Annotated in this window: 66 protein-coding genes, 1 tRNA gene and 1 other annotated feature (2 of these 68 cut by a window edge); of the genes, 49 read left to right on the top strand and 18 right to left on the bottom strand. The window is 35.4% G+C overall.

Going from position 1 to position 55,868, the window contains the following annotated elements; genetic code table 11:
• Positions 1-543: the 5' portion of a Ppx/GppA phosphatase family protein gene (locus HMPREF9013_RS04210; protein WP_083793764.1), read on the bottom strand. The gene continues 312 nt to the left of window position 1, outside the view; only the first 543 of its 855 coding nucleotides appear in the window; its start codon is at positions 541-543; the stop codon falls past the left edge of the window.
• Between the two features lie 81 nt (positions 544-624).
• Between HMPREF9013_RS04210 and pyrH the strand changes: the two genes are divergently transcribed.
• From pyrH to pyk, 25 genes are all read left to right on the top strand, one after another.
• Positions 625-1,338 carry a UMP kinase gene (gene pyrH / locus HMPREF9013_RS04205; RefSeq protein WP_006627137.1) on the top strand — a complete coding sequence of 238 codons (714 nt, stop codon included), beginning with the start codon at positions 625-627 and terminating at the stop codon, positions 1,336-1,338.
• Complete coding sequence (gene frr, locus HMPREF9013_RS04200) at positions 1,338-1,886, top strand: ribosome recycling factor (protein ID WP_006627136.1); 549 nt, start codon at positions 1,338-1,340, stop codon at positions 1,884-1,886. Before pyrH ends, frr begins: the two co-directional genes overlap by 1 nt.
• Before the next feature lie 140 nt (positions 1,887-2,026).
• Positions 2,027-2,215 (top strand): hypothetical protein, encoded by a 189-nt coding sequence (locus HMPREF9013_RS04195; protein WP_006627135.1) that lies wholly within the window; start codon positions 2,027-2,029, stop codon positions 2,213-2,215.
• Between the two features lie 23 nt (positions 2,216-2,238).
• On the top strand, positions 2,239-2,664 hold the full coding sequence (locus tag HMPREF9013_RS04190) for a major tail protein (RefSeq protein ID WP_006627134.1): 426 nt from the start codon (positions 2,239-2,241) through the stop codon (positions 2,662-2,664).
• A gap of 11 nt (positions 2,665-2,675) precedes the next feature.
• Positions 2,676-3,029, top strand: a complete 354-nt coding sequence (locus tag HMPREF9013_RS04185; protein ID WP_006627133.1) for a hypothetical protein — start codon at positions 2,676-2,678, stop codon at positions 3,027-3,029.
• Positions 3,030-3,403: 374 nt separating this feature from the next.
• Complete coding sequence (locus HMPREF9013_RS04180) at positions 3,404-3,652, top strand: hypothetical protein (protein ID WP_006627132.1); 249 nt, start codon at positions 3,404-3,406, stop codon at positions 3,650-3,652.
• A gap of 108 nt (positions 3,653-3,760) precedes the next feature.
• Positions 3,761-4,138: a hypothetical protein gene (locus HMPREF9013_RS07370; RefSeq protein WP_006627131.1), complete on the top strand. Its 378-nt coding sequence runs from the start codon at positions 3,761-3,763 to the stop codon at positions 4,136-4,138.
• 11 nt (positions 4,139-4,149) lie between these two features.
• Positions 4,150-4,902, top strand: a complete 753-nt coding sequence (locus HMPREF9013_RS04175) for a PDDEXK nuclease domain-containing protein (RefSeq protein ID WP_232209566.1) — start codon at positions 4,150-4,152, stop codon at positions 4,900-4,902.
• Between the two features lie 196 nt (positions 4,903-5,098).
• Positions 5,099-5,308, top strand: a complete 210-nt coding sequence (locus HMPREF9013_RS04170) for a phage replisome organizer N-terminal domain-containing protein (protein ID WP_454995798.1) — start codon at positions 5,099-5,101, stop codon at positions 5,306-5,308.
• A 224-nt stretch (positions 5,309-5,532) separates the two neighbouring features.
• Positions 5,533-6,231: a polyprenyl diphosphate synthase gene (gene uppS, locus HMPREF9013_RS04165; protein WP_006627129.1), complete on the top strand. Its 699-nt coding sequence runs from the start codon at positions 5,533-5,535 to the stop codon at positions 6,229-6,231.
• The gene (locus HMPREF9013_RS07220; protein ID WP_006627128.1) at positions 6,228-7,022 is read left to right on the top strand and encodes a phosphatidate cytidylyltransferase; all 795 of its coding nucleotides are present in this window, start codon (positions 6,228-6,230) and stop codon (positions 7,020-7,022) included. Before uppS ends, HMPREF9013_RS07220 begins: the two co-directional genes overlap by 4 nt.
• Positions 7,019-8,170, top strand: a complete 1,152-nt coding sequence (dxr, locus tag HMPREF9013_RS04155; protein WP_006627127.1) for a 1-deoxy-D-xylulose-5-phosphate reductoisomerase — start codon at positions 7,019-7,021, stop codon at positions 8,168-8,170. Before HMPREF9013_RS07220 ends, dxr begins: the two co-directional genes overlap by 4 nt.
• Entirely contained in the window at positions 8,085-9,221 is a 1,137-nt protein-coding gene (gene rseP / locus HMPREF9013_RS04150; protein ID WP_198002126.1) for an RIP metalloprotease RseP, read from the top strand. Before dxr ends, rseP begins: the two co-directional genes overlap by 86 nt.
• A gap of 8 nt (positions 9,222-9,229) precedes the next feature.
• On the top strand, positions 9,230-9,640 hold the full coding sequence (locus HMPREF9013_RS04145; protein WP_006627125.1) for a PTS sugar transporter subunit IIA: 411 nt from the start codon (positions 9,230-9,232) through the stop codon (positions 9,638-9,640).
• A gap of 24 nt (positions 9,641-9,664) precedes the next feature.
• Positions 9,665-10,528: a proline iminopeptidase gene (gene pepI / locus HMPREF9013_RS04140; RefSeq protein ID WP_006627124.1), complete on the top strand. Its 864-nt coding sequence runs from the start codon at positions 9,665-9,667 to the stop codon at positions 10,526-10,528.
• Positions 10,529-10,572: 44 nt separating this feature from the next.
• A complete protein-coding gene (gene radC, locus HMPREF9013_RS04135) occupies positions 10,573-11,244 on the top strand; it encodes a RadC family protein (RefSeq protein ID WP_006627123.1) in 672 nt (223 codons plus the stop codon).
• Positions 11,245-11,266: 22 nt separating this feature from the next.
• Positions 11,267-12,364 (top strand): AI-2E family transporter, encoded by a 1,098-nt coding sequence (locus HMPREF9013_RS04130; RefSeq protein ID WP_006627122.1) that lies wholly within the window; start codon positions 11,267-11,269, stop codon positions 12,362-12,364.
• Positions 12,348-13,343, top strand: a complete 996-nt coding sequence (locus HMPREF9013_RS04125) for a metal ABC transporter substrate-binding protein (RefSeq protein ID WP_006627121.1) — start codon at positions 12,348-12,350, stop codon at positions 13,341-13,343. The genes HMPREF9013_RS04130 and HMPREF9013_RS04125 overlap by 17 nt, the downstream gene beginning before the upstream one ends.
• Positions 13,344-13,350: 7 nt before the next feature.
• Entirely contained in the window at positions 13,351-15,939 is a 2,589-nt protein-coding gene (gene polA, locus HMPREF9013_RS04120) for a DNA polymerase I (RefSeq protein WP_006627120.1), read from the top strand.
• Positions 15,939-16,745 carry a bifunctional DNA-formamidopyrimidine glycosylase/DNA-(apurinic or apyrimidinic site) lyase gene (gene mutM / locus HMPREF9013_RS04115; RefSeq protein ID WP_040333497.1) on the top strand — a complete coding sequence of 269 codons (807 nt, stop codon included), beginning with the start codon at positions 15,939-15,941 and terminating at the stop codon, positions 16,743-16,745. Before polA ends, mutM begins: the two co-directional genes overlap by 1 nt.
• Positions 16,742-17,359 (top strand): dephospho-CoA kinase, encoded by a 618-nt coding sequence (gene coaE / locus HMPREF9013_RS04110; RefSeq protein WP_006627118.1) that lies wholly within the window; start codon positions 16,742-16,744, stop codon positions 17,357-17,359. Before mutM ends, coaE begins: the two co-directional genes overlap by 4 nt.
• A complete protein-coding gene (locus HMPREF9013_RS04105) occupies positions 17,331-18,461 on the top strand; it encodes a DnaD domain protein (RefSeq protein WP_006627117.1) in 1,131 nt (376 codons plus the stop codon). The genes coaE and HMPREF9013_RS04105 overlap by 29 nt, the downstream gene beginning before the upstream one ends.
• Positions 18,461-19,366, top strand: a complete 906-nt coding sequence (locus HMPREF9013_RS07215) for an ATP-binding protein (protein ID WP_006627116.1) — start codon at positions 18,461-18,463, stop codon at positions 19,364-19,366. The genes HMPREF9013_RS04105 and HMPREF9013_RS07215 overlap by 1 nt, the downstream gene beginning before the upstream one ends.
• Positions 19,367-19,402: 36 nt before the next feature.
• Complete coding sequence (gene pfkA / locus HMPREF9013_RS04095) at positions 19,403-20,365, top strand: 6-phosphofructokinase (RefSeq protein ID WP_006627115.1); 963 nt, start codon at positions 19,403-19,405, stop codon at positions 20,363-20,365.
• Between the two features lie 10 nt (positions 20,366-20,375).
• On the top strand, positions 20,376-21,809 hold the full coding sequence (pyk, locus tag HMPREF9013_RS04090; protein WP_006627114.1) for a pyruvate kinase: 1,434 nt from the start codon (positions 20,376-20,378) through the stop codon (positions 21,807-21,809).
• A gap of 113 nt (positions 21,810-21,922) precedes the next feature.
• Here pyk and HMPREF9013_RS04085 read toward each other — a convergent pair.
• Positions 21,923-22,010: transfer RNA gene (locus HMPREF9013_RS04085), tRNA-Ser, on the bottom strand.
• Positions 22,011-22,182: 172 nt separating this feature from the next.
• Here HMPREF9013_RS04085 and HMPREF9013_RS04080 point away from each other — a divergent pair.
• The 3 genes from HMPREF9013_RS04080 (at position 22,183) to HMPREF9013_RS04070 (ending at position 24,146) form a co-directional block, all read left to right on the top strand.
• Positions 22,183-22,782: a YczE/YyaS/YitT family protein gene (locus HMPREF9013_RS04080; RefSeq protein WP_006627113.1), complete on the top strand. Its 600-nt coding sequence runs from the start codon at positions 22,183-22,185 to the stop codon at positions 22,780-22,782.
• Positions 22,783-22,887: 105 nt separating this feature from the next.
• On the top strand, positions 22,888-23,208 hold the full coding sequence (locus tag HMPREF9013_RS04075) for an IS1/IS1595 family N-terminal zinc-binding domain-containing protein (protein WP_040333496.1): 321 nt from the start codon (positions 22,888-22,890) through the stop codon (positions 23,206-23,208).
• A gap of 278 nt (positions 23,209-23,486) precedes the next feature.
• The gene (locus tag HMPREF9013_RS04070) at positions 23,487-24,146 is read left to right on the top strand and encodes a CPBP family intramembrane glutamic endopeptidase (protein WP_006627112.1); all 660 of its coding nucleotides are present in this window, start codon (positions 23,487-23,489) and stop codon (positions 24,144-24,146) included.
• Between the two features lie 293 nt (positions 24,147-24,439).
• Here HMPREF9013_RS04070 and HMPREF9013_RS04065 read toward each other — a convergent pair whose 3' ends face one another.
• Positions 24,440-25,420 (bottom strand): helix-turn-helix transcriptional regulator, encoded by a 981-nt coding sequence (locus tag HMPREF9013_RS04065; RefSeq protein WP_006627111.1) that lies wholly within the window; start codon positions 25,418-25,420, stop codon positions 24,440-24,442.
• Positions 25,421-25,505: 85 nt separating this feature from the next.
• On the opposite strand from HMPREF9013_RS04065, the gene HMPREF9013_RS04060 reads away from it, so the two are divergent.
• On the top strand, positions 25,506-25,961 hold the full coding sequence (locus HMPREF9013_RS04060; protein ID WP_006627110.1) for a hypothetical protein: 456 nt from the start codon (positions 25,506-25,508) through the stop codon (positions 25,959-25,961).
• Here HMPREF9013_RS04060 and htpG read toward each other — a convergent pair.
• Positions 25,944-27,821 (bottom strand): molecular chaperone HtpG, encoded by a 1,878-nt coding sequence (gene htpG, locus HMPREF9013_RS04055; RefSeq protein ID WP_006627109.1) that lies wholly within the window; start codon positions 27,819-27,821, stop codon positions 25,944-25,946. The genes HMPREF9013_RS04060 and htpG overlap by 18 nt on opposite strands.
• 164 nt (positions 27,822-27,985) lie before the next feature.
• Between htpG and HMPREF9013_RS04050 the strand changes: the two genes are divergently transcribed.
• Positions 27,986-28,396: a helix-turn-helix domain-containing protein gene (locus HMPREF9013_RS04050; RefSeq protein ID WP_006627108.1), complete on the top strand. Its 411-nt coding sequence runs from the start codon at positions 27,986-27,988 to the stop codon at positions 28,394-28,396.
• Here HMPREF9013_RS04050 and HMPREF9013_RS04045 read toward each other — a convergent pair.
• On the bottom strand, positions 28,393-29,166 hold the full coding sequence (locus tag HMPREF9013_RS04045) for a putative RNA methyltransferase (protein WP_006627107.1): 774 nt from the start codon (positions 29,164-29,166) through the stop codon (positions 28,393-28,395). The two genes, HMPREF9013_RS04050 and HMPREF9013_RS04045, sit on opposite strands and share 4 nt — an antisense overlap.
• A gap of 77 nt (positions 29,167-29,243) precedes the next feature.
• On the opposite strand from HMPREF9013_RS04045, the gene HMPREF9013_RS04040 reads away from it, so the two are divergent.
• The gene (locus HMPREF9013_RS04040) at positions 29,244-29,564 is read left to right on the top strand and encodes a hypothetical protein (RefSeq protein ID WP_006627106.1); all 321 of its coding nucleotides are present in this window, start codon (positions 29,244-29,246) and stop codon (positions 29,562-29,564) included.
• 19 nt (positions 29,565-29,583) lie between these two features.
• The gene (locus tag HMPREF9013_RS04035; protein ID WP_006627105.1) at positions 29,584-29,841 is read left to right on the top strand and encodes a DUF2695 domain-containing protein; all 258 of its coding nucleotides are present in this window, start codon (positions 29,584-29,586) and stop codon (positions 29,839-29,841) included.
• Between the two features lie 151 nt (positions 29,842-29,992).
• Here HMPREF9013_RS04035 and HMPREF9013_RS04030 read toward each other — a convergent pair whose 3' ends face one another.
• From HMPREF9013_RS04030 to tgt, 3 genes are read right to left on the bottom strand one after another with little or no spacing between them, the layout of a single operon-like run.
• Entirely contained in the window at positions 29,993-30,685 is a 693-nt protein-coding gene (locus HMPREF9013_RS04030; protein WP_006627104.1) for an epoxyqueuosine reductase QueH, read from the bottom strand.
• Entirely contained in the window at positions 30,678-31,721 is a 1,044-nt protein-coding gene (gene queA / locus HMPREF9013_RS04025; RefSeq protein WP_006627103.1) for a tRNA preQ1(34) S-adenosylmethionine ribosyltransferase-isomerase QueA, read from the bottom strand. The genes HMPREF9013_RS04030 and queA overlap by 8 nt, the downstream gene beginning before the upstream one ends.
• Complete coding sequence (gene tgt / locus HMPREF9013_RS04020; protein WP_006627102.1) at positions 31,722-32,855, bottom strand: tRNA guanosine(34) transglycosylase Tgt; 1,134 nt, start codon at positions 32,853-32,855, stop codon at positions 31,722-31,724.
• A gap of 59 nt (positions 32,856-32,914) precedes the next feature.
• Between tgt and HMPREF9013_RS04015 the strand changes: the two genes are divergently transcribed.
• The 4 genes from HMPREF9013_RS04015 (at position 32,915) to HMPREF9013_RS04000 (ending at position 34,703) form a co-directional block, all read left to right on the top strand.
• Positions 32,915-33,346: a hypothetical protein gene (locus HMPREF9013_RS04015; protein ID WP_006627101.1), complete on the top strand. Its 432-nt coding sequence runs from the start codon at positions 32,915-32,917 to the stop codon at positions 33,344-33,346.
• Positions 33,343-33,681 carry an ArsR/SmtB family transcription factor gene (locus HMPREF9013_RS04010; protein ID WP_006627100.1) on the top strand — a complete coding sequence of 113 codons (339 nt, stop codon included), beginning with the start codon at positions 33,343-33,345 and terminating at the stop codon, positions 33,679-33,681. The genes HMPREF9013_RS04015 and HMPREF9013_RS04010 overlap by 4 nt, the downstream gene beginning before the upstream one ends.
• A complete protein-coding gene (locus HMPREF9013_RS04005) occupies positions 33,674-34,234 on the top strand; it encodes a 3'-5' exonuclease (protein ID WP_006627099.1) in 561 nt (186 codons plus the stop codon). The genes HMPREF9013_RS04010 and HMPREF9013_RS04005 overlap by 8 nt, the downstream gene beginning before the upstream one ends.
• 79 nt (positions 34,235-34,313) lie before the next feature.
• Positions 34,314-34,703 carry a hypothetical protein gene (locus HMPREF9013_RS04000; RefSeq protein WP_006627098.1) on the top strand — a complete coding sequence of 130 codons (390 nt, stop codon included), beginning with the start codon at positions 34,314-34,316 and terminating at the stop codon, positions 34,701-34,703.
• Here HMPREF9013_RS04000 and HMPREF9013_RS03995 read toward each other — a convergent pair.
• From HMPREF9013_RS03995 to HMPREF9013_RS03985, 4 genes are read right to left on the bottom strand one after another with little or no spacing between them, the layout of a single operon-like run.
• Entirely contained in the window at positions 34,700-35,545 is an 846-nt protein-coding gene (locus tag HMPREF9013_RS03995; RefSeq protein ID WP_006627097.1) for a zinc dependent phospholipase C family protein, read from the bottom strand. The genes HMPREF9013_RS04000 and HMPREF9013_RS03995 overlap by 4 nt on opposite strands.
• Positions 35,545-35,715, bottom strand: coding sequence for a hypothetical protein (locus HMPREF9013_RS07455; RefSeq protein ID WP_006627096.1), 171 nt, complete (start codon positions 35,713-35,715; stop codon positions 35,545-35,547). The genes HMPREF9013_RS03995 and HMPREF9013_RS07455 overlap by 1 nt, the downstream gene beginning before the upstream one ends.
• The gene (locus tag HMPREF9013_RS03990; protein ID WP_006627095.1) at positions 35,712-36,752 is read right to left on the bottom strand and encodes a pyridoxal phosphate-dependent aminotransferase; all 1,041 of its coding nucleotides are present in this window, start codon (positions 36,750-36,752) and stop codon (positions 35,712-35,714) included. The genes HMPREF9013_RS07455 and HMPREF9013_RS03990 overlap by 4 nt, the downstream gene beginning before the upstream one ends.
• A 53-nt stretch (positions 36,753-36,805) precedes the next feature.
• On the bottom strand, positions 36,806-37,387 hold the full coding sequence (locus HMPREF9013_RS03985; RefSeq protein ID WP_006627094.1) for a folate family ECF transporter S component: 582 nt from the start codon (positions 37,385-37,387) through the stop codon (positions 36,806-36,808).
• A 120-nt stretch (positions 37,388-37,507) separates the two neighbouring features.
• On the opposite strand from HMPREF9013_RS03985, the gene HMPREF9013_RS03980 reads away from it, so the two are divergent.
• The 8 genes from HMPREF9013_RS03980 (at position 37,508) to HMPREF9013_RS07615 (ending at position 43,232) form a co-directional block, all read left to right on the top strand.
• Entirely contained in the window at positions 37,508-38,386 is an 879-nt protein-coding gene (locus tag HMPREF9013_RS03980) for a U32 family peptidase (RefSeq protein ID WP_198002125.1), read from the top strand.
• Positions 38,364-39,596 (top strand): peptidase U32 family protein, encoded by a 1,233-nt coding sequence (locus HMPREF9013_RS03975; protein ID WP_006627092.1) that lies wholly within the window; start codon positions 38,364-38,366, stop codon positions 39,594-39,596. The genes HMPREF9013_RS03980 and HMPREF9013_RS03975 overlap by 23 nt, the downstream gene beginning before the upstream one ends.
• Positions 39,593-40,306, top strand: a complete 714-nt coding sequence (locus HMPREF9013_RS03970) for a TrmH family RNA methyltransferase (RefSeq protein ID WP_006627091.1) — start codon at positions 39,593-39,595, stop codon at positions 40,304-40,306. The genes HMPREF9013_RS03975 and HMPREF9013_RS03970 overlap by 4 nt, the downstream gene beginning before the upstream one ends.
• Positions 40,303-41,010 (top strand): TrmH family RNA methyltransferase, encoded by a 708-nt coding sequence (locus HMPREF9013_RS03965; RefSeq protein WP_006627090.1) that lies wholly within the window; start codon positions 40,303-40,305, stop codon positions 41,008-41,010. The genes HMPREF9013_RS03970 and HMPREF9013_RS03965 overlap by 4 nt, the downstream gene beginning before the upstream one ends.
• Positions 41,011-41,090: 80 nt before the next feature.
• A complete protein-coding gene (locus HMPREF9013_RS03960) occupies positions 41,091-42,068 on the top strand; it encodes an alpha/beta hydrolase (protein ID WP_006627089.1) in 978 nt (325 codons plus the stop codon).
• Between the two features lie 358 nt (positions 42,069-42,426).
• A complete protein-coding gene (locus tag HMPREF9013_RS03955) occupies positions 42,427-42,612 on the top strand; it encodes a helix-turn-helix domain-containing protein (RefSeq protein WP_156780633.1) in 186 nt (61 codons plus the stop codon).
• Entirely contained in the window at positions 42,605-42,856 is a 252-nt protein-coding gene (locus HMPREF9013_RS07620; protein WP_006627087.1) for a BRO-N domain-containing protein, read from the top strand. Before HMPREF9013_RS03955 ends, HMPREF9013_RS07620 begins: the two co-directional genes overlap by 8 nt.
• A complete protein-coding gene (locus HMPREF9013_RS07615; protein ID WP_006627086.1) occupies positions 42,843-43,232 on the top strand; it encodes a hypothetical protein in 390 nt (129 codons plus the stop codon). The genes HMPREF9013_RS07620 and HMPREF9013_RS07615 overlap by 14 nt, the downstream gene beginning before the upstream one ends.
• 293 nt (positions 43,233-43,525) lie before the next feature.
• Here the strand turns inward: HMPREF9013_RS07615 and HMPREF9013_RS03945 are convergent, their stop codons facing one another.
• From HMPREF9013_RS03945 to HMPREF9013_RS03940, 3 genes are all read right to left on the bottom strand, one after another.
• A complete protein-coding gene (locus tag HMPREF9013_RS03945) occupies positions 43,526-43,924 on the bottom strand; it encodes a hypothetical protein (RefSeq protein ID WP_006627085.1) in 399 nt (132 codons plus the stop codon).
• A 72-nt stretch (positions 43,925-43,996) separates the two neighbouring features.
• On the bottom strand, positions 43,997-44,134 hold the full coding sequence (locus tag HMPREF9013_RS07450; protein WP_006627083.1) for a hypothetical protein: 138 nt from the start codon (positions 44,132-44,134) through the stop codon (positions 43,997-43,999).
• Positions 44,135-44,394: 260 nt separating this feature from the next.
• Complete coding sequence (locus tag HMPREF9013_RS03940; RefSeq protein WP_006627082.1) at positions 44,395-45,378, bottom strand: helix-turn-helix domain-containing protein; 984 nt, start codon at positions 45,376-45,378, stop codon at positions 44,395-44,397.
• 196 nt (positions 45,379-45,574) lie between these two features.
• On the opposite strand from HMPREF9013_RS03940, the gene HMPREF9013_RS03935 reads away from it, so the two are divergent.
• Complete coding sequence (locus HMPREF9013_RS03935; protein WP_006627081.1) at positions 45,575-47,332, top strand: ABC transporter ATP-binding protein; 1,758 nt, start codon at positions 45,575-45,577, stop codon at positions 47,330-47,332.
• Complete coding sequence (locus tag HMPREF9013_RS03930; RefSeq protein ID WP_006627080.1) at positions 47,333-49,060, top strand: ABC transporter ATP-binding protein; 1,728 nt, start codon at positions 47,333-47,335, stop codon at positions 49,058-49,060.
• A 291-nt stretch (positions 49,061-49,351) separates the two neighbouring features.
• On the opposite strand, the gene HMPREF9013_RS03925 is transcribed toward HMPREF9013_RS03930, so the two are convergent.
• Complete coding sequence (locus HMPREF9013_RS03925; RefSeq protein ID WP_006627079.1) at positions 49,352-50,200, bottom strand: AraC family transcriptional regulator; 849 nt, start codon at positions 50,198-50,200, stop codon at positions 49,352-49,354.
• A 113-nt stretch (positions 50,201-50,313) separates the two neighbouring features.
• On the opposite strand from HMPREF9013_RS03925, the gene HMPREF9013_RS03920 reads away from it, so the two are divergent.
• Positions 50,314-50,748 carry a Dps family protein gene (locus HMPREF9013_RS03920; RefSeq protein WP_040333481.1) on the top strand — a complete coding sequence of 145 codons (435 nt, stop codon included), beginning with the start codon at positions 50,314-50,316 and terminating at the stop codon, positions 50,746-50,748.
• Between the two features lie 62 nt (positions 50,749-50,810).
• Here the strand turns inward: HMPREF9013_RS03920 and adhE are convergent, their stop codons facing one another.
• Together adhE and HMPREF9013_RS03910 are read right to left on the bottom strand one after the other, a co-directional pair.
• Positions 50,811-53,441: a bifunctional acetaldehyde-CoA/alcohol dehydrogenase gene (adhE, locus tag HMPREF9013_RS03915; protein WP_006627077.1), complete on the bottom strand. Its 2,631-nt coding sequence runs from the start codon at positions 53,439-53,441 to the stop codon at positions 50,811-50,813.
• A gap of 165 nt (positions 53,442-53,606) precedes the next feature.
• A complete protein-coding gene (locus tag HMPREF9013_RS03910) occupies positions 53,607-53,879 on the bottom strand; it encodes an acylphosphatase (RefSeq protein ID WP_006627076.1) in 273 nt (90 codons plus the stop codon).
• A 48-nt stretch (positions 53,880-53,927) separates the two neighbouring features.
• Here HMPREF9013_RS03910 and HMPREF9013_RS03905 point away from each other — a divergent pair, with 48 nt between their 5' ends.
• On the top strand, positions 53,928-54,593 hold the full coding sequence (locus HMPREF9013_RS03905) for a hypothetical protein (protein WP_006627075.1): 666 nt from the start codon (positions 53,928-53,930) through the stop codon (positions 54,591-54,593).
• Between the two features lie 43 nt (positions 54,594-54,636).
• Positions 54,637-54,839 (top strand) — a binding site (T-box leader).
• 35 nt (positions 54,840-54,874) lie between these two features.
• Positions 54,875-55,868, top strand: the 5' portion of a protein-coding gene (gene pheS, locus HMPREF9013_RS03900) for a phenylalanine--tRNA ligase subunit alpha (protein ID WP_006627074.1). The gene runs 44 nt beyond the window's last position; the window shows 994 of its 1,038 coding nt (coding positions 1-994); it begins with the start codon at positions 54,875-54,877; its stop codon lies beyond the right edge, outside the window.

Raw genomic sequence — 55,868 nt, 5'->3', positions numbered from 1 at the left:
ATTAGGGTTAAGATTAGTTGTTTTTCTGAGAATGGATGCCAGTTGTTCTAAAGAATAAGGTTCATTTGCTAAACGAACGCAACCCAAAGGGATAGAATACAGCTCTTTTTTTTGGCCGGTTTGATGAATTAATTCTGTTGAACCACCACCAATATCAAAGGCAAACCATTCTTTTAAATCCGGATGATTGGCTTCAATGGCTAAGCTATCGTAATAGGCTTCCTCTTCTCCTTTTAAAGGATAGATAGGATAGCTGAATGACATCAATTCTGATAACAAAGCTGATTGATTTTGAATACGTGCCGGTTCTGTAATCACAATATGGACATGTTGGATTTGATGGTTATGTAGATATTCTTTAAAGTAAGCAATGGTATCATAGGCAATACTTAATCCTTTTTGACTCATCAAACGGTTAGAATCGACGTATTGAATCAAATGTGCCGGTACAGATTCATGATAAATGGTTTCTTTTTTTTGATTATATACTTCTAATACAATGGTGTTGGAACCTAAGTCAATGATAGCAATTGGAAACATCATTTCTCCTCTTTGTCATTTCTTTAACTATGGTATCTCAAACCGGAAGAAATTTATAGTATAATGATAAAAAATGGAGGCAACATGTACAAACGTGTTTTATTAAAACTAAGTGGTGAAGCTTTAGCAGGTTCAGAAAGAAACTTTGATTCGAACATTCTAAGCCAGTTGGCTGAGGAGATTCGAGAAGCTCATGATAAAGGAATAGAAATTGCGATTGTCGTTGGTGGTGGTAATTTCATTCGGGGTAAGGTTGTTGCAGAAAACGGTTTCGATCGTGTTCAAGGTGATAACATGGGCATGTTAGCGACGGTGATCAATGCCTTAGCCATTCAATCTCGTTTAGAGGACATTGGTGTGGATACTCGTGTGATGACATCTATTGAGATGCAAAAGGTAGCGGAGCCTTTCATTCAAAGAAGAGCGATTCGCCATTTGGAAAAAGGAAGAGTGGTTATTTTTGGTGGTGGGACGGGATCTCCCTTCTTTTCAACCGATACAACGGCCGCTTTAAGAGCTTCAGAAATTAAAGCAGATGTGATCTTGATGGCTAAAAATGGTGTGGATGGTGTGTATAGTGCTGATCCTAAGAAGGATGAGTCTGCCACCAGGTTTGACCATTTGAGTTATATGGACTTGTTGAATAAGAATTTACAAGTGATGGATTCAACCGCCACAAGCATGTGCAAAGATAATCATATTGAGTTAGTTGTCTTTAACATGAACGAAAAAGGCAATATTGTAAAAGCCATGAGTGGAGAAAAAATTGGTACCAGTATTACAAAGGAGGATAAATAATGGCATACCCAATCATTGATAGTTGCAGCATGAAGATGGATAAGGTTATGGATCATCTTCAATCAGAATTGAATACAGTTCGCACCGGTATGGCGAATGCTAAATTGATGGATCGTGTAGAAGCGGATTACTATGGAACCCCAACACCATTAAATCAGATTGCGGGTATTTCCGTATCAGAAGGTCGTACTATCGTGATCAAACCCTATGATCCCTCTTCATTAAAAGAGATTGAAAGAGCTTGTAATGAAGCTAATTTAGGTATGGCACCTCAAAATGATGGAACTGTCATTCGGTTAACGGTTCCTCAGTTAACCGGTGAGACACGTAAAGAAATGTCTAAAAAAGTTGGCCAAATTGCAGAAGAATCAAAAATCCAAATTCGAAATATTCGTCGTGATGCCATGAATGTTGTGAAAAAGGACAAGGAAATGGATGAAGACATGCAAAAGGATATGGAGAATGAAATTCAGAAATTGACGGATAAGTATGTCAAGAAGATTGATGAACAAGCAAAGGCAAAAGAGGCGGAAGTTTTAAAGGTTTAAAGAAGAGCTGGAGATGAATAGACTCTGGCTTTTTTATTGATAAAGTAAAAGTAAAGTGCTAAGGAAATGAAAAGAAAAAGTCATTTTAGAAATGATGTAATTAATCAAACTATGAAGTGAACTAGGAAAAAGAGTGCATAATGAGTCATTATACACAGGAAAATTTTCAAGAATGGATATTTTTCATTGATTTTAAAATGACTTATTTTGTAGGTGAATTTGCGAAGACAGAACATTTAAATTTGGATGATAGTGTTGAATCACTAGATGAATTGAAAAACTGGATGTTGGCTAATTTTAGTGACATTAATCAATTTAAGGCTAAGTAAAGACGGAATGACACAACAAAATTGTGTATTTTAGATCAACTGCTAATAACGGATATAGCGGGGATTTAGAGATTGCACTTATCCCCGAGTGGTTTAGAACAGAAATTCTAAAAGAAGAACTTGATAGAAATGGTGTGCTTGTAGAAAAGGCAAATGTATCTGAAACAGAAAAGTTTGCACTGTTATTTGAATTTGATGGTGATGTCAATGCAATTAGACATGTTCTATATAACTGTTCTGCATCAAGACCATCTATTGAATCAGAAACCAAAGAAGATATGATTGAACCTGGAACAGAAACACTATCGCTTACAGCAGATCCAAGAGAAGACGGTCTTGTAAAATCAAGAACTGGAGATACCACATCAGCAGATACTTATGCTAATTGGTATAAGAATGTGTATGTACCACAGGCTAAAGGTGAAACACCTAAACCTACAGGACATTAAGGAGGATTTGTATGCTAGAAAAAACAGTAAGAGTAGGAGAGGTTGATGTAAAGTTTCGTTCATCTGCTACGATACCAAGACTATATAGAATTAAATTTAAGAGAGATATATTCAAAGACCTATCAAAGTTAGAAAAAACTTTCAAAGCAAGCGAGGGGTCTTTTGAAATTGATGACCTTGAGATATTTGAAAATGTAGCCTGTATCATGGCTTACCATGCAGATAGGAGTATTCCGGGTAACATTGATGATTGGCTAGACCAGTTTGAGATGTTTTCAATCTACGAAATACTACCTGAAATACTTGAACTTTGGGGGGCAAACCTAGAAACGGAGGTTCAGTCTAAAAAAACTTCCAAAGAATAGCAGGGAAATGACAACGGCCCTATTTCTACTTAGATGCGTGGAAATAGGGATAAACATTTCTGAACTGGATTTACTAACCATAGGTATGGTACTTGATATTTGGACTGAGAAATCAAATGATGGGGCAAAGTACAGCAAGGTTGCAGGACAAGCTGAGTTTGACAGGTTCTAATATTATTGAAATGTGAAGTTGTTAATGATATAATATATACAATAATTTTTACAGAAAACTTGTAAAAATTGTTCTCCAACCTTGAGTATTGGTTAAATGCAGAGATAACTCATTTTAATGAGTTCAGCTAAGAAGGTGACACGGTGTCCGCTATCTCGTGCGTAATCAGATGTACGGAGTCAAGGAGAAAGGAGAAACGTTCATGGCAAAGAAAAACAGAGTATCTGGAAAGACACATACTCAACAACAACTTAATGATTATGCAAATCAAAATAATCCAAATAACAAAGCTTACACTGCCAGGAAGTCAAATGATAAAATGACTAAAAAGGTATTTTGTAAACAAGATGCGAAACGACAAGCTAAGCAACAGGCGAAGTTTGAAGCCGAAAATGGAGTTATGTATCCGCTTGATTGGATGTGTTATAGCAATCCGTATGATTTCGATTAATCATTAATAGTGAACGAAGAAAGCATCAATCATAAATGGTTGGTGCTTTTTTGTGCTCAGAGAAATCTGGGCTTTTTTTATGCCCATTTGTAGGAAGGAGAGCTTAAAGTGACCAATAGAATTAAAGGTATTACGGTTGAAATTGGTGGAGATACTACCGGTTTCGATAAAGCATTAAAAGGTGTAAACTCTACAATAAAAAATACGCAGTCACAGCTTTGTGATGTAAATAGGCTTCTTAAACTTGATCCTTCCAATGCCAAGCTACTTGCTCAAAAACAGCAGCTACTACAAAAGGAAATCGCTGAAACAAGTAGTAAGCTAGATGCCTTAAAGGAGGCAGATAAACAAGCAAAAATACAGCTTGAAAATGGAGAACTTGGTCAAGACAAGTATGATGCTTTTCAAAGAGAAATCATCAAAACAGAAAATAACCTAAAGTCACTTCAAGAAGAGGCAAAAAAAGTACCATTTTGTTTAATATGAGAAATTTCTATTTGAGTTTTCCGATTTTCCAGACACTGTCTGGAAAATTAAGCTGGTCTCACTACTGTGAATTACTTTCCATAAGCGATGAGAAGAAAAGAAGTTTTTATGAAAAAGAAACTATCAATGCGAATTGGTCTGTAAGAGAGCTAAAGAGGCAAATAAAAACATCACTTTTTGAAAGACTGTTACTTTCATCGGGAGATGAAAATAAAGAAAAGGTATTAGAGTTAGCCTTAAAGGGAAATGAAATAAATAAGGCAAGTGATGTTGTAAAAGATCCTTATGTATTTGAGTTTTTAGGAATACCAGAAGAAAAGCCAATTATGGAAAGTGATTTAGAAAAAGCCCTAATAACTCATATTGAAAAATTCTTGCTTGAACTTGGCAAGGGCTTTATGTATGTAGGTTCACAACAAAGAGTAACACTTGGGAATACCCATTATTATGTTGATATGGTATTTTACAACAAGATACTTAAGAGCTATGTTTTGATTGAGCTAAAAACAGGAAAGCTAATGCTGGAATCAGTCGGACAAATCAATATGTATCTTAACTACTACAAGACAGAAGTTAATGACGATACGGATAATGAGCCGATTGGAATTATCCTTTGTACTGATAAGGACAGTATACAGGCAGAATATGCACTTGGCAGTTTGTCCAATAAGATATTTGCTTCTAAGTACACGCTATATATTCCTGATAGAGAAGAGTTAGAAGAACAGGTCGAAAGAGTTTTAAGGAATTACAAGGAAAAATAAAGTTAATTGAAAATCGTGCAACGGGCATTGCACAATTATAGAAACCAAAATAATTTATGAATGATTGGAGAAGTGGAATAATAATCTGCTTCTCTTTTTTGTTGCAAGGAGGAAAAAATGAGTGATAACAAAAAATACTATTATCTCAAGCTAAAGGAAGATTTCTTTACAAGTGAAACCATAACTTTGTGAAGCCATAACTTTACTTGAGAGTATGAAAGACGGAATTATGTATTCCAATATTCTACTAAAGCTGTATCTGATGAGCCTTAAAAATAACGGCAAGCTGATATTTAGAGATACCATTCCGTATACAACTGAAATGATTGCCACCATAACACGCCATCAAGTAGGTACTGTGGAGAGGGCAATAAAAATCTTTTTGGAGTTGGAATTGATAGACTAATTACCCGATAACATTTTGTATATGGCAGATGATTATTTTGACGAATTGATCTGATAAAAAAGTCAGGTATACCTATGTCTTCCCATTGACAGGCACTATGGAAAAGAATGCACTTGCCTTAAGATGATCAATGAACAATAGATTTTTAGCTGGTGTCTAGTTGTAGGATTATATTTCAATTGAGAGATGAAAAAGGTAGAATAGTAGGTAGTATGGAGAATTCTATGAAATCAATCAATCATATCGCTATCATTATGGATGGCAATGGTCGTTGGGCGAAGGCACAAGGGAAAATCCGGACAGCAGGGCATTTGGCTGGTGCTGAAAATGTGCGAACGATATCCATTGCTGCAGATCAATTAGGAGTAAAACACTTGACTCTCTATGCATTTTCAACTGAAAATTGGAAAAGAAGCCAAGATGAAGTGAGCTATATTATGAAATTACCGGCTATTTTCTTCAAGAAGTACATGAAGGAATTTATTGATCGAGGTTTTCGTATGGAAATCATTGGTGAATTAGATCCATTACCTAAAAGTACGAAGCAGGTGTTATTAGAAGCGGAGGAAGAATCGAAGAGAAATGCAGGTCTTCATTTGAGTATTTGTATGAATTACGGAGGTCAAAGCGAAACCGTCATTGCAGCGAAACGGTATGCCCAAGCTTTACGGGAAAATCCAAATTTAGAGCTGACCATAGAAAATTTTCATGAATACCTGCTAACAAAAAATTTACCACCGGTGGATTTGATGATTCGTACTAGCGGAGAACAAAGGATTTCTAACTACTTACCATGGCAATTAGCTTATGCGGAATTTATGTTTGTCCAAGAAAGTTGGCCGGAGTTTAGTGAAGACGTATTGAAACGTTGCATGGAAGAATATGTGCATCGGGATCGTCGCTTTGGAGGTGTGAAAGAATGAATACTTTAATTAGAAAAACCTCATGGGCGTTGGTGATTATTATAATAACGATTCCGCCATTATTAATGGGGGGATACTATGTATTGGCGTTGGAGACTTTATTGGCTCTAGCTTCTGCTTATGAAATAGCGTGTTTAGGAAATAAAAACTATGTGGTCTTGAACATTTCCGTGAATTTTGGTTTTATGTTACTGATGGGGATGGCTCCTATTTCCTTTCGAATGATGGTGATAGGAGGATTCTTATTCCTTTATTTCTTGTTTGCACTAATTATCCCGAATTATACCATTGAAAAAAGTGTTTATAGCTTTTCAATGTCCTTATTGGTTGGTTTGGCGATTGAAGCTTTACACAGCATTTACACCACTTCCGGAACTTTTGGATCAAGAATGATGATGTTTGTGATTCTAGCTTGCTATATGTGTGATAGCTTTGCCTATATTTGCGGTTTTTTCTTCGGTAAGCACAAATTAGCTCCTAAAATCAGTCCTAAGAAAACTTGGGAAGGGGCTATTGGGGGATATATCTTTGGAACAACTTTATCTTATGTGTATGCCTTGTTCTTTTTGCAGGATGTTAAAGGATGGTGGTTGATTTTAGTAGCTCTTATTTTACCATTTGTGGCTCAAGTTGGAGATTTAAGTTTATCTAATGTCAAGCGTCATTTTGGGATCAAAGATTTCAGTCATTTAATTCCTTATCATGGGGGCGTTTTGGATCGTATTGATTCTCTTGTCTTTTGTTTAATGATTATGAACGGTTTGTTGATTGCCGGAGGAATTTTAGGATGAAACGGTTGGTTTTATTAGGGGCTTCAGGATCCATTGGTGAGCAAACATTGGATGTTATAAAGCAATATCCAAATGAATTTGAATTAGTAGCTTTGTCTGTTGGTCATCGCTTATCTTGTTTGCAAAAAGCGATAGCTGATCATCCGGAATTAAAAGTGATTTGTGTACAAGAAGAAAAAGATGCTTTATCCTTGAAAAAGGATTATCCTCATTTAGAAATCACTTATGGAGACGATGGTTTAAAGTTATTAAGTGAAATGGATTATGATGTGTTGGTGAATGCCCTTGTCGGCTTTGTCGGTTTTTATCCAACCGTATATGCTTTAGAAAGTGGTCATGATGTTGCCCTAGCGAATAAAGAATCTTTGGTTGTTGGCGGGGAAGTGATTCAAAGTATCTTAGAAAAAACAGGAAAGAAACTATATCCTATTGATTCTGAACATTCGGCTATTTTTCAATGTTTGCAAGGGGAAAATCCAAAAGAGGTGAAACATTTGTGGATAACCGCTTCCGGTGGATCTTTTCGGGAATTGACAAGAGAAGAATTAAAGAATGTTTGCGTAAAACAAGCCCTTAATCATCCAAACTGGAAAATGGGAGCGAAAATTACCGTTGATTCAGCAACTATGATGAATAAAGGATTTGAAGTGATAGAAGCCCACTATCTTTTTGGATTACCGTATGATCAAATTAAAGTAGTCCTACATCCTCAATCTATCGTACATTCTATGGTGGAATTTCAGGATCATAGTTTCATGGCTCAACTAGGATCTGCTGACATGCGTTTACCGATTCAATACGCTTTGTCTTATCCGAATCGATGGGATTTAAAACAGGATTATCCTTTTGATCCTTCTTTAGGGGTGAATCTTTCTTTTCAGGAAATAGATTTTGTTCGCTTTCCTTTGTTGAGATTGGCTTATGAAGTTGGTGAAAAAAGAGGAAATCAACCTATTTTAATGAATGCGGCGAATGAAGTCGCAAATCTTGCGTTTCGAGAAGGAAAGTTATCTTTCTTGGATATTGAAAATTGTATTCAGGATTGCTTGAATTACTTTCCGTTTGAAACAATTTCAACAAAAGAAGAGGTGTTTCATATACATCAAGAAGCCACTTCTTATTGTCAAAAAAAATGGAGAAAACAATGAATTTAATTATTTTTTACTTGTCTTATCGTTTATCGTTGCTATTCATGAGTTTGGGCATTTATTGGCAGCGAAATCTTTTGGAGTGTATTGTTATGAATATGCGATCGGCATGGGCCCGCAATTTTGGAAAGTCAGAAAAAAAGAAACGACTTATGCTCTTCGTTTATTACCAATTGGTGGTTTTGTGGCCATGGCGGGTGCTCCTGAGGATGATGAAAACTATCCGGATATTGAAGTGCCAAAGGGCCGCCATTTAACAGAAAAAAAGACATGGCAACGTATCGTCGTTATGTTGGCTGGAGTCATCATGAACTTCTTATTAGCTTGGGTTTTATTTTCAATATGTTTGGTATCTACAGGGCGTTATCAAGAACAACCCAAAGCGATTGTAGGAGAGGTTTTCAAAAATTCAGCTGCTAGTGAGGCCGGTTTACAAAGTGGAGATATTATTCAAGACATTGCTTCTCCAAGCGGAAACCATGTGAAACCATATTTGTTTAGCGAAATGCCGAAGTTTGAATCGAGTGAAGCATATACGGTGACAGTATTACGTAATGGAGAAAGCAAAACTTTCACCATTCGTCCAAAATACAATGAGAAAGAAAAGCGGTATTTGATTGGTATTAGCTCTAAACCATCACCAATCAAGAAGGTTAATTTTTGGAATATGTGGTGGTATGGGGCTTTGACTTTCAAAGAAGTGTCCGGTTTGATGGCAAAAACCATCGTTCATTTGTTCCAAGGAATTGGTCTTAAGAATATAGCTGGTCCTGTAGGAATTTACCAAGCAACAAGTCAATCGGCTTCTATGGGCCTTATACCACTATTGTTCTTAATGGCTCAATTGAGTTTGAATGTTGGTATTTTTAATTTATTGCCATTGCCGGTTTTAGACGGTGGTCAAATTGTCATGACTTTAATAGAAGCTATTCTTCATCGACCATTGAAAGAAAAATATAAGTTATGGGTTATGCTGGCTTGTTGGGTGCTATTAATTGGACTGATGATATTTGTGACATGGAATGATATTTCCAGATTGTTATTTCATTAGGAGGGGATATGATTGACTTAGTGGTCGTTGGACATGGAACATTTGCGGTCGATATGGAAAAGGCGGTTAAGTTCTTTGACGGTGAATTGGAAGGGTTTTATGGTTTGGATTGTCAGAAGGGAATCGACTTTGAACAATATAAGACTTCCTTGGAAGTTTTATTCCAAAAGGCAGGTAATGATATTCTTGCCTTAGCGGATATGATGGATGGTTCTCCCTATCGAGCAGCAACGCAATTGGCTAAAGAATTGAGAACATCAAAAAACATTGATGTGATTTCAGGATTTAATTTAGGAATGGTTTTGCAGGCAAATGTAGCAAGAACGTATGTATCTAATGTTCATGATTTAGCTACTCTAGCCTGTGACGTTGGTCACAAACAGATTTTTAATTACGATGAAATTAACGGAGAGGAATAATCCCTTTTTCTAAGGAGATGTGACATGGAAATTAAAGAAGGCTATATGCCATTTCAAGGGTATCAAACCTACTATCGCCTAATTGGTAATCCTCAAAATCCGACTATTGTATTTTTGCATGGCGGACCGGGATCGACACATAATTATTTTGAAGTATTCGATTCTTTGGCGGAAGAAGGTTATTGTTTGGTGATGTATGATCAATTGGGTTGTGGCTTATCGTATGTGGATCATCATCCTGAATTATGGAAAATAGAAACTTGGGTGGAAGAATTAAAAGCATTAAGAGATTATCTTCATTTAGATAAAATTCATCTATTAGGACAATCTTGGGGTGGTATGTTAGCGTTGGAATACATTCTTCATCATCAACCGAAAGGCATAGAATCCCTCATTCTGTCTAGCACTTTGAGTTCTGCCTCTCTTTGGGCGAAAGAACAACATCGTTGGATTCGCTACTTATCCTTAGAAGATCAAGAAGCGATTCAACAAGCAGAAAAGGAAAAGAATTTTTCATCCATAGCGTATCAGGAAGCCAATGATCACTTTATGAAATGGCATTGTGGGGATTTTTCAAATGATCGTTGGGCTTGTCTTCAAAGAGAAAAAAAGATAGGAAAAGAGAGTTATTTAGTAGCGTGGGGTCCTAATGAATATTGTCCAATGGGTACTTTATCTACTTTTGAAGTCAGCGATGAATTGGAAATGATTTCTTGTCCAACTCTTATTATTTCCGGAACAGAAGATTTATGTTCTCCTGTGGTAGCGAAAACAATGTTTGATCGTATTCCTTGTGCTAAATGGGAGTTGGTTTCAGACGCCAGACACATGGTTTTTGTAGATCAGTTTGAGAGATATCAAAGCATCATGAAAGATTGGCTAGGGTAATCAAGGGATTACCTTTTCTTTTGGGAATAATGATTGGAGGTAGTATGTTAAAAAATATACCAGTGATGGAACAACCAAGAGAAAAAGCATTACAATATGGACTCTCTTCACTCAGTAATCGTGAACTGCTTGCTTTACAATTAAGAACCGGTTATCGACATCATTCCGCATTGGAAGTGGCTGATGAAATTTTAGCCAGAGCTGATGGAATTAGCGGATTACCACGTTTATCTAGACAAGAATTAATTCAAATTCCAGGTATTTCTCAAATCAAAGCATTGGAATTATTAGCCATCTTTGAAATTGTTCGCCGATCAAGTGCGGCTAAATTACCGACATTACCGAGGGTTCAGCATCCTTCTGTTTTATTTGACTGGTTAAAGCAAGAAATTGGAACGAGTCTTCAAGAAAAATTCTTAGTGGTTTTTTTGGCGAGTGATCAGAGGGTGTTGAGCTATAAAATTCTTTTTGTGGGGACAATCAATGCATCTATGGTTTTTCCAAGAGAAATATTTAAAGAGGCTTTATTATTGAATAGTCCTAATATTATTTTGGTTCATAACCATCCCAGTGGAAATTTAAGTCCCTCCCAAGAAGATATTTCTTTAACAAAGAGAATTAAAGAAGCGGGGCAATTAATGGGAGTAAAAGTTTTAGATCATATTATCGTGACACAAAGTGATTATTTTTCTTTTGTTCAAGAAGGAATTGAATAGGGTGATGTGATAGAATAAGACTATGAAACAGTGGAATAGGGTAAAGAATTGGTTGCGTAGTGAGGGTAGTGTTCGAAAACTGATCGTGATTGTTCTGATTCTTTTGATAGTTTGGCTATTGAATTCAACCAAGTCGATTTGGTTAAGTTTAGCTCGGAGTATGTGGTCTATTTTTAAGCCTTTTGTGTACGGATTTTCGATAGCGTTTATTTTTGCCCATCCGATTCGATGGTTAGAACAGAAGAGTATTCCTAAAAAAATAGCTGTTTTTTTGGTTTATGGGCTTGTTTTACTGGCGTTATTTCTTTTAGTGGCGAATTTGATTCCGGTCTTAACCGTTCGTTTATCAGCGATGATCAATTCTGTCATTTCGGCAGTAAATGAGTTGTATGTTCGTTATAGTCATTATTTAAGTAACGATAGTGGTACGTTAGCGGTGATGGTTCGAGCTGCGATTCGGCAGTTATCTAGTCTGCAAAATTTAATTCCTGGTGTGACATCAGAATTGCCATCGGTCTTAAATAGTACGATTTCCATGGCGATTACGTTTATTTTTTCCTTTGTTATCAGTGTTTTTATGTCGTTTCAGTGGGATTCTATCAAAGAGACGGTGTCTAATTGGAGCGAGAAGATGAGTCCTAAAGGATCGGAAGTCACTTTTGCGATTGCGGATGAGGTTCAAACATACATTCATTCTTTATTCATACTGATGGTGATTAAGGTAATAGAGTATGCACTTGTGTATTCTTTGTTAGGACATCCGGATTGGTTTATTCTTTGTATTTTAACAGGGTTGGCTTTGTTAGTGCCTTATATTGGACCGATGGCGGTATATGGATTAGCCATTTTAACAGCTGTTGGGATGCCAATTGGACGTTTTGGTTTTTTGGTTGTGATTCTATTGATTTTATCTAATGTAGATGACTATGTGATTTCTCCATTAGTACATGCCCGTAATACATCCATCACCCCTTTATGGGTTTTATTTTCCATTATGGTGGGAAATACGCTCTTCGGTATTATTGGGGTTATTATAGCCATTCCTGTCTATCTAGCCATCCATAAGTTTTTGAAATTACGGAAGTATAGAAAGGATGATAGCTATGAACAAGAAAATTAAAAAAGCCAGTTTAATTCTGGCTTTATGTGTTTCTGTGGTCTTTGGAGGTTGTCAAGCTAAGAAGAAAAAAATTGCATATACCGTTTATCCGGTGGAATATTTATTAAAAATCATCGGACAAGACCAATTGGATATGGTTTCCATTCAGCAAAAAGGAGCTATTAATGTGCAATCCAGCACCAGAAGTGCTCAGACTTCTTCTATTTTAAGCCAAGCGGGTATTTATTTTCATATTGGTTCTTTAGAACCGTATGGTTCAGTTTTAAAAGAGGAGTTGGATTCCTATAGCCGTTTGAAAAAAATTGATCTAAGCAATGGGAATGCGGTTTATGATTTTGGTCGTTATCGAACAGAAGTAAAGAACGGAAAGGAAGTGACTCATGTTGAAAATTACTATGAGGATGCTTCATTTCAACTGGTCGATACTCATAAGCGAGATTTATATCTTTGGTTAGTTCCTATTACAATGCTGTCAATGGCTAAAACCATTCATCAAAACTTAGTTGAACTTTATCCTGAACGTAAAAAACTCTACGATCAACATTTGGCTTTTTTGGAAAATGAACTGATCAGTTTAGATGCAAAATACCAAGATTTAGCGAATCAGTTGGTGAAAGAAAAGAAACGAATTGCTTTTGTGAGTGTTACCAGCAGTTTTGGATCTTGGCAGAAAGCTTATGGTTTTGAAATCTATCCGTTAGTTTTAAGTAAATACGGAGTTCTTCCAAATAGAAAACAATTAGATTTTATTAAAGAAAAAATTAAACAAAATAAAGTTCATTACATTGTACATGAAGAAAATTTAAGCCAAGAAATGGAAGATTTATACCAGAAGGTTAAGAAAGAATTGAACTTAAAGGAAGTTTCTTTATCCAATCTCTCATCTAAACCGGTTACGGATAAAAACAAACAAAAAGACTATGTTTCTATTATGTATGAGAATTACAATCATTTAGTAAACATGGTAGAAAGTAAGTAGGTGTAGAATGAAAACGTTATTATTAGTAGATGGTAATTCTATGTTGTTTCGGGGTTATTATGCAACAGCATATGGTCGACCAATGAAGACCAGTTCAGGAATCCCGACCAATGCGGTTTTTGCGTTTGCGACCATGTTACAAAAAGCCATAGATATTATCCGCCCAGAGGCTGTTTTAGTGGCTTTTGATGCCGGTAAGCATACTTTTCGACATGAATTATATGAAGGATATAAAGGAGGCAGAAAACAAGCTCCTGAAGATTTAGTACCTCAATTTCAAATGGTGCGTGATTACTTAGAGGCCTTTGGAATTCAATGGGTTGAAATGGAGAACATCGAAGCTGATGATTTGGTTGGTTCTACTGCGAAACAAAACGATTGTTTCAAAACGGTCATCTTATCTTCTGATAAGGATTTATTGCAATTAGTGGATGAAAAAACAACTGTCATGTTGATGAAAAAAGGAATTACGGAGATGGAAGAGATGACACCATCTTCTGTGAAAGAAGCGATGGGAGTAACCCCGGTTCAAATCATTGATTTAAAAGGTTTGATGGGAGACAGTTCGGATAATATTCCAGGAATTCCAGGAATTGGCCAAAAAACAGCTGTGAAGCTGTTGGAAACATATGGAACGGTTGAAGAAGTATTGGCTCATCAAGGTGAACTGAAGGGTGCCTTGCAAAAAAAAGTCAATGAGGGGCATGATTCCGCTCTTTTATCTAAACAATTAGCCACTATTAAAACAGATGTATCACTACCTTATACCATTTCGCAACTTGGCTTTCATCCAACCTATGATAAGTTAATACAGTTCTTAGAAACACTCGAAATGCGTCAGTTGGTACGTCAATATCATACTCTGATGGATCATGAAAATGTGGTTGAACGGAAGGAAATGAAAGTGAAAGTGGTACATCAATTACCATTAGGTTTTTTTCAACAAGACTTATGGATGATGGTGGATGAAGACCATGCTATTTTCAATGAGGCTAATGTCTATGGACTTGCTTTTGCGAATCAGCAAGAATGTCTTTATATCAGTTTGAAGGATTATTTAAAAGACACTTCCTATCCGCAAGCTTGGAATGAAACTTCTTATCGGCGAACAACCTATGATATCAAACGAAATGCTCATTTATTAGAAAAAAATGGAATTTATCTAAATTTTAGTGATGATGTGATGATTTATACTTCTTTAGTGGATTCCACGATTACAAGCTTTAAGAAATTAAAAGAAAAAAGTGAGTGGCAAGAAACAATTCGCTATGAAGAAGTTTATAAAAAAGAAGAACTGATAGAAAAAAACCAAGCGGCTTATTGTGCCTCTGTGCTTCGAAATTTAATTCAAGTGGATCAAGAATACTATCCGAAATTAAAAGAGATGAATCTGATATCTTTATATCGGGATGTCGAGTTGCCATTAGTGACCATTTTAAAGGATATGGAACAAAAAGGAATTCGATGCGAAGAGAAGGTTTTGGATCATATTGCTGAAGGTACGTTAGCGAAGATTCAAGAATTGGAAAAGGCTATTTATAAAGTGGTCGGTCATGAATTCAATTTGAATTCTCCTAAACAATTGGCAGTTGTTTTATATGATGAATTGCAAATTTTGAAAGGAAAAAAGCGGTCTACCGCAGCCGGAGAGTTGGAAAAGATACAAGGATTATATACGGTTGTTGATGATATTTTGGCGTATCGAAAATATTCAAAATTATATAGTACGTATGCGGAGGGGTTAAAGAAATATATTCAAGCAGATGGAAAAATTCATACCGTGTATAATCAAGCCGCTACGCAAACAGGTCGTTTATCTTCTTCAGAACCAAATTTACAAAATATTTCTGTCCGTGATGAAGAAGGTCGGGAAATCCGCAAAGCTTTTTTGCCGGAAGAAGGTTGTGTTCTTGTTTCCTCAGATTATCATCAAGTGGAATTGAGAATTTTAGCGCATATGGCAAAGGTTCCTAATTTAATCAAAGCTTTTCAAAATGAGATGGATATTCATTCCCAAACGGCGATGGACTTATTTGATTGTTCTTTGGAAGAAGTAACACCACTTCAGCGTCGTCAAGCTAAAACGGTCAATTTTGGTATTGTTTATGGAATCAGTGATTTTGGATTAGCATCTCAATTGGGAGTTAGCCGTTTTGAAGCAAGAGATTTTATTGAGAAGTATTATCGTGTTTATCCTGAAATTAAAACGTATATGGAATCGGTTATTCATTTTTGTAAGGAAAATGGTTATGTGGAAACCCTTTGTCATCGGCGAAGGGAAATTCCTGAAATTCATGATAAAAATAAACAGATTCAGGCTTTCGGAGAAAGGGCAGCAATGAATGCACCAATTCAAGGAACCGCTGCCGATTTGATTAAATTGGCCATGATTCAAGTACGCGAAATGATAGATGAAAATCATTTGAAGGCCAAGATGATTTTACAGGTACATGATGAACTAATTTTCAATGTACCATTAGAAGAAGTGGAAATAATGAAAACAATCATTCAAAAAGGAATGGAAACAGCAATGAGCTTAGATGTACCATTGACTTCAGAAATTTCTATTGGCCAAACTTGGTATGAGGCGAAATGATGCCGGAATTGCCAGAAGTAGAAACGGTGGTTCGTACTCTTGAACAACAAATTTCCCAGTGTCAAATTCGGTCTGTCCGTGTTTATTACGATAAGATCGTAGGGGATCCGAAACGATTTACGGATTGTTTAAGCGGTCAACGGTTTCGTTATTTTTCCAGAAGAGGAAAGTATTTGTTGTTTCAACTGGATCGAAATACGCTAGTAGTTCATTTACGCATGGAAGGGAAGTTTTATATTCAAGATCCAAGAGAACCTTTGAACCGTCATATTCATGTGGTCTTTGATTTGGATAACGGTATGGAATTGCGATATATGGATACTCGAAAATTTGGTAGAATGGAAGTCTTGCCAAAGGAATTGGATTTGAAAAATTTTCATGGATTAGGACCGGAACCTTTTGATCCGATATTTGATTCAGAATATGTTTATGCTTTCTTGAAAAGGAAAAAGGCTCCATTGAAATCAGTTCTTTTAGATCAAAGTTTTGTGGCAGGAATTGGAAATATCTATGCCGATGAAATTTTAGCCAAGATTGGAATAAGACCAAAAATGAGTGCCCGTCGTTTATCAAAAAAGAAATGTGAGGCTTTAGTAGAAGCAGTGCAAGAAATTTTAGCGAACTCTATTGAATTAGGAGGAACTACCATTCGATCTTATACCTCTTCGTTAGGAGTGGCGGGTCGTTTTCAAACAAAGTGCATGGTTCACCTGCAAAAAATATGTCCAAAGTGCCAAAGAGAAATTAAAATGGTACGAGTAGCGGGGCGCTCAAGTTATTATTGCCCTCATTGTCAAAAGTCATGAAAAAAATAGGAATAACAGGTACAATCGCGGCCGGGAAAAGCAGTGTCGCCAAAATATTGAAATTGAAGGGGTTTCCGGTTTTTAATGCGGATCAATACGCTCATTTAGCCTATCTTCCTAAAAGCAAAGTGTATGAAGATTTATTGAAAATATTGGGAGAAAGCGTGCTGGACGATTTCAAACAGATAGATAAACAAAAGGTAGCCCAGAAAATTTTTGTGAATCTTTCTTTAAAAAAAGAAGTGGAAAATCTGATTCATCCTTTTGTGAAAGAAGGTCTGTTTCATTTCTTGGATGGGCAGAAGAAAAAAGAGTTTGTGTTTGCAGAGATACCACTTTTGTATCAAGTGGGATGGCAAGATCTCTTTGATTATGTCATGATTGTAGACGCCTCGAAAGAAGAAGTGATTAAACGTCTATTACATCATCGCCATTATTCAAAAGAGGAGTCTGAAAAACGTTATTTGCTACAGAAACAATCTCTACCTAATGATGAAACAACCATTTGGATTCAAAATAATGGCAGTAAAGAAGAATTAATTGATCAGGTCAATCGGACCTTAAGAGATCTTAGAAAGGGAAAACATGGAAATTCACGCTCAACAAAACTTTAAGATTAAGGTTGATTTCGAGAAAAGTGCTGCGGATGATTTTTCTTTGCGTTTTCTCTATGGTCCTTTATTAGAAAGTGCCTTATCCCTTTATGAAACTCTCTATGCACTAAATCAATTGAATAAACCATTATTTTCGTTTGGCTTTTTAATGACTTTTTCAAAAGTGGATGTGTATGGATTGGATAAGACTTTTGCTAAGTTGGAACAATATGCGTTGATTCGTGTTTATGAATCGGAAGATGGTTCGTATTTATTTGCTTTAAATAAGCCTTACTATCCAACAGCCTTTTTAAAAGAAAAAGTATTTATGGATGAATTAAAGTGGGTATTATCAGAAGAAAAATACCAAGAGTTAATGGTCAGTTTGCCTTATCAGGATGTTTCTTTGAATGGGTATCAGGAAGTAACACGTGTGGCATCACATCGTTTTCATTTGGAAAAAGATGGGGAACCTAAACTGGAGAAGAAATTGATTCCAGCTAATTTGGAATTATTTATGAACCGGGTGAAGCCATTGATTTTCCCGGTTCAATGGCGAACGAAAAGAATCTTGGAAGCTTTATCTATTCTGCAAAGTAGTTTTCAATTTAACTATAAAGAACTGGATAAATTGGTGAATCAAGCAACTCATCGCCATAATGATGAGGATAAGATCATAGCACAATTATATTATTCAGCCAGCCTTTTAGAGGCACCAAAAAAGGTATATGAAAATCCTTATGAAGCAGCACCAATAATTTTTTATCGTTCTCTTCAAAGACGGCAACCGACTTCAATTGAAAAGGATACTTTGGTTCAATTTGTGAAAGAGATGAAGACGTCTAATGAAGTGATGAACACTATCATTGAATGGGTGATTGGCCAAATTCAAGATTTGAATTTGAAATATTTATTAAAGGTTGGCTCTTCGGTTATGAATCGTCATTTAGATAAAAGAGAAGATGTACTAGCTTATTTGAATCAGCCAAAGGAAACTCCTACTTTAAGAAGAAAAGGGAAAGTGGTTCTTGAAGCCAAGCATTTAAATCATTCAAAAGAGGAAGAGGATATCACCTTTGATGTGGAAACTTTAAAGAAACAGTTGGAGAGGGGTAAGTTTTAATGAATCAGGATCTTTGGTCATCAGAAAAGAATAAAAACTACCAAGAACAAGCTAAAAAATTGGCGGATTCTTTAAAAAAGGATCCAGTTTTAATCCGGTATCTTCAATCTAAACAAATTTCTTTATCGTGTATTGATCAATATCCTTTTCGTTTAGCGAGATGGAGAAAACATTATGAACCTTGTCTTCATTGCTCCGATTTGAAATTTTGTGGGCAAAAGAAATGTGGTTTTTATGAAGGAATTCAATTGGAAGGTCATTTTGAGACTGTTTTAGAAGCTTGCCGTTATCAAAGAAAAGAAAGGGAAGAACGTTTCCATTTGGCCTATTATACATATAGTGAGTTGGCTTTGCAATTTGAAAAGGCTTCTTTTCAATCGATTGATATGGAAAAGGAAACTAAGGCTTATTTACAAGTAGTTAGTCGAGCAATGAATGCTTCGTATGAAAATCAAGGCTTATTTATTGAAGGCAGTTTAGGTTCCGGTAAAACGTATTTGGCTGCTTGTGCTTGCAATTCACATGCTTGGAAAAAAGAATATGTGAGTTTTGTTCATATGCCCAGCTTTGTTCAAAAAATGATGTCAATGATGGGTGATGGGGAATATAATCAATTTTTAAATCGTGTGAAAAAGGCAGATTTCTTGGTTTTAGATGATATCGGAGCTGAAGTGGTCAATGCTTGGACTCGAGATACAATTTTATTGCCAATATTGATGTATCGCTATGATCATCATTTATGTACTTGGTTTACTTCTAATTTAGATTTTAAAGATTTAGAAAAAAAATATTCGCAAACGTCAGGGATGGAAGACAAAATCGCCGGGGCACGAATTGTTGAAAGAATTCAATCCTTAGCGAAATCTATCGTTTTATCAGGAAAGGATAGACGCTTAAAGGACTAAAATGTGCTAGAATAGTATAGTTTTAGGGGGATAAATATGATCAGAAAGATTGGTGTTTTAACTTCCGGTGGTGATGCACCGGGAATGAACGCTGCCATTCGGGCTGTCACTCGTTTAGCTTTGAATAAAGGGGTAGAAGTGATAGGCGTACAGAATGGATATTACGGTTTATTAAACGAACAATTTCGCCCGTTGGAAAGAACAGATGTTTCGGAAATCTTAAACCGTGGGGGAACTACTTTAGGTTCAGCTCGTTTGCCTGAATTCAAGGATGAAGAAATTCAAGATAGGTGTGTTATCAACCTTAGGAAACAAGGAATTGATGCCTTGGTGGTGGTTGGCGGCGATGGTTCGTATCGAGGAGCACTGGCTTTGACGAAAAAGGGAATCCATTGTATTGGGTTACCAGGAACCATTGATAACGATATTTCGGGTACGGATTTCACAATTGGTTTTGATACAGCTTTACAGACATGTGTTGAAAATGTCGATAAATTGAGGGATACTTCTTCCTCACATCATCGTTGTTCTTTGGTAGAGGTCATGGGAAACCATTGTGGTGATTTAGCGTTATATACCGCTATTGCTTGTGGAGCAGAAATCGTGATTAGTCCGGAAACGGGGTTTGATGAAACGGAAATTCTAGAACGGTTGCGATATTTAGGTTCAGCCGTTCATAAAAATCATGCGATTGTCATTTTATCTGAAAAATTAACAGATGTAGATGCTTTAGCCAAGAAAGTAACGTTACATACAAACTTTTCAGGTCGAGCAACTGTTTTAGGGCATATACAAAGGGGTGGATCACCAACACCAACGGATCGTATGCTGGCATCACGGATGGGGGAAAAAGCGGTGGACTTGTTAATGCAGGGCATCGGTGGTCATTGCGTTGGTATTATTAACAATGAGATTACATCACTTCCTATTGAAGAAGCGTTGGAATTACCCCGTAAAAGTCGTAAGGCATTATATCGTTTGTTTGATCGTTTAGTATAAGGAGGACAGTATGGAAAACAAGCATTTATTTAAGAAGACTAAGGTGATTTGCACCATTGGTCCATCATCAGAATCGGAAGAAAAATTAAAGGAATTGGCTTTTGCCGGCATGAATATTGCCCGTATGAATTTCTCTCATGGAACATATGAAGAGCATAAAGCTCGTATGGAATCGGTTCGTCGTGTTTCCAAGGAAACGGGAATTATATTAGCTGTTGCTTTAGATACGAAAGGACCAGAAATTCGTTTAGGTGATTTCGCAAATGATGTGGAACAGTACGAAATTGGTGAAATCGTTACTTTGGTGAAGGAACCAATGTTAGGAAGTCATGATCGTTTTCATGTTCAAGTTCCTGAATTATTTGAAGATTTAAAAGAAGGTAATATCATTTTAATTAATGATGGTAAGATGCGTTTAAGTGTTTTGGATAATAATGGTTCAGAAATAAAGGCTCGTATTGAAGTGGCGGGTCCAATTAGTTCTCATAAGGGTTGTAATGTACCTGGTGTTAAGTTATCTATGCCATTCATTTCTGAAAAAGACGAAGCCGACTTGCGTTTTGGATGCCGGATGGATGTTGACTTTATTTTTGCTTCTTTTGTTCGTCGTAAGGAAGATGTTCAAGCCATTCGCTCTATTTTAGTGGAAGAAGGAAAACCAAACATCAATATCATTGCTAAAATTGAAAACCAAGAGGGATATGACAATATTGATTCGATTTTAGAAGTAGCTGATGGTGTCATGGTAGCACGTGGTGATTTGGGTGTTGAAATTCCTACGAAATTAGTTCCTATCTATCAAAAACATATTATCAAAAGAGCAAATGTCATTGGTAAGCCTGCCATCACGGCCACTCATATGCTGGATTCTATGACGGCGAATCCTCGCTGTACTCGAGCAGAGGCTTCAGACGTATGTAATGCGGTCTTAGACGGTTCTGATGGTGTTATGTTGTCGGCTGAATCGGCAGCAGGTTCTTATCCGGTTGAGGCTTGCGCAACGATGTCGGAAATTGCAGAAGAGGCAGAATTGGTTATTAATTATGCACATCGTTTGGAATGGTTGAAAAATTCCTCGCAAAAAACAGTTCAGGATGCTGTTTCAATTGCTATTTCTGATGCAACATTAACTTTGGATAATATTGCGGCTATTGTTGTTTTTACACAAGGTGGTACAACAGCTCGTCGTATTTCTAAGTTCCGTCCGGCTGTTCCTGTTCTTGCAGTTACATTTAAGGAAGATGTTCAGCGTAGACTGTTGGCTTATTGGGGTGTCATGCCTATTTTATCCAAAGTGCAAAATCAATTGACGAATGATGATGAATTAGCTTCTGATTTCGCAAAGAAATTTGGTGTGAAACCTGGTCAACAAATTATTATTTCGGCTGGTTATCCTACTGGTGAGGGTTCTGCCAATATGATGAAAATTATTACAGTGAAATAGAAAGAGAAAATTTTAGGCTTGTTGAATGATATCGTATCAACAGGCTTTTTTATTTCCACATAAATATAAAAATAAAAAGTCCTTAAAATAAGGACTTTCAAGAAATGTTAAAGCGCAGGAACAGGGATTTGAACCCTGGCACCGTGTTACCGATCTACAAGCTTTCCAAGCCTGCCCCTTCAACCACTTGGGTATTCCTGCAGTGCCTTTTTATTTTACTATAATGAGATAAAAAAGCAAGAAAAATTGCCATTGGAGCTTACAATGATGTTAATATCCTTTCTTTCTTTTGCAATAATATGGTAAAATCTTGTAGGAATAAATTTTCTTTGATCTAATTTGAAAATAATTCGGTACATGAGTAGGAACTAAAATGAACATAAAAAGAAAAATTAATACATTCATCATCACTTTTTTAGCGGCTGTTTTTTGTGGTCTCAGTATTAATCTTTATCTAAAAGCGGGAATAGGAAGCGACTGTATCACTGTTTTTGAGGATGGCTTACATCATAGTTTAGGGATTACAGTTGGCTGGGCTTCTATTTTATATAGCTGTTTATTTATTGCGATAGCTTATTTGTTTGCCAGAAAATACTTAGGTCTATCCTCTATTTTATTTTCAATCTTGGTTGGACCGGTTATTGATTGGATCCAACCATGGATGAATGTGTTTGAAAATCCAAATCATTTTTTTAGTCAAATTATCTTTGTTCTATTCGCTATCTTTTTCATTGCTTTATCAGCCAGTTTACTTATCCTTGAAGAAAACGGAATGAATCCATATGATTCAATTGCGACTGCTTTGTCCGTTCGCTTTAAAAAACCGTATAAGCTTATTCGAACGATGATGGATTTTCTTTTATTTTTAATTGGCTGGGGGCTAGGGGGTCGTATCGGCTTAGGAACGATATTAGCCTCTCTTTTGACCAGTGTTACAATTTCCTTTTTGGTACAACAATTTAAAAAGGCTTAATTAACTCATAGTGGACTTTATATCATTGATGAGCGTTAATAGGCACATCAATATTGAAAACACATAATAGACCAGTCTCATGATATAGACTAGGAGAAATCTATTATGTATGAGACAGAATTAATTACTAGCTTTAACAAACTAACACAATCACAACAGGATCGTATCCAAAGAGAAATTATAGATTTCTGTAATCTAAATGATCGCTTGGGTGATAATAGACCATATCAGTGTCCTTATTGCCACAAGAAGACAAAGATGATCAAGAAAGGCTTTGCCCATGGTAAACAGCGATATCTCTGTATGGAGTGCAAGCATCAGTTTACTTATGATTCACATATGATAACTTCCTTTTTGAAGATCGATATAGATGACTTTGTAGAGATCTGTATCGATACCTTGACACAGTTGGCCAATCCCGACTAACCAAAAATATTAGGATACCTTCAAAAATAATATTACTCAATGCTCTACCATATGAAAAGCTTGCATGGATGATACATTATCCATTTGTGATAACTGAGAAGAGGTTAAAGAACCACAATTTATTTAGTTTCTCATTACAAGAATGAGTTATAAGTCCACGTTAAGTTAATTAAGCCTTAATATTAATGAGTTTTGAGATTATATTGAGCGGACTATCAATTTATGCTAGAATAAAAAACTAAAAATTTAGTTAGAGATTATTGAGGATAAGCAATTATATGAGTAATGGAATATCTATTGGAAAAGGCATTCTATGGGTGCTTGTTTGGTTTGGTTTTATGATTTTTTATACGGTTCTTGATATTTCAATCTGGAGAAAAATTGCATCTGAACAAAGTCGATTTTTAAACTTAATTACTGTTGCTATATGTATGGCAATATTTTTTAATCTACTAATGACAAAAACAAATTTTAAACTACGTTTATTTTCAAATATTTCTTTTCTGGGAATAATATTAGCATTAGGGTGTTCCATATTGTTTTATTTCCTTTTAGATAAGGGATTAGATCCCCTGTTTGAAGATTTATTTCCATCAAGTAAAGAAAATTACCAACAAATTATCCGTTTAATACAGATATCACCGATTGTCAGTTTTCTTGATTTTTGTATCCTTGCACCTATTCTTGAGGAAGTTTTAATGAGAGGTTTTTTGCTTGATGGTCTTTCTATAAACTATGGGAAAATGGTTGCCTTACTCATATCTGCCACATTTTTTTCAATACTTCATTTTAATATTGCTCAAATGGTACCCTCATTTATATGCGGTATAATTTTAGGTTTACTTTATTTTTATACTGATTCTATATTTTCTTGTATCCTTGCTCATATGGGATATAATGTGATTTCATATATGATGGTAATGTTACCTAAGCTATAGAGTAGGTTATAAAAAGGAAGTAAGAGCAAATAGTCAATACTTCCTCGTCTCCGTTTTTCCACAGATACTGAATAAGCCTACAGTATTGCTTGAAAATTTCACTTTGAGCATTCAGATCAAATGAAGTCAGTCACATGTTCTGTATGGTATGGCTTGCAATTTTGAAATAAATTAACGATATACTCTGTGAAGCGAACCTCCTAAGTTGTTGTTCAACTTTTGGGGTTCACTTCAAATACAATATAGATAAATTTGAAATAAAACCTGAAAAGGTGAGGTAGTATCAAATAATACTACCTTTTTTTGGGATATAGATCTAATAAATTCTGAACACGAGATTGGATTTGTTCAATAACCTCTGTCGGTGAAAGAACTTTTAAATAAGAACTTTGTTGCATGAGCCAGGAAATCAAAGGAGGTGTGATGGCTGTTTTAACTGCTATATGATGCATATTCGGTTGATGATTTTTTAGAATAGTTATTTTTTCAAAACGTTCCAATAAATCAGTGATAAAAGGACTATTCTTTTCACAACGCAATTCTAATTGAAGCACTTTTTTAGAACCTTTATACATATTAAAATGACTTTCCAAATAATCTTCTAAGGAAAATGGTTGTAAAATAGCTTCTTTTTCGAGAATTTGTAAGTGAAGAATTTTATCTAAACGATAATTACGAATTTCTTTTTTCGGTTTATAATAGCCAATTAAATAATAGTGATTATTTTGAATATGTACGGCATAAGGACTGATGTGATAGAGTTGGTTATCATGTCTTGGAACTAAGTTATGATGGATATCATAGTCAAAATAATGGAATTGAAGTTGTTGATGGGATTGGATAGCAGTTAAACAAATGTCTAAGAGATTCGCTACTTTTGTTCTTGGTTCTTTCCTCAATGGTAAATGAATTTTTTGAAGTGAACTTTGGCGAAAAAGAAAGTCTTCAATCTTTTTACGACGCTTGTCCATTAACATATTGGACTGTCTTAAAGCTTGAACTAGTAAGAAAGTTTCCCCGGGTCGCAAAAAAGGTTTTAAATAATACCCTTGCTTCGATCCTTTTCGATCATAAATGATTTGGTACCCTTGATCTTTTAGAAGGGATAAATAGGTACGAATGGTTTTATCGCTGACTTCAGGATAACCTTTGATAGTTAGAGCCGAGATAATTTCTAACATAGAGAGTTTATTCTCTGGGCAGTGAGCTTCTTGTTGAAAAAGTTCCAGTAAAGAAAAACTCAATTGACTATATTTCCACTTAGTTTTTTTCATACAGTAATTATAAACAAAAGGAAAATATTTTCCTAGTGATTAAAAACCTTATCTCTACAATAAAGATAAAGAAGGAGAGAGAAAGATGAATATAAGGAATCAATATCGTTTAGATCAAGTGTTATTTTGGATGGTTGCTGTATTTTATGTCAATGGGAATTTATTTTTATATGGATTTTGTTTGATATATTTGTTGTTTCAAACTTTAGAACGAATCAGCTTTCGTTTCTCTATTTCAAGGATGATTTGTTTATGTATGGTGTCATTTGTTATTATGAAACAAGGCTTATTGTCTAATCCTCTTTTATGGATATGGATTATTTTACACAGTGCTTGGTTGGAAAGCTATCAAAGAGAAGACTTCTTTTTCTATTTTCCGCTATATATAGGCTTTGTTTTTATGGCAATAGCCTTTGACGGCATTGAAGGAACGATGGCTTGGATTCAGCTATTGTTTTGCCCCGGTCTTTTGATTTCTTGTATTCGCAAAGTCATTTTAAAAGGAAAGACGCAACGGTCTTTCCTACTTTTCAAGCATTAATTTGGATAGTTCTTCACTAAATTCAGCCGGATCTTCAATTGGTAATCCTTGTAGTAACAAAGCTTGGTGGTAAAGAAGGGAGGTATAGGTTGAAAGATGATCTTCTGATAAAGATTGCAGTTGCTTAAAGACAGGGTGCTTTGGATTGATTTCCAAAATCTTGGTGGCTTTTGGACTCATATCTTTAGCCATCGGGTCTTTAGCTAAATATTGTTCCATTTCAAGAGAAACACCTTCTTCTGCGACCAAACAAACAGGTTGATCGACCAAACGAGAAGAAATACGAACTTCTTTGACTTGATCTTTCAAACATTTTTTCATTTTAGAAAGAAGATCTTGGTTATCTTGGCTAAGTTTTTCTTTCTCTTTCTTTTCTTCTTCACTATCTAGATCCAAATCGGCTTTGGTAATGGAGATGAATTCTTTATCGGCATAACTATGGATGAAATTTAGTACAAATTCATCTCGTTCATCTAAAAGATACAATACCTCTAATCCTTTTTCTTCTAATTTCTTCATCACCGGAAGAACTTGGATTTCTTTTTGCGATTTACCGGCCGCATAATAAATAGCTTTTTGATCTTCTTTCATCCGATTGATATATTCTTGTAAAGAAGTATATTCGTGTTGGTTTGTTTGGAAAAGAAGAAAATCTTGAAGTTCTTTTTTCTTCATACCATAGTTCTGTAAAATACCAAATTTTAAGGTTAATCCAAAATGATCAAAGAATTTTTCATAATTCGAACGATCTTCTTTCATAAAATCTTCTAAGGCAGAATGGATTTTCTTTTCAATGGATTTAGCAAGGGCTCTTACTTGATGATCCTGTTGAAGAATTTCACGAGAAATGTTTAAACTTAGATCATCACAATCAATAATACCTTGAATAAAACGGTAACTTTCTGGAAGTAAATCTTTAGCTTTGTCTAAAATGAAGACACCCTTTGAGTATAACTGTAAACCAGGCTGATATTCTTGGTAATAATAGTTATAAGGAGCTATGGAAGGAATGAATAATAACGCAGAGTAAGAAATAGTTCCCTCTACTTGATAATGAATGACTCTTGCCGGTTTATTAAAATCATTAAATTTAGATTGATAGAAAGAGTGATATTCCTCTTCACTAATCTCTTTTTTATTTTTCTTCCATAAAGGGATTTGAGAATTTAAGGTTTCCCATTCTTTTGTGGAAATGGTTTTCTCTGAATCGGTTGGATCAGGAATGGAATGTGTTTTTTCCATTTGAATTGGGTAACGAACATAATCGGAATATTTTTTAACAAGATGTTCTAATGTATATTCTTCTAAGAATTCATCGTAGTTTTCTTCTTCTGTATTGTCTTTCAATTTCAAGATAATTTTTGTTCCAAAATGATCTAAAGAACTCTCTTTAATAGAATAGCCATTTTCACCTGTGCTATGCCAAACGTGAGCGACATCTTCACCTACTTTCTTAGAAATGACTTGGACATCTTGACTGACAATAAAGGCAGAATAGAAACCGACTCCAAACTGACCAATGATATCAATATGATCATTAGGTTCTTCGATTTCTTTTTTAAAATCTAAAGAGCCGCTTTTTGCGATAGTTCCTAAGTCTTTATCCAACTCATCGACACTCATTCCCAAGCCTTGATCTTCAATAATTAAGGTTCTTTCTTCTTTATTTGGGAACAACTGAATTTTTAAATCGCTTGGATTTAAAGACTCTTTTTTCTCAGTTAAGGATTGATAATAGCGTTTATCCATAGCATCAGATGCATTACTAATCAATTCTCTTAAAAAAACTTCTTTATTGGTATAGATGGAATGAATCATTAAATCTAAGATTCTTTTTGATTCTGTTTTAAATTGTTTCATATAACCTCCTGGCACTCTAATAGTATAACTGCTAAATATGGTATCACTAAGTTCTTTTACTTTCAATTCATTTTTCCATTATCAATAGAAAAAACAAATGAATATTCTAGTATTTATGGTATTTTCTGGCGATAGTTGAAATAAATGATTATATTGAAATTATCATGAATACGATTGAAAATGAAATTCAAACTCTTTTACGCCAAATGAAACAGGTTCGTATTGAGAACGGACTAACACAAAAAGAAATGGGAGAAATTTTAAATGTGTCTGCACAATCGGTATCGGCGTATGAAAATGGAACTGTAAGACCGGATATTGAAGTTATTTTTCGATATATGGATTACTTTCAGATTCCGATGGCTTATTTTCTAAAAGAGTTAAATTCTGAGTTGAAAGATAAGCCAACAGCTCTAGAAATGGAATTGATTTCTGCTTTTCGTAAGTCACCTTATTTCATACAACAATCCATTCAATTACTCTTATTTCGTGGAAAAACGAACCACCATTTTAATGCTAAGAAGGAGGCTCATTTGGTACATGAACAAGGCGAAGACTATCCTGCTCAAGATTAATTTTTTTGGTAGATTCGAATTTGAAAAGAGGCTAGGATATCTAGCTTTTTTTGTTTCGCAAGCTGTTTTCTTCCTTCCATCGGAGTGTGATGGTAATAAGGAGTCATTTGGAAAAGAAATTGTAATTCTTCCTGATTTAAACTCATCTTTTTTTCGATGATGTCATCTCGAATTAAATTCAAATCTAAATCTAACTGTTTGAGACTATTTTCATAGGGGATATCATAAAGAATTTCTTTTAACTGCCATAGATGTTTTTGGGCAGGAGTGACTACGATGAAGATACCTTTTGGTTTTAAAATTCTAACCACTTGATCTTTGGCGATAGGAGCGAAACAAGTGATGACAATATCTTGGGAACATTCTTCCAATAGATTTTGAAAAAAGCTGGCGACTAAATACTGAGTGAATGGGTCATTTTTAGCGGCGTGTTTTATAGCTGATTTCGCTGCATCAATCCCTACTTTTTCATCGGCAATAAAAGTTCTGGTATAGTAACCTTCTCCGCAACCAAAATCCACCAAAGATTGATGTGGAAATTGACGGGTCAAAGCGATTAAATAATCCCTTAAGAAAGAATAATGGCCTGTTTCTAAAAAGTTGCTGCGTGCTTTTACCATTGTCTTTTCATCCCCATGGTCTTTTTTTTGCCCTGGTAAAACATGAAGATATCCTTCTTTTGCTTCGTCAAAATGATGATTGTTTTTGCAAAACCAATCTTTTTGTTGATGGGATAAGACTTGTTGACAAATCGGACACAATAATTTCATAGTCTTAGTATAGCATGGTGTCTTGAAGAAAAGGCGGAGAAAGAGTAGGATGGAGATAAGGAGAGAGGTCTTTAACTATGGATGAAAACAAAAAATTAGAAGATCAGGTCAATGAAGTTTTTAGTCAAATCAGTACAGGCATTAAAAAGGGAGCAGAAGCGGTTAGTGGCTATGTGAATCAGCAAGCTGAAATTTTAAAGTTAAAGGGCGATATTAATCAAGCCAAGAGGGATTTAACGATGGCTTATGAACAATTTGGGCGCGGTATGTATGAAGAGCTGATGCTGAAAAAAGCTTTTGAGAATAAGCCTTTTGTTCTGGATCAAATTCAAACTAAGGAAAAATTAGTTGAATTATTAGAAGAAAAGTTAAGCATTAAGGAAAGAAAAGGTGAATAGCATTCATAAGGAAACGTTAATGGAAGAATATAGGCATCAACGAAAAAAAGAATTTGAAAATAGTTTGCCAATGAAAAAAGAACTGTTTTTAGAATTATTTGATTATTTGGATGAAAAATCTGAAACGACAGAATGTCAGCACGACTTTTCTTTGACGAGACAATTTTTATCGGATAAAGAGGTGGATAGTGAGAAAGTATTGGCGTTTTTACAAGCCAATGGTGGATATTGTGATTGTGAAGTTCTCTTTAACGTAGAGGAAAAATTTGAAGTCTAGGTGATTTCGTAAAAAGATAAAAAATATAATTTTCAAGATTGGTGTAAATATTTATAAAAAGTGTGTCAAGATGAAGTGGCTATCAAAGTTGGATGATAGCTTAAAAGATTCACTTCAGAAACACACTTTTTATATACTTATTCTGAAATAGTTAGTCTTGATTTTTACGTAACTTTTCTTGATAAGAGTAGACACAACCACAGTAATCTTGACGATAAATAGTATATTTTTGAACTAATTCATTGGCTTTTTTGGCACCATCCGCTTTTTTGAAATCAGAGAAGAAATACTTAGTTTTAGAAAAACGCTTTTGCAAGGAGGCTCCAATTTGATTGATTTTTTGAGAATTTTTTTGACGTGAGAAAGTCATGACGGTTGTAAAGTAATCAAAACCGTTTTTTTCACCATAAAGATAGGATTCACCCATTCGGTCTTCATAGCACATAAAGCAACGTTTCCAACCTTCCGGATCAGCGGCTCTTGGCCTTAATTTTTCAATGAATTCCGCTTGGCGATAGGGCAGTTCAATAATAGGGATCTCATCGTTATATCGTTCATGAATATATCGTTTGACTTCATTGAAACGCTTGTGGTATTCCTCTTCTGGATAGATATTGGAATTGTTAAACAGAATGGTTACTTGAAAATGGTTTCGAAGAAATTCTAAAGGCCAGCAAGCACAAACAATGCAACAAACATGAAGTAATAGACTGGGTTTATATCCCGGTCTTTCCGTTTCATTTTTTTCAATTTCCTTTAAAGACTCTAAATAATAATTAGTTTTAAAGGAATGGCGAATACCTTGAATGTATTCGATATATTCCTTCTTTTCTTTTTCAGTCATGATCTATCAACATACAATCTCCAAAGGAAAAAAAACGGTACTTTTCATTGACCGCATGATGATAGACTTCTTGAGTCAATTCATAGCCCATAAAAGAAGAAATCATCATCAATAAAGTGGATTTTGGAAGATGAAAATTGGTGAGCATCACATCACAAGTATGCCATTGATAACCCGGATAAATAAATAAAGTAGTTTCACCTCGACATTCTTGGAATTGTCCAAAACGGTTCCAAACAGATTCTAAAGTTCGAACAGAAGTAGTGCCAATAGCTACGATACGGCGACCTAATTTTTTGGCTTGGTTCAGGATGTCAGCTGTTTCTTGAGACATTTCATATACTTCTGAGTGCATCACATGGTCGTGAACATTCTCCACATCCATTGGTCGAAAGGTTCCTAAGCCAACATGTAAGGTGACTTCCGTAATTGTAATCCCTTTAGCCAATAGTTGTTGATCAACCTCTTTAGTGAAATGAAGCCCAGCTGTAGGAGCGGCGGCGGAGCCGTCTATTTTGGCATAAACAGTTTGATAACGTTCTGAATCATCCAGCTTTTTTTTGATATAAGGTGGTAGAGGAACTTGACCCAGTTGGTCAAGGATTTCCGTAAAGATACCTTCATAAAGCATCTTCATTTCTCGAAGCCCCTTATCACCGATGGATAGGCATTGTGCTTTTAATTGACCATCCCCAAAAGAAACAATGGAACCTACCTTAACCACTTTAGCATTGCCTGCCAAGCATTCCCAAACATCATGTTCTTTTTGCTTTAAAAGCAATAACTCCACATGAGCTCCTGTTTCTTCCTTGATACCAAATAGACGGGCAGGAATCACCCGGGTATTATTGCGAACAAGGACATCTCCCGGTTTTAAAATGTCCACTATATCATAGAAATGTTTATCTTCGTATTTCTGACTTTTTTTATGAATCCACATCATGCGTGAGGTAGAACGATCTGCTAAAGGACTTTGAGCAATCAGTTCATGAGGTAAGTTGTAATCAAAGTCACTGGTTTTCCAATTTATTTTCATCTAAAATCCTCTTTCATCAAATCCCATATTTGCAAGGGTTTCATTCATAAAGTCTAAATAACGATCCTCTTTAATAGCTTGTCTTGCATTTTCCATTAAGCGAATCAAAAAACGAATGTTATGAATGGACATTAAGCGTGTTCCAAACCCTTCCTTCGTTTTGAAAAGGTGGTGAAGGTAAGCTCGGCTATAATTTTGACAACAATAGCAATCACATTTTGAATCCAATGGACGAAAATCCTCTTTATAGATGGCCTTATGAATGTTTATACGACCTTCGCTGGTTAATAAAGTACCATGACGAGCAATGCGGGTTGGTAAGACACAATCGCACATATCTATGTTTCTTAAAATGGCTCCTAATAAATCATTGACAGCCCCAACCCCCATTAAATACCTTGGCTTATTTTCCGGAAGATAAGGAGTACAATAATCAACCATGCGCATCATTGTTTCTTTGTCTTCGCCAACAGAAGTTCCCCCAATAGCATAACCGGGGAAATCCATTTCTACGAGTTTTTCAGCACAATAACGACGTAAATCTTCGTTATCGCCTCCTTGTACAATTCCAAATAATGCCTGTTCTTCAGGTCGACGGTTCGCTTCTTTTCCGCGTTTTGCCCAACGTAAAGTTCTTTCCATTGATTTCTTGGCATAATCATAAGTAGCGGGGTAAGGGATACATTCGTCAAAAGACATGATGATATCGGCTCCAATTTTATTTTGGATTTGGATGGATTTTTCAGGAGATAGGAATAAAGAATCCCCATTGAAAATATTTTTAAAATAAACCCCTTCTTCGGCAATTTTGCGTGTATCGGAAAGGGAGAATACTTGAAATCCTCCTGAATCCGTTAACATAGGACCTTTATAATTCATAAATTTTTGGACTCCGCCTGCTTTGAAAACAATCTCTTCACCAGGTCTCAACCATAAATGATAAGTATTGGCTAAGATAACACCGGCTTTCATGGTATAAAGCTCTTCTGGTGAAATGAATTTAACGGTTGCCAAGGTCCCGACAGGCATAAACATAGGTGTTTCTACATCACCATGAGGTGTATGGAGAAGGCCTGTTCTGGCTCCTGATTGTTTGCAAATATGTGTGATTTCAAAAGTAACAGGATTTTTCATAGTGCCTCTTTTCCAATTTAGTATTATAACAGGAAAATAGAAAGTGCTATAATACTTCTATGAAATCGCATATTGTTGCAGTGGCTGATTTAGATTGTCATCGTCTGAGTGAAAAATGTTTCTACGCCAAACCTAAATTGTTGTTATATATGGTATTGATTTTATCCTTGGCCTTGTTTGCGGTGAATGTGGTTTGGGGGTTGATGGGATTAGTGATAGCTATTTATTGTTTGATTTGTCTATTCCAATTCCCGGATATTCCTTTGATTGAGGTAACAAAAGATTATTTGGTACTTTATCAAACAAGAGAAGAAGCGTTTTTGATGTATTGGGATGAATTGTATCGTTGGTCTTATGAACGAGATTGGGAACAAGATCAAATTCGTTTTGTGTTGAGTGATGATACTATTCAAATGGTATCGTTTTACAGTAAGAAAAAAATTCAAGTTTATTTGGATAAATACGCACCAAAGAAAGAGGGGAAATCATGAGTATTGTGGATGAAAGAGCGGTTGCGAAAGCAAAGATGGCAATGATTACAGAAGAGGATATTGCCGGTATGTCCATGATTTTTTCTATGTTTGCAGATGGAACTCGTTTGAAAATTATGTCTGCACTATTTGTATCGGAAATGTGTGTAGGGGATTTAGCTATTTTATTGAATATGAGTACGTCCGCCATATCACATCAATTGGCTTCTTTAAAGAAGACCAAATTAGTCCGCATGCGCAAAGAAGGGAAGAATGTTTTTTATTCGATGGATGATGAACATATTGAAAAGATTTTCCAAGTGACTTATTTGCATGTAAAGGAAGATCATGACTAGAGTGGTTGCAGTGGATGTCGAAACAGCCAGTTCAGATCATAGAAGTATGTGTGCTATTGGTTTAAGCGTTTTAGAAAATGGGGTATTAGAAGAGGCTTTTTATAGTTTGATTAAACCGGCTGCCAATGCGAATCATTTTGAATATTTTAATACGAAAGTTCATGGGATTCATCCTAAGGATGTTCAAGATGCTCCGACTTTGCCAGAAGTATATCCAACGATCAAATCTCTATTGGAAAGTGGAATTGTGGTGGCTCATAATGCGGTTTTTGATGTGTCGGTGATCAAGAATTGTTGCTTGAATACGGGGTGTCCTGTACCCAAAGTGACCTATTTTGATTCTGTGCCTTTGTCAAGAAGGGCATTTCCTTTGTTGGTTAATCATAAATTAGATACAGTGGCTCGTTATTTAAAAATCCCTTTAGATCATCATCATGCCGGATCGGATGCGTATGCTTGTTTGGCTATTGTGGCAGCAGCGATGGCTAAATATGAGATGTGTGATTGTGAAACGATGCTGAATTATTTAAAAATTTCGCTAAAAAGAATGTAAATGGTTTCAGAACATCTGGTAATTATTTACATTTTTTGTTGAAAATAGTACAATGGGGCAGGTACTTAAGGGGAATCATATGGAATTACAAAACAGTGCTTATTTTTGGCAAAAAGTGGACACGTTATTTTTATCAAGTGGGTTTACTATTATAAGAAAAAAAGGGGAACATCATCCCCAATTTGCGAATTTAATCTATCCTGTTGATTATGGTTATATCAATGAAACCAAGAGCACGAATGGTCATGGTATTAGTCTTTATGCAGGAAGTGAGAATCGCAATAAAATCACTTCTTTAGTGATGGCGGTGGATATTCTTGGCCGTGAAATGGATGTGAAGGTTCTTGTTGGTTGTAGCTTGGAAGAAGAAGAAGCTGTTCTTCGTTATCTCAATCAAACGGACTATCAAAAAACAATTTTAGTTCGTAAAGGAGAAGAATTACCAAGTTGGGCACAAACAGATGATTAGTCGTTTGTGTCTTTTTCAATGGGGCGCCCATTGAAATCACAAAACAAATAAGGATCTAAATGTTCGTTCATAATTGAAGCCGCTACAACACAAGCTTTGCCATAGACTTCCGGGTAGCTAAGTCGACTTGCTCCCAGCTCTGTTTCTACGATTTTGTGGTCGAGATTCAGAAAATCCAAAGCTGAATCTTGTTTCAACATCATGGAAGATACGAATGGATTTAAGTGATAGAATCTTTCAATAAACTGAACCCACTTTTGTTTGGTTGGATTTGGTTTTAAAAGGGATAATCCAATTTCAAAATCACTGAGACAAGAAATGATTTTAGTGGTTTTGACTTCCAGATGAAAGACTTCTTGGAATAAACGACGGTACATAGTAGCAACTAATTCTTTATTCAATTGATTGACATGAATTTTTTTATGAACTTGATAATCTTGAATCTTGAATCCTTGTTGTGCTAAAGACCAAGTATCAATTTGAGATTCAATTTCAATATGGCCATTTTTATGATTTATTTCTTTGGCTTTGGCATTGATAAAAGGATGTGAAAATGCATCTAAAACATAGTGAGAAATAAAGCCGGCTACATAGGACTTTAAATGCGGTTCTAATTGTTGATACGATAAGAAAAAGCGTAAAGTTTCTTGAATTTTTTCATTATGTAAACGATGTCCTAATTGATTGAGAGCTCCAAAAGAAGTAGAAGAAAAGAAAAGAAAATCCGGCCCTTGAGCTCCTAAATGATATAGAGCATTGAAAGGAATTTCTTGGCGAGTGGATGGTGAATATAAGCGATAAACAGCATTCGCAAAAATATCATGAGTTGTAGCAGCTGGCATTAGAGTCCCTCTTGTATTTCTTTCAAACGTTTTGGCAAACCGTCTATTTTAGCTAACGGTAGGGAACAAAGAGCAATTCGGATACCCTTTGGAACTAAGACACAATAGATATGATGATCCATGAGGGCTTGATGATAGGCCTCTCTTTTTTCATCACACACTAAGGTCAAGAAGAACCCTTCTTTGAAGGGATAATAGTGCAAATGACAAGCATCGGCTTGTTTGATAAAAAGCTTGGCTCGTTTTTGTAATAGTTGAACGGCTGATTTTTTTCTTTTAAATAAGCTTCTGGATGGCACAGGACATTTGCAATATTTTCCATCCCCGAATTGGATATATTCGACCATAAAGACCGAGCTTGTTTATCCATCGCATGTAAAACACCTTCAACCACTTCTTGATTTTGATGAAGAATAATCAAAGCTCCAAGGCGCATGCCATAAGAAGTGAAGCTTTTGGAGCAACTATAAGCTACTAATCCTAAGATATGGTTTTCTAGTGAGTTCCAAACTTCTAAAAAGGCACGACTATCTTCGGTAAAAGTATAATCTATATAAGCAACATCATTTAATAAAATAATTTGTTTGTTTTTAGGAAGGCTATTTAAAAAGAAAATCAATTCTTGCCATTCAGAAATACTTAAGCTATAACCGGTTGGATTTTGACAAGGATCATTGATCAAAAGAATTAATTTATCTTGCGATTGAAGATTTTCCAAGATGAGTTGTTTTAGATTAGTTATATTGAAATGGTCTTCTTCAAACAAAGAATAAGAAACAGCTTTTAAGCTATTTTCATTCGCCATAAGCTGATATACAGGCCAAGCAATTTCAGGAATTAAAACAGTCTGCCCTGGTTCTAAAAAATTACTAAAGGCTAAACTTACGGCTCCGGTTCCACCAGGAGTGGCGATAATTTCCTTATTTAGTTGAATTTTTTTATCCCTTAAGACCCAATTTAAAACGGCTTGACGATAATTATCATTACCCTTAAAGGCACTGGCATAAGCGGCTTTCAACCGATGAGGAAGTTTGTCATAGGGATCAAAAACACTATCAAACGCAAAGAGTTGTCCATCTTCATCGCACAATGTTCCAATGGTTGCGTTGACGGCATTGGGATCCAAATCATTTTTAGCTTTGGCAGCTAAAGAAAAGACTGTATCCACTAATTCACTTGTATTTCTTGTTTTCTTTAAAAAAGTCATAAGGTAACCTCTTGTTCCTATTATACTCCAAATTAAAAAGGCTAGGGATAGCCTTAAAATCGGATTGGAAAATCAGTTTTCGACTTCAATAAATGCCTGGCATTGAGAAGAGGAATCATAGCGTTAAATAATAGGATGAGAAGAATCGCTTCAATTGGAAAAAGAGTGGTATTTTTGACGAGTGAAGCTGCCATATAACCCCAAAGAGTTTTCTTCGTGTATAACATGGAAGACCAAAGGCTATTTAATAGAATATTGGTGAAAACGGAATTACATAGTTTTGCAAGAAGGATATGACGCATTTTAATTGGATGACCATATAAGAAAATACCATAAAAGAAACTGCCCATCATAGCGGTTAGGGTATAGCCTGGAAAATAAGGACCATCTGGATGTAATAAAAAGCCAAGGGTATCGGTAATGGCGCCAGACAACATGCCGGCACTAGGGCCTAGAATACTGGCTTCTATAGCTACTAACACAAAACCAATACCAACTCTTAGGTTATGAGATACAGTGAAATGAAGGTAGCTGGAAGAAATGATTTTCAAAGCAATAAAAATAGCCATAATGGCAATATAACGAACATTTTTTAAATTTTTAGCACTACTGGAAAACTTTTCTTTTAATTTCATTAAAAACAACCCTTTCTTTGACAAGTCCTTTTTAAAATAGCATAGAGGAAACGATAAAACAATTTAAAATATAGAGTCAATAGATCCTTCAAGTGGATGGGGATCGTGTATAATGGTTCCATGGCTTATCTATCCATTACAGTTGACCACATACAGGATGTGGATATTTTTGAACAAGCAGGGGCTGAAGAATTTATTTTTGCTTTAAAAGAAAGCTGTTTTACCTCTGCTAAGTTATTTACAAAAGAAGATTTAATTCATTTGAAACAAGGGAAAATGAAGAAGAGAAAAATGGCTATTTTAATGAATCGCTTATTTTCTCAATTTGATATTCTTCAAGCCCAGAAAGATTTAGAAGATTTATTAAAGGCAGGAATTGAAAGTATTCTTTTTTCTGATCCGGGTTTACTAAAAAAAGCGAAAGAATTAGGTAAAATGGAGTGCATGGTTTATTCTCCTGAGACATTAGTGACTTCTTCATGGGATGCACAAGTTTGGATGAATTTTGGTCTTCAAAAAGCGGTGATTTCTCCTTTATTGACAGAAAGTGAAATTGTAGCGATTTCTTCTATTGTTCCTCATCTTTCTTTACCAATTCATGGCTATCAAATGATGGCTGTTTCCAAACGGCATTTACTAAGTGCTTATCGAAATTATACACACTTAAATCATGACTTAGTTCGTAATCAACACCTTTGGATTCAAGAAGTTCATCGTGACGGTCATATGCCGATTTATGAAGATGATTTTGGGACAGTGATTTATACGGATTTTGTGTTACAAAGTTTTAAACATATCCAAAAATTTGTGACCATAGGTGTGGAAAGATTAGAAATGAATGCACACTATTTAAGCACAGAAGAAAATAAACAAGCCATTGAAGCGTATGTGAAGATTTTAAATGGATCAAGTGGCGAAGAAGTGGAAGAAAGTTATAGAAAGGCGTTTTCAGATCTGCCATTGGAAGATGGGTATTATGGTCAAAAAACGATTAGGTGAAGGAATGAAAAAACCGGAATTGTTAGCACCGGCTGGCGATTTGGCAAGAGCGAAAACGGCCATTTTATATGGAGCGGATGCCATTTTCCTTGGTGGGCAGAATTTTTCATTACGTTCTAGGGCCTCAAATTTTAGTTTGAACGATATTCAAGAAGCTTGTGCTTTTGCAAAAGAACATGGTTCAAGAGTTCATGTGACGGTGAATGTGATTCCCCATCAAGAGGACTTCAACGGCCTCAAGATTTACCTAAAAAAGCTGGAAGAATTTGGGGTCACGGCTATTATTGTTGCTTCCCCGGCCATTATGCGTATCGCAAAAGAAGTGGCTCCTAAATTAGAAGTTCATTGTTCTACACAAATGTCAATCACCAATGTTGAAACAGCAAAATTTTTAGTGGATGAATTTCATTTGGATCGAGTGGTATTAGCCAGAGAGTGTTCTATTGAGGAAGTAAGAGCGATCACAAAAGAATGTCCTGTAGAAGTAGAAGCGTTTATTCATGGCGGAATGTGTGTCAATTATTCCGGACGTTGTACATTGTCGAATCGAATGACTTTGCGGGATGCCAATCGGGGAGGTTGTGCCCAATCGTGTCGTTGGGAATATAAGCTTTTTGATGGTGAAAAAGAGTTAAGTCAGGAACAGTTCTTTACGATGAGTTCAAAAGATTTAATGGCAGCGGAATATATTTATGATTTGATGATGGCCGGTGTCGCTTCTTTTAAAATTGAAGGTAGAATGAAGACAGAATATTATGTGGCTAATGTGGTTAGAGCGTATCGAGAATTGATCGATGCCATTTGGACAAAACGTGATCGTCTAAGTGATGAAGAAATGCTGGTTTATTTAAAAGAAATTGCCCGTGTTGAAAATCGTGAAACAGCAAGTGGTTTATATCCGGGTAAAGAAGATGAAAATACCATTCTATATCATCCGACCACCAATAATGATGTCAATCATGATTTTATTTCCACAATCATGGAATATGATCATGGATTCGTTAGAATGCAGGTTCGAAATGCTTTTTGTGTGGGAGAAACATTAGAAGTATTATCACCCGGTATGCCAAAACGATCTTTTGTTGTTAAACACATTCAGAATATGGATGGTGAAGTGATGGAAAGGGCGAAAAGACCGATGGAAATAGTAGAGATTCCGGTTCCTTTTGCGTTAAAGAAGGATGATATTATTCGGCGAGGTAGATCATGATTATAGAGGGAGCTACATCAGTCAAAGCGGCATTAGAAGCAAAAAAGAGAGTTGTAAATGCTTTATATGTAGATGACAAGAAAAAAGATCGAAATTTAAATTACATTTTGTTTAAAGCTCATGAAGCTCATGTGCCCGTTTATCGTTTAAAGCGAGAAGAAATCAATACGTTGGCTTTTGGGAAAACCCATGGGGGTCTTTTAGCTGATGTGGAAGAGAGAATCATGGATCACTTAGAGATTTCCAGAAGCTCATTTCTATTGGTGTTGGAAGGAGTTGTAGATCCTTTCAATTTTGGATATATGGTTAGAACAGCCTATAGTGCCGGGGTGGATGGTATTTTGATACCAGAGTATCATTGGCATGATTTGGAATCAGTGATTTTGAAATCATCAGCCGGGGCTTTTGATCATTGTTCTATCATTCCATCTAAAGATTTGGCTCAGGATTTAAGACTTCTTAAAGAGAAGGGGTTTACGATTTATGCAGGTTATCGAGACAACGCTATTGTGTATGATGAAGCTGATTATACCAATCCGACAGTCTTTTGCGTAGGTGGGGAGCTAAGAGGTTTATCAAAGCAGGTGTTAGAACAAGTGGATCAGGCAGTTTATATCCCTTATGCGAACGGTTTTAAAAATGCTTTAAATGCAGCAAGTGCTTGCTCGGTATTCTGTTTTGAAGTTTTAAGGCAAAGGAGACATCGATGATGGAAAGCATTACTTCTTTACAAAATCGGAAGGTAAAAATATGGACTTCTTTACAACATAAAAAGGGTAGAGATAGCCACCGATTATTCTTGGTGGAAACGGAACATTTGATAGAAGAGGCGCAAAAAGCACAAATTTTACAAACTATTATTTCAGATCAAAAGGGAGATATTTTGGTAACGGAAGCTATTTTGAAGAAGCTTAAGATATCACAATCAACGATTCACCGAATTGGTTTATGCCAAATGCCTCATTTTGAAAAAAAAGAAGTGAAAAAGGTGATTTTGTTGGATGAGATACAAGATCCTGGTAATCTTGGAACCATTATTCGAACAGCGAAATCTTTTGGTTATGAAGCGGTTTATTGTAGTGAAAATTGTTGTGATGCTTTTAATCCAAAATGTGTGCAAGCTTCTCAAGGAGCTATCTTTTCGATACCTGTTTTTCGTGAGGATTTAAAGAATGTTATTTCTTCTTTACAAGAAAGAGGAATCAAGGTTTTAGGAACCAGTCTTCAACAATCCATTCCTTTAAAAAAGGTGAAAAAAGAAGACGATATTGCCATTTTATTAGGAAATGAAGGTCAGGGAGTCAAAGGGAATTTGTTGGAGTTGTGTGATGAAATCACCAGAATAGAAATGAGTGGTTTTGAAAGTTTGAATGTTGCGGTAGCGGGAGCGATTCTCATGTATATGTTTCAATAAGACCATATCGGTCTTTTTTTCTTTACAAGATGATTTTCTTTGTGTATTCTAAAATTTATATTTCTAGAAGGGAAAGAACCATGAAAAAAAGAAAAGGTCTAAAAATCGTTCTCGGTCTATTGGTGGCTTTTTTATTAGTCATAACGGCAGTTTCTAATTATCTGTTTGAATACGCTGTGGCTCGTAGGGGAGATGGTGGTGATCGAAAAGTTAAAACCACTCAAATTCAGCCGGATAAAACTTCTTTAAAAGCAATGAAAGGTAAGAAAAAGGAAGAAGCGAAGGCTTACTTTGAAAAACAAGGTCTTCGAGAAGATAAGATGACATCTTATGATGGAACTCAATTGAAGTTGTTTTATGTTGAAAATCCGTCGGTCTCTAAATGGGTGTTGATGATTCATGGATATCGTTCTAAGCATGAGGAAATGTTGGCGTATGCGAAGTTATATCACAAACAAGGCTATAATGTTGTGATGCCTGATTTAAGGGCTAGTGGTCAATCTGAAGGTTCTTATGTTGGCATGGGAATGTTAGATAAAGAAGATATGAAATTTGTCTTACAATGGATCATCCGTCGTCATCGAAATGCTGAAATTGTGGTTCATGGTAATTCTATGGGGGCTGCAACAGCGTTATTATTGGCAGGAGAAAAAGAGGCCAGTCAGGTGAAAGCGTTTGTGGCGGATTCAGCTTATACAAGTGTCTATGAGATGTTTAAAGAGGAATTACAATTACGTTTTCATTTGCCTAGTTTTCCTTTATTGGATGTTGCCAGCTTGATTTCTAAAATGAGAGCCGGATATAGCTTTAAAGAAGTTTCGGTGATCCAAGCCATTAAAAGAAGCACCAAGCCCATTTTATTGATTCATGGTGAAAAGGATGATTTCGTTCCCTTTTCTATGATGCAAAGATTATATGATGCCAAAACACAAGGTAAGAAGAAACAATTGGTTTCCAAGAAAGCGGGTCATACAGAATCTTTATTTGATTTAGGAGATGTTTATGCCAAAACCATCTTTGATTTCATTCGATCATTGGATAACGCTGATGCGTTGTGATCAATCTAGTTCATTCAAAAAATGATAGAATGTCATTGGAGTTATAGAATTAAGGAGAATACTTAATTCTTTTTTTATTGAAGAATTTGAGTGAAAGGAGGTTCCCGTATAGTTTAAAAAGTGGGCATTAAAAAAGAAAAATACCTCAGAGTAGACTAAGATTACTGAAACGTTAAAGGTTATCTTAAAAAACAGAGAGGTATTTTAAATGAATTGTAATGCACAAAACAAAAGAATTAAAGAAGTTAAAAACTTTAGTAATCGGTATTGATGTTGGAAGTGATACGCACTATGCGAGAGCATTTAATAACCGAGGAATCGAATATTCCAAGAAGCCATTCCGGTTCTACAACATATGATGATTGAAAAAGATATTTCCAATCAAGATTTAATGAGAGATGCTAAGATTTCTGCAAATATAATTACAAAAATACGCCGTGGACAATATATGGCTTTAGATAAACTAGAAAGCATCTGTATGGCTTTAGGTTGCACCCCTAACGATATATTGGAATTTATACCGGAGGAAAAGAATAATGAGTAATGATATAAAATTATTTGAAGGAAATCAGATTCGATCTTCATGGGATAATGAAAAGGAAGAATGGTACTTTAGCATTGTTGATATTATAGGAGTTTTGACTGATAGCAAAGATTCCGGAGCATATTGGCGAAAATTAAAACAGAGGTTAAAAGAAGAAGGTAGTGAGGTCGTGACATTTTGTCACGTACTGAAATTAAAATCTCCTAAAGACGGTAAGATGTATAAAACAGATGTGGCTAGCTGAAGTTGGAAAAGAAAGAATCGATGAGACAATCGATCCAGAGCTTACAATAGATAGAGCGCTGGAAACATACTTGAAAAAAGGTTATACAAGAAAGTGGATAAATCAAAGATTGCAGGCTATTCAGGTAAGAAAAGGACTTACTGATTCTTGGCAAGAGCATGGCGTAACAAAAGGCAAAGAATATGCAATTCTTACTAATGAAATATCAAAGGCTTGGAGTGGAATGATCACAAGACAGTATAAAGATTTAAAAGGGCTTAAAAAAGAAAATCTAAGAGATAATATGTCAACTACTGAACTTATATTAAATGCTTGCAGAAACAGCTACGAAAGATATTGCAGAATCTACCAATCCTCAAGGTTTAGAATAAAATAAAAAAGTAGCAAAGCGTGGTGATAATATTGCCGGCAATGCCAGAAAGGAAATAGAAGTAGAAACGGGCAAGCCTGTCATTACATCAAAAAATGCAATTGACTTTGGGAAACTGATCGATGATGTTAGAGTTTACTTAGCTTGGTAAAGATAAAGAGATAAAGGTAGAATCTAGAATTTTGTTAGAAAATAAAGAATTATCAAATATAGAAAATGCCCCCAATACAGAAAATATGATTATCCACGGGGATAACGAGACAGGTTACTTATCATCAATTTTGTTATCATTGATAGATTCAATCTTTTTTGCAATCAACACCATAACTTCTAAGTTGCTCCATCAAATTTTCGGTAGCAAGGTCTATCTCTTCTTGTGTACTGCTAAGTACAAACTTTTTATGGTAAGCACTCGCATCAAACCTAAAGCTTCGACCAAAAATACCATCTTTTTTCTTTATTTTCATAATGCCTACGAAACTGCCGTATTTTCCCAATACATTTGAGAATATCACCGTTTCAATATCATTAATTCTGTATCTTACAGGTATTCCTGCCAAGACAACCAATTCATTTCCTTCGACCATAAAAACATCGTATTTCTGTTCCCCTCGGGAAAGCACTTTAACAAAAATGATTGTAGCAACTATGACTAAAATGATTGGTGGCACGATCATAAGACCAATTGTTTTGAACATACTTTTTCCTCCATATAAGCTCTATTTCCGTTTGGAAAATTTGTTCTAATAGAAAAAAAGGACTCTTTCCACTCAAAAATATCCTCTCTTAGATCCGTTGTCGGGAGGATAACCAAATTCTTCTTTAAACACCTCATTCACAAAACTGATGAAAATAAATGACAACGGATCAATTTCTTTGACAAATCTTGTAACGATTGTGTTAACCATCGTCTTTTCATCTTTTGAAAATCTCCCTCATGATCTTGAAACTGTTTTAACTATTTGAAAAGAGTCTTTAAACTGATCCTAAGATTTTTGGCACATTGTTTAAAAGAGAGTTCCGGGTATTCTTTACTATAAATGTCATACCATAATTAAGGGGGATTCCCTTTTTAATTTGACTTATTTTTATTCTAACACCAAAACGGTCTGATCATAAAGAAAGTAAGTGAATAGAAAGAATGAGAGAAATGGTATCAGATAAGGAATCAGGTCTTATCATTTCTATCAAGAGACGGAATGATTTTTTTGGCATATTTTTTTATATCTTTGGGGTATCGCCCTTTGTATTTTTTGAAACAGGTACTGAATTTGCTATGAGATGAATATCCTACGGCTTCAGCTATATCCTGAATTTTAAGGGAGGAGTTCAATAAAAGAATTTCCGCCATATTCATTCGTCGTTTTTGAGTATATTCGGTAATGGTGCATTGATATTTTTGTTTAAATAATTTTTTTAGCTTTGTACCACTCATAGTGGATATTTTTTCTAAAGTTTCTTGCGAGATGGATGTTGCATAATGATCGTCGATATAATTAGCAACATTTTTTAAAGCTTCATCATCGGCAATAGAGATAGGATTGTTGTATTTATTTAAAAATGAGTCTATTGTAATGCTTAACCATTCCTTTGCTTTTGATTCAAAGAAGATTTCAGCAGCAGGAGATCCCATTTTACAATTCAGTATATCTTTGGCAATTCTTTCTAAAAGTTTGTTTATGATGGTACTGGTATTAAAAAATAAATCTTCATAGTTACAAATTTTATTTTTATAAGAAGATAGGCATTCATCTATCATGGCTTGTTTGAAATTGATACCTATTCCTAAATAGGGAGAGCTTTTGTGAAGTATGAACTTATAGTTTTTAGAATTTTTTGTATTTATAACATAGAGTGAGTTTGAAGAAAGATTTTGATAAGGATTAAAACATTCTCCATTTGCAGTAACTAAATAAGAGGAGTAAAAGGAATAGAAATGGTCTAAACCGGAAAAACTGGTATGAATAATTTCTTTTTTTATGAAGACATCATGGATATCGATGGTAAAATTTTCTCCTTCATAAAACCAATAAATGCCTTCTGCATCCTCCGTGTTAAAACGGAATTCATGTCCTACAGTAGAGTATTTTGTATCGCTGATACATTCATCTGTAGAGAAAAAGTTTTTAACAAAGTTATAAAAATCACTCATATTATTCCTTTCATTTCTATATTTTATCCCAAGTAGACATTATCCCAATTAGACATAATTAGCTATATCTAATTGATTGAAATTTTCATTTATTTTATATTAAACAAGGGATAATAACAAGAAAAATATTTTGCAACAAGTCTGAAAAGGCTATTTATGAAATTTATTCATTTTAAAGAAAAGGAGGAGTTATTTAGTGAAGAATAAGAAAAAATCGATACTGAAAAGACTAATGCCTTATGCCGGTAAGAAAAGTGTTTTGCTTTATATGGCTATGCTGATGTCTGCTGTGTCGGGTATTATGGTCTTAATGCCTATGGTTTTTATTCATAGGATTGTCAATCATTTAATTTTAAATGAAATGGTGGATTTTGCTTATATAAAGGCAAATGCTATTTATGCGGCAGTATTTTCCGGTTTAGGTTTATTTATATATCTTATAGGTCTTGTTTTATCCCACATTTTTGCATTTGAAGTGGAAGATAATATTATTAAGACCTCGGTCAAAAAATTGATCAATAAACCATTAGGATATTTTGATGATAAGGAAAGTGGAAGAATAAGAAATGTAATTGTATCCGGAGCGTCTGAAACACATTCTTTTTTAGCGCATCAACTTCCTGATATGGCGATGACAATGATATCACCGATAGTTTTAATTGTGTTTTTCTTTATGTTTAATTGGAAATTAGGACTTGCCAGTATGATACCGATGATTATCGGCATGATATTAATGTCAGCGATGATGACATCGGAAACCAAGAAAATGAAGGATGAGTATTATGTAGAACTTTCCAACTTATCTTCTCAAACCGTGGAGTATGTTCGAGGAATTCCTGTTGTCAAAACATTTGCACAAAGTGTCGAGAGTTTTGATAAGTTATATTCGTTAATCATAAAAATAAAAGATCATGTACTTAAGCTTACTATGAGTTACACGAATAAAATGTCATGGTTTGAAACGGTTTCTACATCAACGGCATTTTTCTTAGTGCCTGTGGCATTGCTTTTAATAAAATTTAATGGAAACTTGTCTAATGTAGTTGCAGATTCTGTTATTTATTTTCTGATAGGACCGGCATTCGCTATTTTTATTATGAGAACTGCAACAATCACACAATTCAGCTACTTTGCAGAACTTGCTTTAGATAAAATTGAAAAGATACTTGAATTTGATGATTTTGTTTATGGAAATAAGACAAGCTCTGATGTAGGAATAGAATTTAAAAATGTAAGCTTTTCTTATGGTGGTGAAAATGTTCTAGATAATATTTCATTTCAAATAAACAAGGGAGAACGAGTGGCTTTAGTCGGTTCATCAGGTGGTGGTAAAACCACTATAGCAAGGCTTGCAGCAAGATTTTACGATATAAAATCAGGTGAGATTTATATTGGAGGAACGAATATAAAGGATTTTGAAAAAGAGGCTTTAATGAAAAAAATCGCTTTTGTTTTTCAAAATTCCAAGCTGTTTAAAATGAGCTTAAGAGATAATCTTTTGATAGCAAAACCTGATGCCACGGATCAAGAAATAGATAGTGCTTTAATCAGTTCGGGGTCTAAGGATATTGTTCAACGTTTGGAAAAGGGACTTGATACTGTTTACGGAACAAAAGGCACATATTTTTCAGGTGGAGAGGCTCAAAGGTTTTCTATCGCAAGAGCTTTTCTAAAAGATGCAGACATTATCATTTTGGACGAAGCTACAGCTTTTACAGATCCTGAAAATGAACATTTGATTCAGGAGTCTTTTAAGAAGCTGTCAAAAAACAAGACAACACTAATGATTGCTCATAGATTATCTACGGTAATAGAGGCGGATAAGATCCTCGTTATTGATAAGGGAAAAATTGTAGAAGAAGGCAAGCATGCGGATTTAATCCATATCAATGGGCATTATAAAAAGCTTTGGGAAGAATATCAAAAGTCCGTAAATTGGAAGATAGGAGGTTAAATGATGGTTTCTTATTTTATAAAACGATATGCTATGTCGGAAAAAGGAGCGGTGAACTTAAAAAAAGCTATTTTTTCGCATACACTGGTTAATTTAACAAAATTATTTTCGCCAACCATTGCTTTTCTGTTTTTATTTCAGTATATCGGCACTTTAAAAGGTGTTGAGAGCTATCATTTTACTCCTGTTCACTATATTGTACTGATTGTAGTGATGATGATTGTGATGTTTTTAATAGCAAGATGGGATTATGTAAGACTTTACACCAATGTGTACAACGAGAGTGCAAATTCAAGAATTGATTTGGCGGAAAGATTAAAGAAATTGCCTCTTTCTTATTTTGGTAAAAGAGATTTGGCAGATCTTTCTGAAACGATGATGAATGACATGGGCTTGTATGAAACAATTTTTTCTCATGCTGTTCCTCAAATATATGCCACCATTATTTCCACAGGTGTTATCGCTTTAATGCTCATTATCTATAATTGGAAACTGGCTCTTGCAGCATTGTGGGTCATTCCGATTTCCATTCTAATCATATTTTTATCAAAGAAAAGTCAGAAAAAAATAGTGCAAAAATGGATGGATGATCATCGCAAAGTATTTGATGACTTGCAGGAAAAGATAGAGCAAATTGAACAAATAAAATCTTACAATTTAGAAGATAGGATGCTGAACGATTTTTTTGAAAAATTAAACAAATCGACAAAACAGAAAACAAAAGGTGAAGTTGTTGCCGGAACACTTACAGGCATAGCTACGGCAATTTTAAAGCTCGGAATGATAAGCGTTGCTATTATCGGAATAAACATGCTGATGGCAGGTGAGGTAAGTGTGCTGGTTTATATAGCCTTTTTAATGATGACAACAAGTATCTATCTTCCGATAGAGGGGATCATCACTTTCATGTCTATGATAGTGATGCTGGATGCTGTGGTTGGAAGAATAAAGGAAATAAAAACCATGCCTATCCAAGAGGGTAGAAAGCATATGGAAATCAAAAATTATGATATTGAGTTCAAGGATGTTTATTTTGGATACGATGATCATTCTGTCATAAATGGTGTGAGTTTTACTGCAAAGCAAGGTGAAATCACTGCGTTAATCGGTTCAAGCGGAAGTGGAAAAACAACCCTTACCAAGCTTGCGGCAAGATTTTGGGATATAGATAGGGGAAAAATTTTGATCGGTGGCGAAGATATTAGTGGGATTGATCCGGAAACACTCCTTAAAAATTTCTCTATAGTATTTCAAGAGGTTACCCTTTTTAATGCAAGCATCAAAGATAATATAAAAATTGGTAAAAAGGATGCTACAGACGAGGAGATTGTAAGAGCGGCTAAAATAGCAAGATGCTATGAATTCATCCATAAAATGCCAGAAGGAATAGATACGATAATTGGAGAGAACGGACAAAGATTATCCGGTGGAGAAAGACAAAGAATATCCATAGCCAGAGCCATCTTGAAAGATGCACCGATGATACTGCTTGATGAAGCTACAGCTTCTCTTGATGTTGAAAATGAAAGTTTGATTCAAGAAGCTTTATCTGCACTGATAAAAGAAAAAACCGTTATCGTTATTGCTCATAGACTGAGAACAATAAGAAATGCGAATAAAATCGTATTGTTAAATTCAGGGAAAATAGAAGCAATAGGGACAGATGAGGAACTTTGTAAAACTTCAGAATTTTATAAAACAATGCTTAAAAAATCAAATATTCAGTGAAAATTCCAAACTTATATTTTTTGATGAGCCTACAAGTGGATGGGTTATTACAATATGATGAATATTTCTCATATAATCAATGAATGCAAAAGTGATCATCAACTAATATTCATTGTTTCCCACAACTAAGAATTTTTAAATTCGATAGCTGACTATATTCTGTATTTATAGATATCAGCAGAGTATACTAGTACTTTTAAAAAATTCTAAAAGAGATGTTAAAAAAGATAAAGAAATAAGGAAACAGGCAAAGAAAAAAGAGGCTTATAGCCTCGGATCAAACCATCTGTGTTACGAGCGGTCATGATTTTTTTGCTGGCGATATTGATTGGGTGAAGAGCCATATTCCTTTTTGAACTGGCGATTAAAATAACTGGCTTGTGAAAATCCGCATTCAAAAGCAATATCAGTAATGGAACGATGACTATTTTTTAACAATTGACTACTAACTTCTAAACGATAGCGATTTAAAAAATCAATCGGAGATTTTCCTGTATACTCTTTGAATAAACGAATACAGGTACTTTTAGATACAAGACCTGCTTGAGCAATTTTTTCTAATGTTAGATGCTCTGCGTAGTGTTCATAAATATAAAGAGTCATCTTTCTTTGAATGGTACTGTTCAGGTCATAGTTTTCTTGAAGCAGTTTTTCTTGTTGGTGATGGGCTAAGTATAATCTTCTTAAAAGAAGATAAATCAAACCGATGGTTTCCATTTCATAGCCGACCGGTTTTTCACTATTTAATCGGTCAATTTCGTCGATTAAATGGATTAGTTCAGCTCCCATTCCTGACTTGAATTTTAATTGCATGTGTGAAAAGGCGGTCTCTTCTTGGAGCGGTTTGACGTACTTTTGATAGATTTCCGGATTATGAATAAAGTAATCCGGATCAAAAATAAGTACTTTTTTTCGACATCGCTCCTTTTTTTGGTTTAAAATACGATGAATCCGAGAACGATTGATGATACATAGATCACCAGGATGAGCTAGAAAAGTTTTGCCTGAAACGTGACACTGGTATTCTCCTTCTAGGATCTCAATGAATTCAAAAGAATGGTGCCAATGGGCTAATTCATCAATTTCTTCTATTTCATTTTTTTCAATTAAAAAGGGAATAATGAAGTTCTGTTTTGTCATAAAAATAACTCCTTGGAAATATTATACAATTAATTGACTATTAAATACTATTATTACTTTGATTTTGGCTATAATATTTAAACATAAGGATGAAATATCCAAGGAGGAAAAATATGAACGATCAATTAAATGTATTATTGGCTGATTTAGAAGTTTTTTATCACAAACTACAAAGTTTTCACTGGTATGTTGCAGGAGAAATGTTCTTTCAAATACACGCTAAGTTAGAAGAATATTACGACATGGTATCTGAACAGGTGGATGAAGTAGCTGAAATGATTTTAATGAATGAAGGGAAGCCGGTTTCTTTATTAACTGATTTTAAATCGTTATCCAATATTCAAGAATCTAAGAATGAATTCCATGGGGAAGTAGACTTAGTATTAAAAGAAGTGAAGAATGATTTTGAAAGTCTTTTGATGGAAGTTAAAGCAATTAAGAAAGCAGCAGATGAGGAGGATAATTATTTAGTTTCTGCCAAAATGGATGACTATATTTCTTCTTACAGCAAACAAATCTGGATGTTGAAACAATTTTTATACAAGTAAGCTTAGTGTTTATTTTTCGGCAAAGAAAAAGGCAGTATTTGATCATACTGCCTTTTAACTTTTTAGTGGTGATCGTAAGTGATGATTTCACCTGTATAAGCGGCTTTTAAGATATCCATCATATCTTGAATCATTGGCACCCGAGGGTTTGCTGGGGAACATTGATCTTCATACGCTAAGTAAGCGATTTTTTCTCTCTTTTCATCCCAAGTTTTTTCATCAATACCTTGCGATTTGAAATTCATTTCCATCCCAACATCAACGCCTAAGTCATGGACGGCTTGTGCAAACTTTTCAACTCCTTCTTGAATCGTTTTAAACTTCAATCCGATGGCATGCGCCAATTCACAATAACGTTCATCAGCATTGTAATATTGGTACTTAGGCCATAAACCCGGTTTTTCAGGTTTCGTACCATTATAGCGGATCACATAAGGTAAGAAGGTTGCACATGTTCTTCCATGAACGGTGTGGAATTCAGCTCCTATTTTATGAGAGAGAGAGTGGCACATCCCTAAGTAAGCATTCGCAAAAGCCATACCTGCCATAGTGGAAGCGTTATGCATCTTTTCACGAGCTTCTTCATCTTTAGCTCCGTTATGAACAGCACGAGATAAGTATTGGAAGACCATAGTGACAGCTTTAAGAGCTAAGGCATCGGTATAGTCAGTTGCCATAACGGAAACATAAGCTTCACAAGCATGAGTTAGAACATCCATACCGGAATCAGCTGTTACTTTAGAAGGTAAGTTCATCACTAAAGCAGGATCCACGATGGCTACGGTTGGTGTTAAGGAATAGTCTGCTAATGGATACTTCAAGTTCTTTTCTTTATCAGTAATGACCGCAAATGGAGAAACTTCAGAACCGGTACCGGAAGTTGTTGGGATACAGACTAGGTTTGATTTCTTTCCTAATTCAGGGTATTGGAAAGCACGCTTACGAACGTCCATGAATTTTTGTTTCAAATCGGCGAAATCGACTTCCGGATGTTCATAGAAAAGCCACATACCCTTAGCTGCATCCATAGCGGATCCACCACCTAAAGCAATAATGGTATCCGGTTTAAAGGATTGCATCAATTCCCATCCTTTCTTAACGGTTTGTAAGCTTGGATCCGGTTCAACATCACAGAACAATTGAACTTGAACTTGATTGTCACGAGAGGCTAATTGTTCACGAATGCGTTGCACATAACCTAAGTCAACCATGGTGCGATCTGTCACGATGAAGGCACGTGAGATTTCACGCATATCGCGTAAGTAAGTGATGGAATTTTGTTCGATATAAATCTTGCTTGGAATTTTGAACCATTGCATTGTATTTCTTCTCTTTCCTATCTTTTTGACATTGATTAAGTTGATTGGACCAACATTGCCAGATACTGAGTTATGTCCATATGATCCACAACCTAGGGTTAAGGATGGGATGAAGGAGTTATAGATATTACCAATACCACCAAAGGTTGTAGGAGAATTCCAAATAAGGCGGCAAGCTTTCATACGTTTTCCAAATTCTTTCGCTAATTCTTCATTTCTGGTATGGATAGCAGCGGTATGACCTATTCCATTTAACATAACAGTTGCTTCAGCTTTATTGAAACCATCAACGATGTTATCTGCTTTTTCCATGGCTAGAACAGGAGATAATTTTTCACGAGATAAAGGTTCTTTGACACCCGGTTCTTTGATTTCGGCAATCAAGATAGAAGTTTTAGGATCCACTGTGAATCCGGCTTGTTCGGCAATCCAAGCAGCTGCTTTACCCGCTACAGCACTATTTAATTTGGCTTGTTCAACATCTTTTGAATTGGCTTCAAAACCAAACATATATTTCTCTAATAATTTCTTTTCCTTTGCATTGCAGAAGTGCACATTATAATGTTTGAATTCTTCTTTGACATCATCATAAATTTCTTTATCGACAATGACGGTTTGTTCAGAAGCACAAATCATACCGTTATCGAAAGCTTTTGACATGGCAATATCGTTGACAGCTTGTTTGATGTGGGCAGTTGCTTCAATGTAAGCAGGGGCATTACCGGCTCCAACACCTAAGGCAGGTTTGCCACAACTATACGCCGCCTTAACCATCGCATTACCACCGGTTGCTAAAATGGTGGAAACACCACTATGATTCATCAAAGCGGAAGTCGCATCCATGGAAGGATGTTCAATCCATTGAATACAATTCTTAGGGGCACCAGCATTGACTGCGGCTTCGTAAACGATACGAGCTGCTTCAGCAGAAGATTTTTGAGCATTAGGATGGAACGCAAAGATAATGGGATTTCTTGTTTTTAAGGAAATCAGACTTTTAAAAATAGCCGTTGAAGTGGGGTTAGTAACAGGGGTTAAACCGGCAATAACACCCACCGGTTCAGCTACTTCAGTAATGCCTGTGACAGGATCTTCACTGATGACACCAACGGTTTTTAAATGGCGCATATAGTTCACCATGTATTCACAAGCGAATAGGTTTTTAGTGGCCTTATCTTCAAAGACACCACGACCGGTTTCTTCTACTGCTAAACGAGCTAGGGTACCATGTTGATCAAGAGCGGCGACCGTGGCTTTAGCCACGATATAGTCGATTTTTTTCTGATCATAGTCAGCGTAATCATCTAGTGCAACTAATGCTTTAGTGACCAATTCGTTGACTTCTTCTTGAGGACTTAACATTTTCTCTGACATAACTTTCTCCTTCGTTATTGTTTTCACAAATACTATTTTACATGGTCGGAAAAGGATTGCAATAGCATTTATTATTTTTTTCACATGTAAGCGATTCCAATTCCTCATTTCATCTAATCGTTTCCAGTTACCTAGAAAAAAGGTTGATATTTCTATCAACCAAAATCAATAATAGCCAAATCCTTTTTCATTAAGAACGGGATCCATTTCTTTAATTTGATAATCTTCTACTTGAATAAAACGACCATCACCTCGTTGAATCCGGTCTAAAAAGATTAAGATTTTAGATTCATCTCCTTGTATGTAAAATTCAACATTTCCATTGCTCAAATTTTTGACTGACCCGGTTAAATCAAGTCGCAAAGCATTGTATTGACAAAAATAACGAAAACCAACCCCTTGCACACGGCCACTTACTATCCCATAATAACGCTTCATACTATAAATATTATGGATGAAAAGCTATACTAAAGACAAGGAGTCTTTATGAAACAAATCATTTTATCCACTGTTTCTTTAGCGCAATCTTGGTTAGTTGAGGATCTTTTAGATGTTTTGAATCAAGAAAAACGTGTTTTTGTTCTGACTTGCATTCGAGAGGAATTTCAAATGATTGGAGAAAGCGTAGAAGTCTTAAGTCAAAAAGAAATTGCCCGCTCTCTTTTGCGTTATGGAGTTTTGAAAACTCAAATCACTTTTTGTCGGTTAGTAGAACACAACGTTTCTAAAATCAAGAGGGCATTGGAGAATTGTGATGTCTTTATTTTTGTTGGAAATGATGCTCATTTAGCCCATCATCGTTTGGTGGATTTTCATCTGATTTCTGCTGTTAAACATTATGAGAAAACAAAAATATTGATTGGATCCATGATTTATCTATTTTTGGAAGATAGCCAACTTTGTCCTATTGAAAGTGATTTGAAAAGTCTAACAAACTTTGATGTATTTCTTCATTATATTGAAAGCCTAGAAAGTTTACGAAGTATCTTGAATGTATTAGAAGATAAAGATCGGTTAGTGATTGCTTTAGGAGAAAATGCCGGTTTTATTGATGAAGAAGGAGAATTGTTCCCTTTAGGTGATGCTTATCTATTTCAACCAACTCAGATAGATGAACTTTATGAAGCTTATCACACGTATCAAGAAAGTTAGACTAAAAAATATTGAAAATGAGCTGATTTATTTCTATAATCTAAGTAATACAGCGATAAAAGAGTAGTAACTTTCAAGTCAATTAGTTAGAGAGATTCCGGTAGCTGAAAAGGGATTCTAGTTGAGAAAGTGAATTCACTTTTGGAGTGAGACTAATCCTCTCCGCTAACGCCCGTTAAGCGTAATCAAGTTGCGTATGAAAAGCATACGAAACAGGATGGTACCGCGTATACTTACGTTCCTGAATGTCAGGAATGTTTTTTTATGGAGAAAGGAATACGATGAACAAATCAATCCAACAATTACAAGAAGTAGCTTTAAAAAAGATTCAAGAAGCTAAAGATTTAAATGCTTTAAATCAATTAAGAATTGATTACTTAGGAAAAAAAGGCTCTGTGCAGGCTTTGATGAGCCAAATGAAGGAATTGCCAAAGGAAGAAAAACCCGTTTTTGGACAAGAAGTGAATACTTTAAAACAAAGTGTTTCTAAAGCGATAGAACAGGCACAACAGATATTGGAAGAAAAACAGTTGAGTGCTCGCTTAGAAAAAGAAAAAATTGATATTAGTTTAAGAGGTCATCAAAGAAAAATGGGTAGTAAACATCCTTTATTAGCGATTCAAGATGGTATTGAAGAGTTATTTTTAGGGATGGGATATACCATTGCAGATGGACCGGAGGTGGAATTGGATCATTATAATTTTGAATTAGCAAACATTCCTAAAGATCATCCGGCCAGAGATATGCAAGATACTTTTTACATTGATCCTAATACGTTATTAAGAACACATACTACAGCCATGCAAATGAGAGAATTGGAAAAAGCGAAAGGGAAGGGGCCAATTAAATTGATTTGTCCTGGAAAGGTTTATCGTCGTGATGATGATGATGCGACTCATTCTCATCAATTTATGCAATGTGAAGGCTTGGTTGTAGGAGAAGATATTCGTTTATCGGATTTAAAAGGCACTTTATTAGCTTTAGCCAATACCATGTTTGGTAAGGGTAGACAAATTCGTTTCCGCCCTTCTTATTTTCCTTTTACAGAACCATCGGTTGAAGTGGATGTGTCTTGTCCGTTTTGTGAAAGCAAGGGATGCCATGTTTGTAAACAATCCGGTTGGATTGAAATTTTGGGAGCAGGAATGGTTCATCCAAAAGTGTTAGAAATGAATGGTTTTGATTCTAAAAAATATAATGGTTTTGCGTTTGGAGTCGGCTTAGAAAGGGTAGCCATGTTGAAATATGGCATTGATGATATCCGCCATTTCTATA

The sequence above is a fragment of the Bulleidia extructa W1219 genome (genome assembly GCF_000177375.1).
GTDB lineage: Bacteria > Bacillota_I > Bacilli_A > Erysipelotrichales > Erysipelotrichaceae > Bulleidia > Bulleidia extructa.
This window is presented reverse-complemented; position numbering and strand designations above follow the sequence as displayed.

Coding starts and splice junctions, on each gene's coding strand:
- pyrH (WP_006627137.1), top strand. CDS start 625: ATGTACAAACGTGTTTTATTAAAACTAAGTGGTGAAGCTTTAGCAGGT.
- frr (WP_006627136.1), top strand. CDS start 1,338: ATGGCATACCCAATCATTGATAGTTGCAGCATGAAGATGGATAAGGTT.
- HMPREF9013_RS04195 (WP_006627135.1), top strand. CDS start 2,027: ATGAGTCATTATACACAGGAAAATTTTCAAGAATGGATATTTTTCATT.
- HMPREF9013_RS04185 (WP_006627133.1), top strand. CDS start 2,676: ATGCTAGAAAAAACAGTAAGAGTAGGAGAGGTTGATGTAAAGTTTCGT.
- HMPREF9013_RS04180 (WP_006627132.1), top strand. CDS start 3,404: ATGGCAAAGAAAAACAGAGTATCTGGAAAGACACATACTCAACAACAA.
- uppS (WP_006627129.1), top strand. CDS start 5,533: ATGAAATCAATCAATCATATCGCTATCATTATGGATGGCAATGGTCGT.
- HMPREF9013_RS07220 (WP_006627128.1), top strand. CDS start 6,228: ATGAATACTTTAATTAGAAAAACCTCATGGGCGTTGGTGATTATTATA.
- dxr (WP_006627127.1), top strand. CDS start 7,019: ATGAAACGGTTGGTTTTATTAGGGGCTTCAGGATCCATTGGTGAGCAA.
- HMPREF9013_RS04145 (WP_006627125.1), top strand. CDS start 9,230: ATGATTGACTTAGTGGTCGTTGGACATGGAACATTTGCGGTCGATATG.
- pepI (WP_006627124.1), top strand. CDS start 9,665: ATGGAAATTAAAGAAGGCTATATGCCATTTCAAGGGTATCAAACCTAC.
- radC (WP_006627123.1), top strand. CDS start 10,573: ATGTTAAAAAATATACCAGTGATGGAACAACCAAGAGAAAAAGCATTA.
- HMPREF9013_RS04130 (WP_006627122.1), top strand. CDS start 11,267: ATGAAACAGTGGAATAGGGTAAAGAATTGGTTGCGTAGTGAGGGTAGT.
- HMPREF9013_RS04125 (WP_006627121.1), top strand. CDS start 12,348: ATGAACAAGAAAATTAAAAAAGCCAGTTTAATTCTGGCTTTATGTGTT.
- polA (WP_006627120.1), top strand. CDS start 13,351: ATGAAAACGTTATTATTAGTAGATGGTAATTCTATGTTGTTTCGGGGT.
- mutM (WP_040333497.1), top strand. CDS start 15,939: ATGCCGGAATTGCCAGAAGTAGAAACGGTGGTTCGTACTCTTGAACAA.
- coaE (WP_006627118.1), top strand. CDS start 16,742: ATGAAAAAAATAGGAATAACAGGTACAATCGCGGCCGGGAAAAGCAGT.
- HMPREF9013_RS04105 (WP_006627117.1), top strand. CDS start 17,331: ATGGAAATTCACGCTCAACAAAACTTTAAGATTAAGGTTGATTTCGAG.
- HMPREF9013_RS07215 (WP_006627116.1), top strand. CDS start 18,461: ATGAATCAGGATCTTTGGTCATCAGAAAAGAATAAAAACTACCAAGAA.
- pfkA (WP_006627115.1), top strand. CDS start 19,403: ATGATCAGAAAGATTGGTGTTTTAACTTCCGGTGGTGATGCACCGGGA.
- pyk (WP_006627114.1), top strand. CDS start 20,376: ATGGAAAACAAGCATTTATTTAAGAAGACTAAGGTGATTTGCACCATT.
- HMPREF9013_RS04080 (WP_006627113.1), top strand. CDS start 22,183: ATGAACATAAAAAGAAAAATTAATACATTCATCATCACTTTTTTAGCG.
- HMPREF9013_RS04075 (WP_040333496.1), top strand. CDS start 22,888: ATGTATGAGACAGAATTAATTACTAGCTTTAACAAACTAACACAATCA.
- HMPREF9013_RS04070 (WP_006627112.1), top strand. CDS start 23,487: ATGAGTAATGGAATATCTATTGGAAAAGGCATTCTATGGGTGCTTGTT.
- HMPREF9013_RS04065 (WP_006627111.1), bottom strand. CDS start 25,420: ATGAAAAAAACTAAGTGGAAATATAGTCAATTGAGTTTTTCTTTACTG.
- HMPREF9013_RS04060 (WP_006627110.1), top strand. CDS start 25,506: ATGAATATAAGGAATCAATATCGTTTAGATCAAGTGTTATTTTGGATG.
- htpG (WP_006627109.1), bottom strand. CDS start 27,821: ATGAAACAATTTAAAACAGAATCAAAAAGAATCTTAGATTTAATGATT.
- HMPREF9013_RS04050 (WP_006627108.1), top strand. CDS start 27,986: ATGAATACGATTGAAAATGAAATTCAAACTCTTTTACGCCAAATGAAA.
- HMPREF9013_RS04045 (WP_006627107.1), bottom strand. CDS start 29,166: ATGAAATTATTGTGTCCGATTTGTCAACAAGTCTTATCCCATCAACAA.
- HMPREF9013_RS04040 (WP_006627106.1), top strand. CDS start 29,244: ATGGATGAAAACAAAAAATTAGAAGATCAGGTCAATGAAGTTTTTAGT.
- HMPREF9013_RS04035 (WP_006627105.1), top strand. CDS start 29,584: ATGGAAGAATATAGGCATCAACGAAAAAAAGAATTTGAAAATAGTTTG.
- HMPREF9013_RS04030 (WP_006627104.1), bottom strand. CDS start 30,685: ATGACTGAAAAAGAAAAGAAGGAATATATCGAATACATTCAAGGTATT.
- queA (WP_006627103.1), bottom strand. CDS start 31,721: ATGAAAATAAATTGGAAAACCAGTGACTTTGATTACAACTTACCTCAT.
- tgt (WP_006627102.1), bottom strand. CDS start 32,855: ATGAAAAATCCTGTTACTTTTGAAATCACACATATTTGCAAACAATCA.
- HMPREF9013_RS04015 (WP_006627101.1), top strand. CDS start 32,915: ATGAAATCGCATATTGTTGCAGTGGCTGATTTAGATTGTCATCGTCTG.
- HMPREF9013_RS04010 (WP_006627100.1), top strand. CDS start 33,343: ATGAGTATTGTGGATGAAAGAGCGGTTGCGAAAGCAAAGATGGCAATG.
- HMPREF9013_RS04005 (WP_006627099.1), top strand. CDS start 33,674: ATGACTAGAGTGGTTGCAGTGGATGTCGAAACAGCCAGTTCAGATCAT.
- HMPREF9013_RS04000 (WP_006627098.1), top strand. CDS start 34,314: ATGGAATTACAAAACAGTGCTTATTTTTGGCAAAAAGTGGACACGTTA.
- HMPREF9013_RS03995 (WP_006627097.1), bottom strand. CDS start 35,545: ATGCCAGCTGCTACAACTCATGATATTTTTGCGAATGCTGTTTATCGC.
- HMPREF9013_RS03990 (WP_006627095.1), bottom strand. CDS start 36,752: ATGACTTTTTTAAAGAAAACAAGAAATACAAGTGAATTAGTGGATACA.
- HMPREF9013_RS03985 (WP_006627094.1), bottom strand. CDS start 37,387: ATGAAATTAAAAGAAAAGTTTTCCAGTAGTGCTAAAAATTTAAAAAAT.
- HMPREF9013_RS03980 (WP_198002125.1), top strand. CDS start 37,508: ATGGCTTATCTATCCATTACAGTTGACCACATACAGGATGTGGATATT.
- HMPREF9013_RS03975 (WP_006627092.1), top strand. CDS start 38,364: ATGGTCAAAAAACGATTAGGTGAAGGAATGAAAAAACCGGAATTGTTA.
- HMPREF9013_RS03970 (WP_006627091.1), top strand. CDS start 39,593: ATGATTATAGAGGGAGCTACATCAGTCAAAGCGGCATTAGAAGCAAAA.
- HMPREF9013_RS03965 (WP_006627090.1), top strand. CDS start 40,303: ATGATGGAAAGCATTACTTCTTTACAAAATCGGAAGGTAAAAATATGG.
- HMPREF9013_RS03960 (WP_006627089.1), top strand. CDS start 41,091: ATGAAAAAAAGAAAAGGTCTAAAAATCGTTCTCGGTCTATTGGTGGCT.
- HMPREF9013_RS03955 (WP_156780633.1), top strand. CDS start 42,427: ATGATTGAAAAAGATATTTCCAATCAAGATTTAATGAGAGATGCTAAG.
- HMPREF9013_RS07620 (WP_006627087.1), top strand. CDS start 42,605: ATGAGTAATGATATAAAATTATTTGAAGGAAATCAGATTCGATCTTCA.
- HMPREF9013_RS07615 (WP_006627086.1), top strand. CDS start 42,843: ATGTGGCTAGCTGAAGTTGGAAAAGAAAGAATCGATGAGACAATCGAT.
- HMPREF9013_RS03945 (WP_006627085.1), bottom strand. CDS start 43,924: ATGTTCAAAACAATTGGTCTTATGATCGTGCCACCAATCATTTTAGTC.
- HMPREF9013_RS07450 (WP_006627083.1), bottom strand. CDS start 44,134: ATGGTTAACACAATCGTTACAAGATTTGTCAAAGAAATTGATCCGTTG.
- HMPREF9013_RS03940 (WP_006627082.1), bottom strand. CDS start 45,378: ATGAGTGATTTTTATAACTTTGTTAAAAACTTTTTCTCTACAGATGAA.
- HMPREF9013_RS03930 (WP_006627080.1), top strand. CDS start 47,333: ATGATGGTTTCTTATTTTATAAAACGATATGCTATGTCGGAAAAAGGA.
- HMPREF9013_RS03925 (WP_006627079.1), bottom strand. CDS start 50,200: ATGACAAAACAGAACTTCATTATTCCCTTTTTAATTGAAAAAAATGAA.
- HMPREF9013_RS03920 (WP_040333481.1), top strand. CDS start 50,314: ATGAACGATCAATTAAATGTATTATTGGCTGATTTAGAAGTTTTTTAT.
- adhE (WP_006627077.1), bottom strand. CDS start 53,441: ATGTCAGAGAAAATGTTAAGTCCTCAAGAAGAAGTCAACGAATTGGTC.
- HMPREF9013_RS03910 (WP_006627076.1), bottom strand. CDS start 53,879: ATGAAGCGTTATTATGGGATAGTAAGTGGCCGTGTGCAAGGGGTTGGT.
- HMPREF9013_RS03905 (WP_006627075.1), top strand. CDS start 53,928: ATGAAACAAATCATTTTATCCACTGTTTCTTTAGCGCAATCTTGGTTA.